Source organism: Saccharopolyspora sp. MMCC62 (assembly GCF_057736575.1).
In genome coordinates, this window is the sequence record NZ_JBYKCM010000011.1 from 1 (window position 1) to 57671 (window position 57671).

Here is a 57671-nt window from a genome sequence, read left to right on the forward strand (position 1 = left end):
AAGAGGGGGCTGGGGGAAAGGGGAATCCGGGGTGGACCGCACGAGGGGTAGGGCCACCCCGGATTCCCGCGTCCGCCCGCGCGCCCGCCGCAAGATCCGCTTCGCGTAACCTGGGGACGTCGTGGACATTTCGGACGAGTCCGCCGTGGACGGCGGCCCAGCCCCCGCCCTGCGCGCCCCTCGCCGCGCGCTCGTCGTCCTGGCCGGACTGCCCGGCGCGGGCAAGAGCACCGTGCTGCACAAGCTGGTCGCGCCACCGGGCACGGTGGTGCTGGACTCCGAGCAGGTCCGGGCCCGGCTCCGCGCGCTGCTGCCCGCCGCCGTCCCGTACCGCTGGTACCGGCCGCTGGTGCACGCGCTGCACCGCGCGCGCATCGCCTGGTGCTGCCTGCGCTCCCGCGGCCGCGTCGTCGCCCACGAGCCCTCCACCCGGTCCACCACGCGGCTGATGCTGGTGATGTTCGCGCTGCTCACCGGGCGGCGCCGGATCCTGGTGTGGCTGCACGCCGGACCGGAGGAGGCGCTGGCCGGGCAGCACGCCCGCGGCAGGCTCATCCGGGGCCACTCGTTCCAGCTGCACGTGCACCGCGCGCGCCGGATGCACCGGGCGCTGCTGTCCGGGCGGGCACCGTTCGGCTGGCAGGAAGTGCACCTCTTCACACGAGCGGACGTGACCGGCGGCCTGCGGCTGCTCGGCCCCCGCTGACCTGGCGACGAGGTGAGATTCGTCCCGATAGCACGGGTGGGTTCGCCCGGCCGAACGGTTGATCGCTACCCTGGACGACGACGCGGGGGCAGATTCCGCCGCGTCTGGCTGAGACAGCGAGCTGCGAGTGACTGGCAACAGTGCGTGTGCGTGCCAGGTGTGCGCGGCTTGACATGCGCGAACAGCATCGCCCGCCCTTGGAGACGGCGACGGCGGAGCTGTGTTCGGACCTGACTGTTGCGATCGCCGCGTGCAGTGGACGTCGGTGCAGGGCCGTGACGCATTCCGGTTCAGCCCTGGCGACCACTACCGAGGAGATCCGCTACACCCATGCCCCAAATCGATCAAGCAGTTTCCGGTGGGCTTCTGACCGGCGACGCGAGCTCCGAGCTGCCCGCCGCCGACCTGAACGGCGAGCAGGCGGTCACCGCCGCGGTCGAGTCCGTCGAATCTGCGCTCGCCGAGCAGGCCCCGGCCGCCGCCGAGCAGCCCGCCGCCGAGCAGGCTCCGGTCGAGCAGGCCCCCGCCGAGGAGAGCACCGAGCCGTCCGGGCCGTCCGGTTTCGACGCGCTCGCGCTGGACCCGCTGGTCCGCAAGGTCCTCGTCGAGCTCGGCTACGAGACGCCGTCGCCGATCCAGGAGCAGACCATCCCGCCGCTGCTGGAAGGCCGCGACGTGATGGGCCTGGCCCAGACCGGCACCGGCAAGACGGCCGCGTTCGCGCTGCCGATCCTCACCAACCTCGACCTGGACGCGCCCGGCCCGCAGGCCCTGGTGCTCGCCCCGACCCGCGAGCTGGCCATCCAGGTCGCCGAGGCGTTCCAGCGCTACGCCAAGCACCTGCCGGGCTTCAACGTGCTGCCGATCTACGGCGGCCAGAGCTACGGCCCGCAGCTGGCCGGGCTCAAGCGCGGCGCGCACGTCGTCGTCGGCACCCCGGGCCGGCTCATCGACCACCTGGACAAGGGGTCGCTGAACCTGCGCAACCTCAAGCACCTGGTGCTCGACGAGGCCGACGAGATGCTGCGGATGGGCTTCATCGAGGACGTCGAGCGCATCCTGCAGTCGGTGCCCGCGCAGCGGCAGGTCGCGCTGTTCTCCGCGACGATGCCCGGCGCGATCCGCAAGATCAGCCAGTCGTACCTGCGCGAGCCGGTGGAGATCTCGGTCAAGACCAAGACCTCCACGGCCACCAACATCACCCAGAAGTACGTGCCGGTGCGCGGCCCGTACAAGCTGGACGCGCTGACCCGCATCCTCGAAGTGCAGACCTTCGACGCGATGATCGTGTTCGCCCGCACCAAGCAGATCACCGAAGAGCTCGCCGAGAAGCTCAAGGCGCGCGGCTTCAACGCCGCCGCGATCAACGGTGACGTGCCGCAGGCGCAGCGCGAGCGCACCATCGGGCACCTGCGCGAAGGCCGCATCGACATCCTGGTGGCCACCGACGTCGCGGCCCGCGGGCTCGACGTGGAGCGCATCTCGCACGTGCTGAACTACGACATCCCGCACGACAGCGAGTCGTACGTGCACCGCATCGGCCGCACCGGCCGCGCCGGGCGCAGCGGCGAGGCGATCCTGTTCGTCTCCCCGCGCGAGCGGCACATGCTGCGCTCCATCGAGAAGGCCACCCGGCAGTCCATCGAGCAGATGGACCTGCCGAGCGTGAACGACGTGAACGACCAGCGCCTCGCCCGCTTCGCCCAGGGGATCACCGACACCCTGGAGAAGGGCGGCCTGGAGCTGTTCCACAACCTCGTGCAGGAGTACGAGCGCACCCACGACGTGCCCGCCGCGGAGATCGCCGCCGCGCTGGCCGGCATGGTGCAGGGCGACCGCCCGCTGCTGCTGGAGCCGGAGCCGCAGGACAACCGCAGGCACCGCGAAGGCGGCTACGAGCCGGCCGGGACCGACACCGACACCTACCGGGTCGAGGTCGGCCGTCGCAACCGCGTCACGCCGAGCGCCCTGGTCGGCGCGCTGGCCAACGAGGGCGGCCTGCACAGCAAGCACATCGGGCACATCGACATCCGGGCCGAGCACACGCTCATCGAGCTGCCCGCGAACCTGCCCGAGGACATGCTGCGCAAGCTCAGCAAGACCCAGGTCGCCGGGCGCGGCCTGCGGATCACCCGCGCCGACGGCGAGGTCCTGGCGCGGCGCGGTCCGCGTCCGAGCCGGGACAAGCCGCGCCCGCACCGCAAGGGCGGCCCGCGCGCCCCGCAGCAGGGCGGTCGTCCCGGCGGCGGCTACGGCAAGCGCCCCAGCCGCGACCGCACCTGATGACGAGGGCGGCGCGGTCTCCCGGTGGAGGCCGCGCCGCCCGCTCGTCCGCCCCGCGCCCGCCGCTCGGACGCGGGCACCTGCCCGGCGGTCGCCTCCGGCGATTCCGGGTGCGGTTACCCTCGACCAGGTACTCAGGTACATCATTCGACTCAGGAGCGGCGAGAACCCGTGTTCGACACCCTTAGCGACCGGCTCACCTCGGTTCTGCAGAACCTGCGCGGCAAGGGCCGGCTCTCGGACGCCGACATCGACGCCACGGCGCGCGAGATCCGCATCGCCCTGCTGGAAGCGGACGTGGCGCTGCCGGTGGTGCGCGCGTTCATCTCGGGTGTCAAGGATCGCGCGAAGGGTGCCGAGGTCTCCGGCGCGCTCAACCCCGCCCAGCAGGTCGTCAAGATCGTCAACGAGGAGCTCGTCGGCATCCTCGGCGGCGAGACCCGCAGGCTGGAGCACGCGAAGAACCCGCCCACGGTGATCCTGCTCGCCGGCCTGCAGGGCTCCGGCAAGACCACCCTGTCCGGGAAGCTCGCCAAGTGGCTCTCCGGCCAGGGGCACACCCCGATGCTGGTGGCCTGCGACCTGCAGCGCCCCAACGCGGTCACCCAGCTCCAGGTCGTCGGCGAGCGCGCGGGCATTCCGGTGTTCGCGCCGGAACCGGGCAACGGCACCGGTGACCCGGTGGACGTGGCCCGGCGCAGCCTCGACGAGGCGAAGCGCGCGCAGCACGACGTGGTCATCGTCGACACCGCGGGCCGCCTCGGCGTGGACGAGGAGATGATGCGCCAGGCCGCGGACATCCGGGACGCCGTCCAGCCGGACGAGGTCCTGTTCGTGGTCGACGCGATGATCGGCCAGGACGCGGTGTCGACCGCGGAGGCCTTCCGGGACGGTGTCGGCTTCTCGGGCGTGGTGCTCACCAAGCTCGACGGCGACGCCCGCGGTGGTGCCGCGCTGTCGGTGCGGCACGTGACCGGCCAGCCGATCATGTTCGCCTCCAACGGGGAGAAGCTGGAGGACTTCGACGTCTTCCACCCCGACCGGATGGCGAGCCGCATCCTCGGCATGGGCGACATGCTCACCCTCATCGAGCAGGCCGAGCAGGCGTTCGACGCCGACCAGGCCGAGCAGGCCGCGCAGAAGCTCGGCTCCGGGCAGCTCACCCTCGAGGACTTCCTCGAGCAGATGCAGGCGGTCCGCCGGATGGGTCCGCTGCAGAACCTGCTGGGCATGCTGCCGGGTGCGAACCAGATGAAGGACCAGCTCGCCAACTTCGACGAGAAGCACCTGGACCGGGTGCAGGCGATCATCCACGGCATGACGCCCGCCGAGCGCACCGACCCGAAGATCATCAACGCCTCGCGGCGGCAGCGCATCGCCAAGGGCTCCGGCGTCAGCGTCAGCGACATCAACGACCTGGTGAACCGCTTCTTCGAAGCCCGCAAGATGATGCAGCAGATGGCCGGCCAGTTCGGCGGCTTCGGCGGCGGCGGGGGCGGCAAGAAGGGCAAGAAGGGCAAGGGCAAGAACCGCAAGGGCAAGGCCAAGGGGCCGACCCCGCCGAAGGGCATGCGCGGCATGCCCGGCGGATTCCCCGGCCTGCCGCCGGGCGGGTTCCCCGGCGGGATGCCCGGTGGTGGAGCGCCCGGTGCCGCCCCGGACACCTCCCAGTTGCAGGGCGGGCTCAACGAGCTCCCGCCCGGGTTCGACCCCTCCAAGCTGAACTTCGGCGGCAAGAAGAAGAAATGAGCGCGCCGCTGCACCTGCGCGGCGTGCTGCTGCCCGAGGGCGAAGCCGGTGAGCTCTGGATCGGCGACGGCCTGATCAGCCGCGCGCCGCTGCCCGGCGCGACCACCGTGTTCGACGGCGGCTACCTGCTGCCCGGGCTCGTCGACGCGCACTGCCACGTCGGCATCGGCCCGAACGGCCCGGTCGACCTGGAGGTCGCCGCGCAGCAGGCCGAGACCGACCGGGACGCGGGCACCCTGCTCATCCGCGACTGCGGCGCGCCGATCGACACCCGGCCGTTGCAGGAGCGCGCCGACCTGCCGCGCATCATCCGCGCGGGCAGGCACCTGGCGAAGCCGAAGCGCTACATCCCGTACCTCGCCGACCAGCTGGAGCACGAGTCCCAGCTGCCCGCTGCCGTGGCCGAGCAGGCCGCCTACGGTGACGGCTGGGTGAAGCTCGTCGGCGACTGGATCGACCGCGCCGCGGGCGATCTCACCCCGCTGTGGAGCGCGGACGTGCTGGCCGAGGCGATCGCCGTCGCCCACGAGCACGGCGCCCGCGTCACCGCGCACGTGTTCGGCGAGGACGCGCTGCCCGGGCTGCTCGCCGCGGGCATCGACTGCATCGAGCACGGCACCGGCCTCACCGACGACACCGTCGAGCTGATGGCCCGGCACGGCACCGCGCTGGTGCCGACGCTGGTGAACATCGAGAACTTCCCGTCGTTCGCCGCGGCGGCCACCAAGTACCCGGACTACGCGAGCCACATGACCGCCCTCTACGAGCGCGGCGACGCCACCGTCGCCAAGGCGGTCGAGGCGGGCGTCCCGGTGTATGCGGGCACCGACGCGGGCGGCGGCATCGAGCACGGCGTGCTCGTCGACGAGATCCGCGCACTGCACCGCGTCGGCATGTCCGCGGAGCAGGCGCTGGGCGCGGCGTCCTGGGCCGCCCGCGCGTGGCTCGGCCACGGTGGACTGGAGCACGGCGCGGTCGCCGACCTGGTCTGCTACGACACCGATCCGCGCGCGGACCTCGGCGCGCTGCGCCATCCCCGCCGCATCGTGCTGCGGGGCGCCGTCGTCACCTGATCGACGGTCCACCACGTCCGAAAGCGGATGTGGGGTGGTGAAAGACGAAGGTAATCTGGCGTTTCCGCCGGACATTCGGCGTGCTGGGAACACCCGTGGTCGAGCGGCGGGGATACCGGGCACGCCCCGGAACGCCGCTCGTTCGAGACGGAGGCGCCCGTGCAGGTACCGCAGCCCGAGCCAGCTGAAGGCGTTTCCGCCCAGGACGGGGGAACCGGGACCGCGACCGAAGTCCCCACCCCGCCCGCCGCGCGCGACCACAGATGGGGCTTCGGCGCGTTCTTCCTGGCCGAGGCGGTGTTCCTCATCGCGTCGGCGATGCTGATGGCGCTGTTCGGGGACCCGCGGCAGAGCGAGTGGTTCTCGGCGGCGCTGGTGTGCATGCTGATGCTCCCGACGCTGGTGTCGGCCGCCGTAGCGGTGGCGATCACCCTGCTGCGCGGCAACGGTCCGCGGCTGGACTTCGGGTTGTACTGGCGGTGGGAGGACGTCAAGGCGGGCTTCGGCATCGGACTGGTCGGGCTGCTCAGCACCACCATCGCCTCGACGATCTGGATCAGGTGGGTGGGGCCGGAGAACGCCACCTCCGCGGTCAGCACCCTGCTCGACGGGGTGGAGCTGTCGCCGTCGCTGGCAGTGCTGATCTTCCTGCACGTGTGGCTGATCGCCCCGGTGTGCGAGGAGGTGCTGTACCGCGGGCTGCTGTGGGGCGCCATGGAGCGGTTGCGGTGGAGCCGGATCAGCGCGTTCGTGCTCAGCACCGCCGTGTTCGCCATCGGGCACCTGGAGCCGGAGCGCACCTGGCTGCTGCTGATCATCGCGATCCCGATCGGGATCGCCCGGATGCGCACCGGCAGGCTCACCGCGAGCGTGGTCGCCCACCAGGTGAACAACTTCCTGCCTGCGCTGGGACTCCTGCTCATCTCCCTCGGCGTGATCACACCGACGTGACTTCGCTCCGCTGCTGGTGCGAAGCGGTGGGTGGCGGAACCTCAGCGGTTTCCTCGCTGGCAGGAGACGGACGCTGCCCGCTGCTCAGTTGCTTCGCCGCTGACGGGAGGCGGGCACCGGCCGCTGCGCAGGCGTGATGCGGGTGCTGGGAGGGACCTGCTGCGGGGCGGGGCGGGGCATCTGGCAGAATAAGCGCCTGTTCGCTGCGAGTCGGTCCCTCTCACCGTCCGCGGCCATCGACGTATGAGCCATCCACTCCGTATTTCCCCACACGGCTTGGTTCGCTCGCCCGAGCACGAACGAGAGTCTGAGGAGCACCAGCACCCGTGGCTGTGAAGATCAAGCTGGCCCGTATCGGTAAGATCCGGGAGCCGCACTACCGCATCGTCGTCGCCGACTCGCGCACCCGCCGCAACGGCCGGGCGATCGAGACCATCGGTCAGTACCACCCGATGGACAACCCGAGCCGCATCATCGTCGACTCCGAGCGCGCGCAGCACTGGCTGAGCGTCGGCGCGCAGCCGACCGAGCCGGTGCAGGCCATCCTCGAGGTGACCGGTGACTGGCAGAAGCACAAGGGCCTGCCGGGCGCCGAGGGCACCCTGAAGGTCGCCGAGCCGAAGCCGAGCAAGGAAGAGCTGTTCGCCGCCGCTCTCGCCGCCGCCGGTGAGGACACCGTCGCCGAGGCCACCACGCCCAAGAAGAAGGGCGGCAAGAAGGCCGAGGCCGAGGCCGCTGAGGAGCAGAAGTCCGAGGACGGCCAGGCGTGACGGTCCTCGCGGACGCGCTCGAACACCTGGTGCGCGGCATCGTCGACAACCCCGACGATGTCCGCGTCCAACTCCTCACCACCCGGCGGGGCCGCACCCTGGAAGTCCACGTGAACCCGGACGACCTGGGCAAGGTCATCGGCCGCGGTGGCCGCACGGCGACCTCGCTGCGCACCGTGATCTCCGGGATCGGCGGGCGCGGCATCCGGGTCGACGTGGTCGACACCGATCGATGAGGACGGCATGACCGGTCCGGCACTGGCTGTGGGCAGAGTCGCGAAGACGCACGGCGTGCGCGGCGAAGTCGTCGTCGACGTGCGCACCGACAGCCCCGAACTGCGGTTCGCGCCGGGCGCGGTGCTCGGCGTCCAGCGGCGCGGCAAGCCCGGATCGGACACGCTCACCGTGACAGCCGCCCGGCCCCACGCCGGGCGGCTGCTGGTGCGCTTCGAGTCGGTGGACGACATGGACGCGGCCGAGCAGCTGCGCGGCGTCACGCTGACCGTGCGCACCGACGAACTCGCGCCGACCGACGACCCGGACGAGTTCCACGACCACCAGCTGGAAGGTCTGCGGGTGGTGCTGACGACCGGTGACGAGGTCGGCGTGGTGCGCGAAGTGCTGCACACGCCCGGCGGCGAACTGCTGTCGGTGCGCACCGCTGACGACGTGGAACGGCTCGTCCCGTTCGTCACCGAGATCGTGCCCGAGATCGACCTCGAGGCCGGGCGCGTCGTCATCGACCCGCCCGAGGGCCTGCTCGGCGACGACTGATCCGTCGCCCCTCCGGCACGTTGCTCTCCCGGCCCCGCGCCGGAACTTCCCGCTCGAAGGACCACCCGTTGCGCATCGACGTCGTCACGATCTTCCCCGAATACCTGGCTCCGCTGCGCGCCGCGCTGCTGGGCAAGGCCATCGAGCGGGAGAAGATCTCCGTCGGCGTGCACGACCTGCGCGACTGGACGCACGACGTCCACCGCGCGGTGGACGACAGCCCGTACGGGGGCGGCCCGGGCATGGTGATGAAGCCCGACGTGTGGGGCGAAGCCCTCGACGAGGTGTGCGGTCCCGGTCCGCAGCTGCCCCGGCTGATCGTGCCCACCCCGGCCGGCCGGCCGTTCACCCAGCGCACCGCCGTCCGCTGGTCCGCGGAACCGTGGCTGGTGTTCGCCTGCGGCCGCTACGAGGGCATCGACGAGCGGGTGGTCGACGAGGCGGCATCGCGGATGCCGGTCGAAGAGGTCTCCATCGGCGACTACGTGCTGGTCGGCGGCGAGGTCGCCACCCTGACGATGGTCGAGGCGGTGGCCCGGCTGCTCCCCGGCGTGCTGGGCAATCCGGCCTCGGCCGAGCAGGACTCGTTCTCCGACGGCCTGCTGGAAGGCCCCAGCTACACCCGGCCCGAGGTGTGGCGGGACCGGCCGGTGCCGGACGTGCTGCGCTCCGGGAACCACGCCGCCATCGCCCGCTGGCGCCGCGACCAGGCGCTGGACCGGACCTACCACCGGCGACCCGACCTGCTGGAACGGTTGCCCGCCGAGGCGCTGGACAAGAAGGACCGCGCGCGGCTGGACGCCTTGCGCGCCGACGACTCCGGGGACGCCTCGGACTGACCGGGCCCAGGCGTGCGGGTGCCGTTCCGCGGGGTCGGTTGCGGCGCCTGCCTGCGCGTCTGGCACACTTGACGGGTTGCCGCAGCCGGGTTCCGTCTCGGCGCGCACATCGCAAGCCAACCCCGTGTCAGGCGGCGGCCGCGGTTAAGTCCGGGCCACGATCCGCGAATGCACGGGTGCCTACGACACGGATGAGGACGGACCACCGATGAACACCCTGGACGCTCTGGACGCCCAGTCGCTGCGTTCCGACATTCCGGCCTTCCGGCCTGGCGACACGCTGAAGGTCTACGTCCGCGTCATCGAGGGTTCGCGCGAGCGGAACCAGGTCTTCCAGGGCGTCGTGATCCGCCGCCAGGGCGCGGGCGTCCGCGAGACCTTCACCGTCCGCAAGATCTCCTTCGGTGTCGGCGTGGAGCGCACCTTCCCGGTGCACACCCCCAACATCTCCAAGATCGAGGTCGCCACCCGCGGCCAGGTCCGCCGCGCGAAGCTGTACTACCTGCGCGAGCTGCGCGGCAAGGCCGCCAAGATCAAGGAGAAGCGGGAGCCGATCGCCGCTTCCTGATGCGGACCGCCCGCGACGACGGGCGATTCTTCGGACGACCCGGGTGCTCCGCGCACCCGGGTCGTCCTTTTTGTTGCCCTGCAGGCGAATCGCATGATCCACGATCAGGTGAACGCCGCGGCGGCGCGTGGCACTCCACACTCCCGATCTCGCCGCGGTGATCCCGACCCGGCAGCCCGGAGCGGACGAACGCGCACGTCATGGGCGGGAAGCGCGCCGCGAGCGCTCGCGTCGGCGGGCAGGGGGACTCCGCCGGGGTGCTCCGCGGTTCCAGTAGCCTGACCGCGTGGCCGACGTCATGCGCTCTAACGGACCAGAAGAAGAGCCTCGCGAAGGCGCGGCTGCCGAACATGCCGATGAGGGCGGTCGCCGCTCGCGGGGCGGCCGCTCGCGCGAGCGGAAGGGATCGTTCTGGCGGGAGCTGCCGATCCTGATCGTCACCGCGCTGGTGCTCACGATCCTCATCCAGGCGTTCCTGGCCCGGGTCTACGTGATCCCCTCCCAGTCGATGGAGCAGACGCTGCACGGCTGCGACGGCTGCCAGAACGACCGGGTGCTGGTCGACAAGATCTCCTACCGGTTCACCGACCCCGGCCCCGGCGACGTGGTCGTGTTCCGCGGCCCCGACACCTGGTCGAAGAACGACTTCACCGTCGAGGAGCCCTCGAACCCGGTGGCCGGCTTCATGCAGGGAGCCATGTCGCTGATCGGGTTCGGTTCGCCCGACGAGAAGGACTTCGTCAAGCGGGTCATGGCCACCGGCGGGCAGACCGTCGAGTGCTGCGACGACCAGAACCGCATGATCGTCGACGGGAAGCCGCTGCACGAGCCCTACATCTACTGGGAGCCCGCTCGCGGCGACACGCAGCCCGACTTCGGGCCGGTCACCGTTCCGCCGGGCTACCTGTGGGTGCAGGGCGACAACCGCAACGACTCGAACGACTCCCGCTTCCAGGGCGGGGGCGGCGTCAACGGCGCGGTGCCGGTGGACCACGTGATCGGCAAGGCGCAGTTCATCGTGCTGCCGCCGCAGCGCTGGCAGAGCGTCCGGGAGGACGACCCGCAGGCCGACGCGCTCGGCGCGCCCGCGTGGCAGACCGGGCTCCCCGTGGGCATCGGCTTCGCCGCGGCCTTCCCCGTGCTGTGGACCGGTCGCAAGTTCACCGCCGCCATCCGGCAGCGCCGCCAGGAGCGGCACTGACGGTGGGTGCACGGCTCGCGTCGGCCGGGGCGGGTTGGCGCCCGCCGCGTCCGGTGATCCGCCGCAGCAGCGGGAACTGGGCGTTGCAGAGCGCCCTGGATCGCAGCGGGTTGGGTCCGGTCGCCGGTGTCGACGAGGCGGGGCGCGGTGCCTGCGCGGGTCCGCTGGTGGTCGCGTCCTGCGTCCTTCGACCGGGGGACGCCCGGAAGTTCGAGGGGCTCACCGATTCGAAGGTGTTGACCGAGGCCGAGCGGGAGCGCCTCCACGAGGTGATCGTGCGTCGGGCCGACGCGTTCTCGACGGTGGTCATCGAAGCGGAGGACGTGGACGCGCTCGGCATCCACGTCGCCAACCTGGAAGGCATGCGGCGCGCGGTGGCGCGCCTGCCGGTGCACCCCGGGTACGTGCTCACCGACGGCTTCAAGGTGCAGGGGCTGGGGGCCCCGAGCGTCGCGGTGCTCAAGGGCGACCTGGTCGCCGCCTGCGTGGCGGCGGCCTCGGTGCTGGCGAAGGTCACCAGGGACCACATCATGCGCGACCTGCACGAGCGGTGGCCGCGGTACGGCTTCGCCGGGCACAAGGGCTACTGCACGGCCGACCACACCGCGAGCATGCGCGCGCACGGTCCGAGCCCGGAGCACCGCTGGTCCTACTCGAACGTGGTGGCGGCCGCGCGGTTGCACGGGATGCGTTCGCCGCGCGCGATCACCAGCAAACCCGGTCTGTTCGATGCTTCTGAGGGGGAAGTGGTGGACAATGGGAGAACCTAGGACGAACGACGGGGAAGGGCTCGCACTGCGATGAGCGCCGAGGATCTCGAAAAGTACGAGACCGAGATGGAGCTTCAGCTCTACAAGGAGTACCGCGACATCGTCGGGCAGTTCACCTATGTCGTGGAGACCGAACGGCGCTTCTACCTGGCCAACGCGGTGGACGTGCAGGTCCGGAACTCCGATTCCGAGGTCTACTTCGAGGTGTCCATGTCGGATGCGTGGGTGTGGGACATGTACCGGCCCGCCCGGTTCGTGAAGAACGTCCGGGTGATCACGTTCAAGGACGTGAACGTGGAGGAGCTGGACAAGCCCGACCTCCGGTTGCCGGAGAACGGTCCGTTCGGCGGGAGCTGAGCGCCGGCGGGCGGCGGGGCGCGCGGGACGGGCGCCTCCGGATCCGATGTCTCCGGATCCGATGCCGTCGGGGCTATGTCGCCGGATTCGATGTCGGCTGAACGGGTGATCACCTGCGGGTGGTCACCCGTTCGGCATTTCACGAATGGTGCGCGATAGATCGTTTTCGATGGAGTTGTCCACAGGACTTCGATCCATCCACAGATTTCCCAATCGGGTCTGGTGGGCCCGGTTCGGCCTGGGCACTGTGGAATGGAGCCCGGCGATCAGCTCCGGGCCCCATTCCGAGCCCGGGAGGACATCATGGCGGTGCGCACGCTCGACCACCGGCCGTTGCGCGGCGAACTCTCCGACTTCTCCGAAGGAGGAACGCACGCGCTGGGCCGCGCCGGTGAACGGCTCGCGGCTCGGCACCTGGAAGAACTCGGCGTTGCGGTGCTCGCGCGGAATTGGCGGACCGCGCACGGCGAGCTCGACATCATCGGAACCGACGGGGACCTCGTGGTGTTCTGCGAGGTCAAGACCCGCTCCGGCATCGACTACGGGGCGCCGCTGAACGCGATCGGGCCGAACAAGATCAGGCGGCTGCGGGAACTGGCCAGGGCGTGGCTCGCGGAGCGGCGGCTGGTCGGCTGCCGGGTGCGGTTCGACGTCATCTCCATCCTGTGGCCGCCGAAGGGGCCGATCACCCTCGACCACCTGCCGGGGGTGTTCTGAATGGCGCTGCGGCGGACCTGGGCCGTCGCGCTGTTCGGCGTGGACGGTCGGCTGGTCGAGATCGAAGCGGACGTGCGCCGGGGCGGGCTGCCGAACGTGCAGCTGCTCGGACTGCCGGACACGGCCCTGCAGGAAGCGAAGAACCGGGTGCGCGCCGCCGTGCAGAACTCCCGGGAGGACTGGCCGCAGAGCTGCGTGACGCTGGCGCTCTCGCCGGCCGCGCTGCCGAAGGCCGGGACCTCGTACGACCTGGCGCTGGCCTGCGCGGTGCTGGCGGGCGCTGAGCAGGTCCCGCCGCAGCTGCTCGAGGGCACGGTGCTGTTCGGCGAACTGGCGCTGGACGGCAGGCTCCGATCGGTGCGCGGGCTGCTGCCCGCGCTGCTGGCGGCCCGGCGGGAAGGGGTGCGGCGGGCCGTCGTGCCGGTGGCGGGCCTGGCCGAAGGTCAGCTGGTGGACGGGCTGGAGGTGCTGGGCGCGCACGACCTCGCCGAGGTCGTCCGCTGGCTGCGCGGGCAGGCGGAGCTCGTGGACCACCCGGCGGAGTCGGCCACCGGGCCCGCCGTCGCCGCGGAGGACCTGGTGGACGTGCTGGGGCAGCCGGAGGCGCGGTGGGCGCTGGAGGTGGCCGCCGCGGGCGGGCACCACCTGCTGCTGGTCGGGCCGCCGGGCACCGGCAAGACGATGCTGGCGCGGCGGTTGGGCGGGTTGCTGCCGGACCTGACCCGGCAGGAGGCGCTGGAGGTCACCGCGATCCACTCGGTCGCCGGTGAGCTCGTCGGCGACGCCCCGCTGGTGGCCGCCCCGCCGTTCGTGGCGCCGCACCACTCCACGTCGGTGCCCGGCTTGATCGGCGGCGGATCGGGGCTCGCGCGACCGGGTGCGGTCAGCCGGGCGCACCGCGGCACGCTGTTCCTGGACGAGGCCTGCGAGTTCGGGCCGCAGCGGCTCGAAGCGCTGCGCACCGCGCTGGAGGAGGGCGAGGTCCGGTTGTCCCGGCGGGACGGCACGTTGCGCTACCCGGCGCGGTTCCAGCTGGTGCTGGCCACGAATCCGTGCCCGTGCGCCCCGGCGAGGGACGCCGACTGCCACTGCGCGCCGCAGGCGCGGCGCCGCTACTTCGGCAAGTTGTCCGGCCCGTTGCTGGACCGGGTCGACCTGCGGGTGGACATGCGCCCGGTCACCGCGATGACGATGCGCGGTGGTGCGCCACCGGAGTCGTCGGAGGAGGTGCGGGCCCGGGTGTCGCGCGCGGTCGGTCGCCGCCGAGCGGTGGTCGGCGCGCGGGTGGCGGACCAACGGAGAGGTGCCGGGGCCGGTGCTGCGCCGCGAATTCGGCTTGCCGGGCAAGGTGACCGCGTTGCTGGACCGCGGCCTGGACACCGGTGCGGTCACCGCGCGCGGTGCCGATCGGTGCCTGCGGGTGGCGTGGACGCTGGCCGATCTGGACGGGCGGGAGCGGCCCGAGGCCGAGCACGTGGCCGCGGCGCTGGCGTTCCGGGAACGGAGGCCGGCATGAACGGCTCGGTGCAAGTGGTGCGGACGTTGCACATCGATCGAGCACGGTGCGTTGATTCCGCGCCTGCGGCGGAATTCCGCGGCGAGCGAGGTGTCCGATGACCAGCACGACGCGGGACGAGCGGCTCCGGGCGGCCCGCGCGTACCTCGCGGCGGTCGCCGAACCACCGGCACCCGCGCTGGCCGGATGCGTCGCCGAGCACGGCCCGATCAAGGTCGCCGAACTGGTGCGGCGCGGCGCCGCACCCGGAGCGGTGGCCGACGAGGTGGAGGCCCGCCGCGAGCACGTCTCCGGCGCCGAACTCCTCGCGGCCACCCGGAGCGCCGGGGCCCGGCTGCTGATCCCGGAGGACCCGGACTGGCCCGCGGAGCGGTTCGCACTGCTGACCGGAGCGGCTGAGATCGGGATTCCGGGCTTGGCCGCGCCGCTGGCCCTGTGGGTGCGGGGCCGGGCGGAACTCGGCCCGGCGCTGGCGTCCTCGGTGGCCGTGGTCGGGGCGCGGGCGGCCACCGGCTACGGCGAGCACCTGGCGGCGGAGCTCGGGCACGGCCTCGCCTCGTCCGGGGTCGCCGTGGTCTCCGGCGCGGCCTACGGGATCGACGGCGCGGCGCACCGCGGCGCGCTGGCGGCGGGCGGCACCACCGTCGCCTTCCTGGCGTGCGGCATCGACGTCGACTACCCGGCCGGGCACGGACGGCTGTTGCGGACGATCGCCGAGCAGGGACTGGTGGCCACCGAGTACGCGCCGGGCACGACACCCCGACGGCACCGGTTCCTGGTGCGCAACCGGCTGATCGCCGCGAGCGGGCACGGCACCGTCGTCGTGGAGGCGGGGGCGCGCAGCGGGGCGGGCAACACCGCCAACACCACCGATGCGCTGGGGCTTCCGCTGATGGCGGTGCCGGGGCCGGTGACCTCCGCGAGCTCGGTGGGGTGCCACGACATGGTCCGCGCGGGCAAGGCGGTGCTGGTGACCTCCGCGGCCCAGGTGCTCGAAATGATCAACCCGCTCGGCTCGGCGCCACCGGTCGACCCGGTGGCCGTGGCGCGTCCCACCGATGCGCTGGAGCCGCGCGCACGGCGACTGCACGATGCGGTTCTTGCTTGCATCGACGCCGATGCCGGCAGGCTGGCGCGCGAGTGCGGATTGCCGCTGCGCACGGTGCGCGCACTGCTGCCGGAACTGGAACTGGCCGGGCTGGTCGAGCGGAAGGAGGGCGGCTGGATCGCGACCGGCGGATGAACGGTCCGCGACCTGCGCGCGGCGCCGATGGGAGCGTGTTCACGGCGTGGCCCCCTTGACCGGACCCCGTCCAGAAGCGAGCGTTTGCGTTATGGAACGCACACGGTCCGGCACGACCGCGAGAACCGACCTGCGGGCGGCTCGGGCGGCGTTGCCCGCCGAGCTGGGCGATGCCGTGGACCGGTTCCAGCGGCATCTCGCCGCCGAGCGCGGTCTTTCGGAGCACACCGTGCGGGCCTACCTCGGAGACGTGACCTCGCTGCTGGCCGGCGTCACCGCGCACGCCGGCCCCGGCACGGGCCTGGACGCGGTGACCCTGCCCGCGCTGCGGTCCTGGCTCGCCGGGCAGCACGCCCAGGGCAGCAGCCGGGCGACGCTGGCCCGCCGGGCGGCGTCCGTGCGGACCTTCACCGCTTGGGCGCACCGCACCGGCCTGCTGGCCGTGGACCCGGGGCCGCGGCTGGCCGCCCCGGGCAAGCACCGCTCGTTGCCCGCGGTGCTGCGCGCCGACCAGGCCGATTCGGCGATGGCGGCCTCGGCGGCCGGTGCCGAGCAGGGCGACCCGGTCGCGCTGCGCGACCACGCACTGCTGGAACTCCTGTACGCGAGTGGCGTCAGGGTCGCGGAGCTGTGCGGTCTCGATCTCGATGACCTCGATCGCGAGCGCAGGCTGCTGCGGGTGCTGGGCAAGGGCAGGCGGGAACGAGCCGTGCCGTTCGGCGTACCGGCCGATGCGGCACTGGAACGGTGGCTGTCGGCGGGACGGCCCGCGCTGTGCACCGACCGGTCCGGGCCCGCGGTCTTCCTGGGCGCCCGCGGCGGGAGGTTGGACCAGCGCATGGCCCGCCGGGTCGTGCACGACGCCGTGCAGTCCGTGCCCGGCGCGGCCGACCTCGGTCCGCACGGGCTGCGTCATTCGGCTGCGACCCATCTGCTCGAAGGAGGAGCAGACCTACGTAGCGTTCAGGAGTTGCTTGGTCACGCTACGCTCGCAACGACCCAGCTTTACACCCACGTGACCGTCGACCGGCTGAAGGCGATTCATGACCGAACCCACCCCCGTTCCTGACGACGCCGGGGGCGGTGCCCGCACCGTGGCCACGGAAGCGACATCGAGATCGACGTCGTCGAGGGCGAATCTCCCCGGCGAGCCGACCGCGCAGCGCAGCCGAAACGGCCGTGGCACGAGCTCCGCGACCAACGGCGCGAAGGTCAACGGCAGCCGGCAGTCCGAGGGCGCGGCCGCTTCCGAGCGGGCCGCGTCGCAGCCGGAGCGCGCCACCCGATCCAGGGGCGACCAGGAGGCTGACGCGGCGAAGCCGCCGGTGTCCGCCCGCCTGCCGTACCTGGTGCCGGACGACCAGCGCAGCGCCGACGAGGTCGAAGCGGGCATCGTCGCGCTGTGGCAGGCCTTCGGCGAACACCGCGACCAGGGCCTGCGGGACCGCCTGGTGCTGCACTACGCGCCGCTGGTCAAGTACGTCGCGGGCCGGGTCGGCACCGGGCTGCCCTCGCACGTCGAGGTCTCCGACCTGGTGCAGTCCGGGATATTCGGCCTGGTCGACGCGATCGAGAAGTTCGAGCCGGAACGCGGCCTGAAGTTCGAGACCTACGCGATGCAGCGGATCCGGGGCGCCATCCTGGACGACCTGCGCGCGCAGGACTGGGTGCCGCGCTCGGTCCGCAGCCGCGCCCGCGACCTGGAGCGTGCGCTGGAGCGGCTCGAAGCGAAGCTGCAGCGGCACGCCACCGACGTGGAGCTGGCCGACGAGCTCGACGTCTCCGCCGACGAGCTGCACGAGCTGTTCGCGCAGCTGCAGATGACCAGCGTCGTCGCGCTCGACGACCTGATCAGCGTCGGCTGGGGCGGCACCGCCTCACTGGCCGAGACGCTGCCCGACGACCGCGCCGAAGACCCGGTGGCCGCCCTGGTCGACCGGGACAGCCGCAGGCAGCTCGCGGAGGCGGTGGAGCGGCTCAGCGACCGCGACCGGGTCGTGGTCACGCTCTACTACTTCGAGAACCTGACCCTCGCCGAGATCGGCAAGGTCCTCGGCGTCACCGAGTCCCGGGTCTGCCAGCTGCACACCCGCGCGGTCCTGCGGCTGCGCAGCAAGCTCACCGAACCGCAGGGGTGAGCTCCGCGGCCGGGCGGGGCTCGCCGGACCACGGCAGCAACCGGACCTCGCCGCCGCCGAGCAGCAGCAGCGGGTCCAGGTAGCGCCCGCCGCGGAGAGCCCCCCAGTGCAGGCAGGCCGGTGCCGCACAGCCGGGATGCCCCGGCTCCAGCAGGCCGAGCGGCGTGCCCGCCTCGACCCGCCCGCCGGGCTCGACCAGGGCCCGGACCGGTTCGTAGGTGGTGCGCAACCCACTGGCGTGCTCGACCGACACCAGCGGCCGGCCCGCGACGACACCGGCGAAGCGCACCACGCCGGGCCCGGCGGCGAGCACCACGTCCCCGGGCGCCCCGGCCAGGTCCACGCCCCGGTGGCCGGGACCGTAGGCGGTGGTCGGCGGCTGGAACGGCCGCGACACCGCGGAACCGGGCAACGGCCGGAGGAACCCGGAAGCGCCTCCGGAAGTGCCCGCGGCTTCGACGGGCGGCGGCCGGGGATCGGACGCGGCGGGACCGGCCGCCTCCGCGGAGACCGGCGCGACCGCCGGCGGCAGCGATACCGGCAGCGGAGACCCCGGGGGCAACGACACCGGCAGCAGCGCCGCCGACAGCAGCGCCACGGGGAGCAGCGCACGCAGCAGCGCGAGCGCGGAGATCCTCCCCGCGTGGCGCGCACGGGCCTGCGCGGAACGTCCGGCACGTCGGTCACCAGCGCAGGAGCGGAGTTTCCGGGGGAGCGGCAGCATGGTTCAACCCTGACCGGTGCCGTCCGCCGCCGACAGGGTCGATCCGGGAATCTGTGGACGGATCGGCGACCTGTGGACAACTCGTGACCGCGCCCGGAGGGGCTTTGCCGGTCGAGTACACTGTGACCGCGGTTTCGTGTGCGCACGGATCCGACTTCGCGTGTCCGCGCGTCGCCACCGGGATCCCGATCGGGTCGGAGCACGACCGGCTCGGGAACCGACAACTCCAGCTCCCGCGACGCCCGACGGCCGTGCCCGACGGCGTCGACCTCCCGGCACGACCGGGAACGGGGAGCGGGTTCGCCGGTCCGGTGCGGCAGCGGTGCCCTCGAGGTCCCGGCCGTCGAGGCCAGGGTGAGGGCATCGAACACGGGCACCAGGGCGGCAGGCCACCCGGCTCGCCGCGAGAACCGAAATCCGCGCACCGCTCGGCGGTGCGCCCGACACAAGAGGTGCGAACAAGGCCATGGCCGTCGTCACCATGAAGCAGCTGCTCGACAGCGGCGTGCACTTCGGGCACCAGACCCGGCGCTGGAACCCGAAGATGAAGCGCTACATCTTCACCGAGCGCAACGGCATCTACATCATCGACCTGCAGCAGACGCTGTCGTACATCGACGCGGCGTACGACTTCGTCAAGCAGACGGTCGCGCACGGCGGGACGATCCTGTTCGTCGGCACCAAGAAGCAGGCGCAGGAAGCGATCGCGGAGCAGTCGCTGCGCGTCGGCATGCCCTACGTGAACCAGCGCTGGCTGGGCGGCATGCTCACGAACTTCCAGACGGTGCACCGCCGTCTCCAGCGGCTCAAGGAGCTGGAGGCGATGGAGCAGACCGGCGGCTTCGAGGGGCGCACCAAGAAGGAAATCTTGATGCTGACCCGCGAGAAGGACAAGCTGGAGAAGACCCTCGGCGGCATCCGCGACATGTCCAAGATCCCCAGCGCCGTCTGGATCGTGGACACGAAGAAGGAGCACATCGCCGTCGGTGAGGCTCGCAAGCTGAACATCCCGGTCGTCGCGATCCTGGACACCAACTGCGACCCGGACGAGGTCGACTACCCGATCCCGGGCAACGACGACGCGATCCGCTCCGCCGCGCTGCTGACCCGCGTGGTCGCCGACGGTGTCGCCGCCGGCCTGATGGCCCGCAGCGGCCGCGGCAACGGCGCTGCCGAGGGCGAGGAGAAGCCCCAGCCGACCGGCGAGGAGCCGCTGCCCGAGTGGGAGCAGCAGCTGCTCACCACCGGCTCCGACGAGGGTGCGGCGAAGGCCGACGAGCCCGCCCAGTCCTGATCTCGACCGTGCCGGTCACCCTCGCGGTGACCGGCACGATCATCGGGCCACCCGGCCGCACCGCGAGCCGGGGCCCTGCGGCGGCGGGCGTCGAGCACGACCCGCCGCCCATTCGCGTCGCGAGCGGCCGCGGACGCACGTGCTGCCTCCGCTGCCGCCGCTGATCTTCCGCTGTGCACACATTCCGAAAAAGGACGGACCCGCACGATGGCGAACTACACTGCGGCCGACGTCAAGCGTCTCCGTGACCTGACCGGCGCCGGCATGATGGACTGCAAGAAGGCCCTCACCGAGACCGACGGGGACTTCGACAAGGCCGTGGAGGTCCTGCGCATCAAGGGTGCCAAGGACATCGGCAAGCGCGCCGAGCGCTCCGCCGCCGAGGGCCTCGTCGCCGCCGCGGGCGGTGCGATGATCGAGCTGAACAGCGAGACGGACTTCGTCGCCAAGAACGACGAGTTCATCGCGCTGGCCGACAAGGTCGTCGAGGCCGCGAAGGCCGCGAACTCCTCCGACCTGGAGACGGTCAAGGCCGCCCCGCTGGGCGACAAGACCATCGGTGAGGCCGTGCAGGAGCTCGCCGTCAAGATCGGCGAGAAGCTGGAGCTGCGCCGCGTCGTCGTCTTCGACGGCCAGGTGACCACCTACCTGCACCGCCGCGCCGCGGACCTCCCGCCGGCCGTGGGCGTGCTGGTCGAGTACACCGGCTCCGACGAGGACGCCGCGCGCAACGCCGCGATGCAGGTGGCGGCCCTGAAGGCCACCTACCTCAGCCGCGACGACGTCCCGGCGGACGTGGTGGCCAACGAGCGCCGCATCGCCGAGGAGACCGCGCGCGCGGAGAACAAGCCGGAGCAGGCCCTCCCGAAGATCATCGAGGGTCGCCTGAACGGCTTCTTCAAGGAGAACGTGCTGCTCGACCAGCCGTCGGTGCAGGACAACAAGAAGACCGTCAAGGCCCTGCTGGACGAGGCAGGCGTGACCCTGACCCGCTTCGCGCGGTTCGAGGTCGGCCAGGCCTGATCCCTCCCGGCGCGGCGGTCCTCCGATCGCCGCGCCGGTTCCGCGTCGCCGCCACCGGACGATCCCGGTGGCGGGGTTCGCGACCCGCACGCCCCGCCTCCGCCCAGTGGGAGGGCGGGGCGTTCGCGCAGCGCAGCACAGGTGGTGCTGCACGATCACCGTGGAACAACGGCCCTCCGGGAGGAACCCAGTGACCGACGACGTCGCGTCGGAAGACGGCTACGGGCGTGTGCTGCTCAAGCTGGGCGGTGAGATGTTCGGCGGTGGCGCCGTCGGCGTCGATCCGGACGTGGTGGGAACGGTGGCCCGGCAGATCGCCGAGGTCGTCGCGAGCGGGGTCGAGGTCGCCGTGGTCATCGGCGGCGGGAACTTCTTCCGCGGCGCCGAGCTGCAGCAGCGCGGCATGGAGCGCGCCCGCGGCGACTACATGAGCATGCTGGGCACGGTGATGAACTGCTTGGCGCTGCAGGACTTCCTGGAGCGCGAGCACGACATCGACACCCGGGTGATGACGGCGATCGAGATGGGCCAGGTCGCCGAGCCGTACATCCCGCGCCGCGCGAGCAGGCACATGGAGAAGGGCCGCGTGGTCATCTTCGGTGCTGGCACCGGGATGCCGTACTTCTCCACCGACACCGCCGCCGCCCAGCGCGCGCTGGAGATCGGCTGCGAGGTCGTGCTGATGGCGAAGGCCGTGGACGGCGTCTACACCGCGGACCCGAAGACGGACCCGACCGCGGTGCGCTTCGACTCGGTCAGCCACCGCGAGGTGCTGGAACGCGGCCTGAAGGTCGCCGACGCGACCGCGTTCAGCCTCTGCATGGACAACGCCATGCCGATCTTGGTGTTCAACCTCCTGCAGGAGGGGAACATCGCCCGCGCGGTGCGCGGTGAGAAGATCGGAACCCTGGTCAGCACCCCTGCCGCAGCGTCGCAGTGACGCTGCTGAGATCCTGATCCGGTCCGCTGGCGGCGCTTCACCGCGTCGTGCGGCGCGCACTGCACGTACATTCGGCCGCCACACCTAAGGAGCAACCGTGATCGACGAGGCCCTCCTCGACGGCGAGGAGAAGATGGAGAAGGCGGTGCAGGTGGCCAAGGACGACCTGGCCACGGTTCGCACCGGCCGAGCCAATCCGGCGATGTTCTCCGGCATCGTCGTCGACTACTACGGTTCGCCGACCCCGCTGAACCAGCTGGCCAGCGTCAGCGTGCCGGAGGCCCGGCTGGTCGTCATCAAGCCGTACGACGCCAGCCAGCTCGCGGCGATGGAGAAGGCCATCCGGGACTCCGACCTGGGCGTGAACCCGTCGAACGACGGTCAGCTGATCCGGATCGCGATCCCGCAGATGACCGAGGAGCGCCGCAAGGAGATGGCCAAGCTCGCCAAGCACAAGGGCGAGGAAGGCAAGATCACGATCCGCGGCATCCGGCGCAAGGTCAAGGAAGGCATCGACCGCGCGGTCAAGGACGGCGACGCGGGCGAGGACGAGGGCACTCGCGGTGAGAAGGAGCTGGACAACCTCACCCACCGCTTCACGGCCCAGATCGACGAGCTCGTCAAGCACAAGGAAGCAGAGCTCCTCGAAGTTTGAGAGGCTGTCTTGCAACTGTGGTTCGCGGCTGCCGGGCCGCTTTCGCCGGCGGCGCCCGTGTGGGCGTCTGGTCGTTTCCGCTCGTGTCCGCCCGGGGTCAGGCCGTCGGCCGCCCGGGTGCCGGGTGTGCTGGACCCGGGCGACCTTCGGTGACGACCAGCCAGCGCGAAGGTGAGTCCGGGATGTCCGCTTCCGCACCGGACCAGCCGTCGCGCCCGTCCCGGGCGGGTCGTGATCTGCGCGCGGCGATCGGGGTCGGCGTGGTGCTCGGCGCCGCCGTGATCCTGTCGCTGCTGATGCTGCGGCACCTGTTCATCGGCATCGTCGCGGTGGCGGCCGCGGTGTCCACGGTGGAACTGGCCGGGGCGCTGCGGCGCGGCGCGGACATCCGGGTGAGCATGCTGCCGGTGCTGATCGGCGGGCAGCTGATGATCTGGCTGTCCTGGCCGTTCGGCCTGCGCGGGGTGCTGGTGGCGTTCACGATCACGACGCTGGGCTGCCTGGCGTGGCGGTTCCGGCTCGGCGTGGACGGATATCTGCGCGATGTGACGGCGTCGGTGTTCACCGCCGCGTACGTCCCGCTGTTCGCTTCGTTCGCGGCGATGCTGGTGGGGCCGGAGGACGGCGCGTTCCGCGCGCTGTGCTTCATGATCGGCGTGGTGGCGTCGGACACCGGTGGTTACGCGTTCGGGGTGCTGCTGGGCAAGCATCCGATGGCGCCGTCGATCAGCCCGAAGAAGTCCTGGGAGGGCTTCGGCGGGTCGATGGTGACGGGCACCGTGGCTGGCGTGCTGTCGGTGGTGCTGCTGCTGGGCGGCGAGTGGTGGCAGGGCGCGCTGTTCGGTGCCGCGCTGGTGTGCAGCGCGACGCTGGGCGACCTGATGGAGTCGGTCATCAAGCGGGACCTCGGGATCAAGGACATGGGCAACCTGCTGCCCGGGCACGGTGGCCTGATGGACCGGATGGATTCGCTGCTGCCGTCCGCGGTGGTGGCGTGGATGATGTTGTTCTGGTTGCTCCCGCAATGATCGGGGTCGTGCGGTGACGGGATCCGCCCGGTGATCGGATCGGGCGGTCCGCCCCGGATCACGCCGAGCCCGAACATCTGGCACTGGCCGGACGTCTACGAGCGGGAGAACCGGGCGCAGGACGTATCCGGTGCGCTGTGGGCGGCGTTGCGCGCGAGCTGCGACTGGTCCGATGGTGACGTGGTGGACGTCGGCTGCGGCGACGGGTTCCACCTGGGGATCTTCGCGGAGTCGGCGCGGTCGGTGGTGGGCGTGGAGCCGCATCCGCCGCTGGTGGAGCGGGCGCGGCAGCGGGTGGCCGGGCTGCCGGGGGTGCGGGTGCACGAGGCGCCCGCGCAGCGGTTGCCGCTGCCGGACGCCTGCGCGGACCTGGTGCACGCGCGGACGGCGTACTTCTTCGGTCCGGGCTGCGAGCCGGGGCTGGTGGAGGCGGAGCGGGTGCTGCGGCCGGGCGGCACGCTCGCGATCGTCGACCTGGACGGGGCGTGCCCGCCGTACGGCGACTGGATGCGCGCTGATTCGCCGCGGTTCGACCCGGTGGCGGTGGAGCGGTTCTTCCAGCTGCACGGCTTCCGCAGCGAATCGGTGCGCGCGGTGTGGCGGTTCGCGGATCGGGCCGAGCTGGCGGCGGTGCTGGGGATCGAGTTCTCGCCGAAGGTGGCGCGCCGCGCGTTGCGGCAGATCTCGGGATGCGAGTTCGAAGTGGGTTATCGGATGCGCATTCGCACTCGTCCGGTAGGGCTGGTCCGGGGTTTCCGAACTTCGGGCGAGTAGTGCGCGATTCGTGTTGCTCGAGCATTTCATCCGAATACCGATCGTTTCTCGCAAGTTCGGAAAACTCCTGGTAGGAGCGTGTTTTTGGTGATCGGCACGCGGTTACCGACACGTAAAGTAGCGATGTCTCCCGAATGGCTGGGAAGACCAACCGACCGGACGATCAAGACGACTGGCGTACTCGATCGCGGTCACCGCCGAGTGTCCGGATCGTGGTTCGGCGGCCCCCGAATGACGCCTTGTTCGGAGACCTCCGCCGTGATCGACTTGTGGTGGTGACGGAGTGTGGTGCCCGCCGGGGCGATGCGGCGACGACGCCACCGCGGCACGCGGCGTGGCGATCGGAAGCCGATCGCGGTGCGGAACACCGGCCCGCTGCGAACCCCGAGGCGGCAGGCGACCGACCCGATCCCGCCGTGAACACGTGCAACAGGAGCGACCAGATGGCCATTCACGGGGGTGGTCCGGTCACCGCGGGGTTGAGCCAGGTCGCGCGGATGGACCGGCGGGAACGAGCCAGGCTGGTCCGCGAGCTGTCCCGGCAGCACCCCACCTTCCGGACGCTGTGGCGGCGGCTGATGCTGGCCAGGGCGGTCGCGTTCACCTCGGTGCTGGCCTTGGCGGTCGCGGTGGTGCTGCTGGTGCAGGACGAGGTGCCCGCCCGGTTCGTGTCCGCGCTGGTGCTGGGCGGGTTGGGGGGCTTCGCCTACGTCGCGATCGTGCTCACCGACCACCGCTTCGACCTGCTGCTCGCGGTGCTCGGCGCGCACCGCACCGACGAGTTGCACGACCGGCTGCTCGCCGACGAGCTCTACGGGGCGAGCGGCGCCGAGGACGGGGCGCCGGAAGCCGGGGAGCAGGAAGCCGAGGAGCAGGAAGCCGAGGAGCCGCAGCACCCCGGGCAGGACCGCCGCGCCTCCTGAGCCTCAGCTGCGGATGGACAGGGTGCCGGCGATCTCGGTGCCGAGGAAGTGGGTCTCGGCCTCCGCGGCCTCCCCGACGCGCACCACGAGCGGTCCGCCGAACGGTTTGCGCTCCACCACCTCGATGCGCGCGCCGAGGGTCATCCCGTGGTCGGTGAGGTAGCGCAGCAGCTCCGAGTCCGTGTCCCAGACCCGCGCGATGGTGCCGATGGTGCCCGGTTCGACCTGGTCGAGCAGCCGGGTGGTGGGCTTCTCGACGACGCCGTCCGCGGTGGGGATGGGGTCGCCGTGCGGGTCGTGGGTGGGGTGGCCGAGCTTCGCGGCGATGTGCTCGATGAGCTCGTCGGAGACGGCGTGCTCGAGCGCGTCGGCCTCCGGGTGCACCTCGTCCCAGGTGTAGTCGAGGACCTCCACCAGGAACAGCTCCAGCAGCCGGTGCCTGCGCAGCACGTCGTAGGCGAGCCGGCGGCCGTCGGCGGTGAGCTCGACGCTGCGGTAGCGGATGTGCGTGACCAGCCCCAGCTGGGCCAGCTTCGTGATCATCCCGGACACCGAGGAGGGGCTGAGCCCCAGCCGCTGCGTCAGCGTCGCGTTGGTCACGGCCACCCCGCGCTCGGTGAGCCCGTAGATCGCCCGGACGTAGTCCTCCACGGACGCCGAGGGGCGTTCGGCCATGCTCGTCATGGCACCCACGATAGGAGACCGGGCGGTGCCACGAGTGGGTGGACTATCCGGCGGTGGCCGCTTCCGCGCGCCGCGCGTGCCGCCGCCGCAGCTCCCGCAGCAGGCCCTGTCCGGGGGCGAACAGGTAGGTGAGCAGGAACAGTGCGGCCTGGCAGCACACGATCATCCCGCCGGTCGAGGTGTCCAGGTGGAAGCTCAGGTAGGTGCCCGCGACGCCGCTGCCGACCGACAGCGCGGCGGCCACGGCGAGCATCCGGGGGAAGCGCCGGGTGAGCAGGAACGCGGTCGCCCCCGGCGTGATCAGCATCGCGGTCACCAGGATGACGCCGACGGCCTGCAGCGCGACGACCACGGTCAGCGCCAGCATCGTCAGCAGCAGCGCACCGATCCGCTGCGGCCGCAGCCCGATGGCGTGCGCGTGGGTGGGGTCGAACGCGTACAGCGTGAGGTCGCGCCGCTTCAGCATCGCCACCGCCAGCGTGATCGCGCTGATCACCAGCACCTGCGCGATGTCGCCGTCGGTGACGCCGAGGACGTTGCCGAACAGGATGTGGTTGAGGTCGACCTGGCTGGGGATGCGCGAGATCAGCACCACGCCCAGCGCGAACAGCCCGGTGAACACCACGCCGATCGCGGTGTCGCCCTTGAGCTTCGTGGTGCCGCGCACCGCGCCGATCATGGCGACCGACAGACCGCCGAACAGGAACGCGCCGACGGAGAACGGCAGCCCGAACACGTAGGCCAGCACCACGCCGGGCAGCACGGCGTGCGAGACGGCGTCGCCGAGCAGCGACCAGCCGATCAGCGTCACCCAGCAGGACAGCACCGCGCACACCAGCGCCGCCACCACGCTGACCAGCAGCGCGCGCCGCATGAAGCCGAACTGGAGGGGTTCGAGCAGCCAGATCGCGAGGTCGTTCATCGGATTCCTCCCGGCACGCCGAAGGTGCGGGCGAGCACTTCGGGGGCGAGCACGTCGTCGACGGGGCCTTGTGCGAGGACCCGCTGGTGCAGCAGCACGGCCTCGTCGCACAGGGCCGGGGCGCCCGCGAGGTCGTGCGTGGAGATCATGATGGTGCGGCCCTCGTCGCGCAGTCCCCGCAGCAGCGCGGCGATCATCGCCTCGGATCCCTTGTCGACCCCGGCGAACGGTTCGTCGAGCAGCAGCAGCTCGGCGCCCTGGGCGATGCCGCGGGCGACGAACGCGCGCTTGCGCTGACCGCCGGAGAGCGCGCCGATGGGGTTGCGCGCGAGGTCGGTGAGCCCGACCCGGTCCAGCGCGTCGGCGACCGCGGCCCGGTCGGCGGGCCGGGCGCGGCGGGTGATCCCCATCCGCCCGTAGCGGCCCATCAGCACCACGTCGGCGACGGTGACGGGGAACGTGGCGTCGATCGCCTCGGACTGCGGCACGTAGGCGACGAGCCCGTCGCGGCGGGCGCGCTTCGGGTCGCGGCCGAGCAGCCGGATCTCGCCGCGGTCCGGTCGCACCAGGCCCATCAGCGCCTTGAACAGGGTGGATTTGCCCGAGCCGTTGACCCCGAGCAGCCCGCAGACCTGGCCGGAGGCGATGTCCACGGTCACGTCGTCGAGGGCGAGCGTGTCGCGGTAGGAGACGGTGACGTGACTGGCCCGCACGCTCATCGGGCACCTCCGGAGAGTCCGGCGACGATGGTCTCGGCGTCGTGCCGCAGCAGGTCCAGGTAGGTGGGCACGGGTCCGCCGGGCTCGGACAGCGAGTCGACGTAGAGGGTGCCGCCGAGCCGCGCCCCGGTCTCCTCGGCGACCTGGCGCTGCGCCTTGTCGTTCACGGTGGATTCGCAGAACACGGCGGGCACGCGCCGCTGCTGCACGAAGCGGGTGGTGTTCTTGATCTGCTGCGGGGTGCCTTCGGATTCGCTGTTGACCGGCCACAGGTACGCCTCCTGGAGCCCGGCGTCCCTGGTCAGGTAGGAGAAGGCGCCTTCGCAGGTGACCAGCGCCCGCTGCTGCGGGGGGATGCGGTCGAGCTCGGTGCGCAGGTAGTGGTCGATCTCGTCGAGCCGCCGGGTGTAGGCGTCGGCGTTGGCGCGGAACTCGGCGGCGTGCGCGGGGTCGATCCGGGTGAGCGCGTCGCGGATGTTCGCCACGTAGATCTCGGCGTTGCGCGGGGACATCCAGGCGTGCGGATTGGCGGCGCCGCGGGTGCCGCCCGCTTCGACGGGGATCGGGTCGACGCCGGTGCTGAGCGTCACGTGCGGGGCTTCGCTGCGTTCCACGAACTGGGCGAACCAGCTCTCCAGGCCGAGCCCGTTGTCGAGCACCAGGTCGGACTTCGCCGCGGTGAGCAGGTCGCTGGGGGTGGGTTCGTAGCCGTGCACCTCGGCGCCCGGTTTGGTGATCGAGTCGACGGTGATCCGGTCGCCCGCGACGGCCCTGGTCATGTCGGCGAGCACGGTGAAGGTGGTGACCACCGAGGGCTTGCCGTCGTCGGCCCGTCCGAGCCCGGCGCCGCACCCGGCGACGAGCGGCAGCGCCGCGGCCACCGCGGCGAGACCCGCCGCGGCCCGCCTGCCGCGGAAAGTTCGCCGCGCTGGAGAGTGAAATTTCGGCACGCCGAAACATTAACCGATGGGGTGGGGTCGAACCAGGGCCGCGGGTCCTCGGCGTGCCGACCCGGACGTGCCGACGAGGTCGGCTCCGGGCCGTGGGACACTGGTGGGCGCTATGTCGACTTCACTTCCGCTGGTCTTCGACGCGCCCAAGCGCGGTCTGCCCCCTCGTCACCTCGCCGACCTGTCGGTGGAGGAGCGCCGCGCCGCGGTGGGCGAGCTCGGGGAGAAGCCGTTCCGCGCGAAGCAGCTCGCGCACCACTACTTCGGCAGGCTCAACGCCGACGTGGAGTCGATGACCGACATCCCCGCCGCGAGCCGGGCCAAGCTCGGCGCGGACCTGCTGCCCACCCTGCTCACGCAGGTGCGGACGCTGGACACCGACGAGGGCACCACCCGCAAGACGCTGTGGCGGGCGCACGACGGCACGCTCATCGAGAGCGTCCTGATGCGCTACACCGACCGCGCCACCGTCTGCATCTCCAGCCAGGCGGGCTGCGGCATGGCCTGCCCGTTCTGCGCGACCGGGCAGGGCGGGTTGCAGCGGAACCTGTCCACGGCGGAGATCGTGGACCAGGTGCGCACCGCGGCCGCGATGCTGCGCGACGGCGAGGTGCCCGGCGGGCCGGGTCGGCTGTCCAACGTGGTGTTCATGGGCATGGGCGAACCGCTGGCGAACTACAAGCGCGTGATCTCCGCGGTGCGCCGCATCTGCGACCCCGCGCCGGAGGGCCTCGGCCTGTCGCAGCGCTCGGTGACGGTCTCCACCGTGGGCCTGGTGCCCGCGATCAAGCGGATGACCGAGGAGCAGCTGCACGTCACGCTGGCGGTGTCGCTGCACACCCCGGACGACGAGCTGCGGGACACGCTGGTGCCGGTGAACAACCGGTGGAACGTCGCCGAGGTGCTGGAGGCCGCGCGCGGCTACGCCGACCACACCGGCCGCCGGGTGTCGATCGAGTACGCCCTCATCCGGGACATCAACGACCAGCCGTGGCGCGCGGACCTGCTGGGCAAGCTGCTGCACAAGCACCTCGGGCAGTTCGCGCACGTGAACCTGATCCCGCTGAACCCGACGCCGGGCAGCAAGTGGGACGCCTCGCCGAAGCCGGTGCAGCGCGAGTTCGTGCAGCGCGTCCGCGACGCGGGCGTGCCGTGCACCGTCCGCGACACCCGCGGCCAGGAGATCGCGGCGGCCTGCGGGCAGCTCGCCGCCGAGGCCTGACCGCCGAGCCGGGCTCACCCCGGCCGCCTGAGCCCGGATCAGCTCGCCCGGAGATCGTCGCCACGCCGCTTCATCAAGTCGGATGATCCGGATCGGCAGGTTCCCGGAGCGCCGCACCGCCGATCCGGTTGCATCCGCACGCATCGCTCGGTGCCGGGCGCTCCTCGTTGACCTGCGCGAACGGTGCGGTGCGGGCCGGTGCTGCGGTTCCGGCGCCGCTGCGGCGCGGCCCGCGCAAGGGATGTCCATCGACCGTGTGGGGCCTCTGGAAATACGCGCTGCGCGGAGATCATGCTGGCCGTGGTCCCGGCGACGCCGGACCACCAGGTCCGATGTCGAGACCCCCCGACCGGCATCGGGTCGTCGCCGGCCGGACAGCGCTCCTTCCCCTCGCACCGCGCTGTCCGGTCGGCCCCGGGCGGGTCAGCTCACCTCGTCGAGCTTCCCGGTGGCGACGTCGAAGACGAACCCGCGCACCGAGCTCTTCCGCGGGATGAACGGGTCGTCGAGGATCCGCCGCAGCGATCGCCGGACGTCCGCGGCGACGTCGTCGAACGCCTCGGCCGTCCAGCCCGGTTCGACCCCCGTCTCCTGCCGCAGGGTGGCGGCGAACTCCTCGTCGGTGAACGTGAGCATCCCGCAGTCGGTGTGGTGGACGAGGACGATCTCCTCGGTGCCGAGCAGGCGCTGGCTGATCGCGAGCGACCGGATCTCGTCCGCAGTGATCACCCCGCCCGCGTTGCGGATCACGTGCGCCTCGCCTTCGCGCAGCCCGAGCGCGCGGTAGACGTCCAGCCGGGCGTCCATGCACGCCACCACGGCGACGTGCTTCGACGGCGGCAGCGGGAGCGGGCCGGCGAAGCCCGCCGCGTAGACCTCGTTGTTGCGGAGCAGTTCATCGGTGACCGACATGATCGGTGACCTCCTCGTCGTGCTGGCCGGTGGGCGTGCCGAGCGGGAGCGGCCGCGCAGGGGTTGCGCGGCCCGTCGACACGCTTGGTCGAACAGCGATCCACGCCGAGCCGGCCAGAACGGGGTGAGCACCGCACCGGTCATCCGCCCACTCCATGCGCGACCTGCGGTGCGCGCAAGGGCGCGCCACGTGGTGGGACGCCGCGTCACCCGAGTGGCGGACCGGTGGTGCTCAGCGCCGCCGCGTCCGGGGGCCAGGAGAGGCACTCGCCGATCGCACGGCCGATGCCCGCGCGCGGCTCGGCGGAACCGGGAACGGTCACCGCGCCCTCGCGCACGGCCTCCCGCAAGGTCAGCAGCACGCACAGCTCGTAGCCGGTCCGGTCCACCCGGCCGTGCCGGTCCACCACGCCGACCAGCCAGCCCGCGGGCACCACGCCGCGCACCGGTACGTCGACCCCGGACGGCAGGTAGCGGCCCTCGCCCCACACCCGGGTGGGGCCTTCGAGCAGTTCCCCCAAGGCCGCCAGCAGCGGCCAGCGGCGCCGGTCGCTGCTGCGGAAGTCCAGCACGTGCAGCAGCGCGGCCAGCAGTTCCCGGTGGTCGGAGGTGTAGGTGACGTGCAGGGCGGCCCGGGCGGCCCTGCACCGGACCGGCTCCGCGGGGCGGTGCAGCAGCGCGTTCACGTGGTCCGCGGGAGGGGACCAGGATCCCCAGCGCCCGTCGAACTCCGCTTCCGCCGCCCGCAGCCGCGCCCCGGCGCGCGCCCGCAGCTCGTCGATCAGCGCGAGCAGCACGGTCAGCAGTTCCCTGGTCAGCTCGCTCTGCCGGTGCCAGCACAACGCGGCCAGCAGCGGCAACCGGGCGCTCGCCGCTTCGATGGGCAGGCCGTTCAGCGCCCGGTGCCGCCAGCAGTCGACGGTCTCCGGCGGGACGTCGGCGAACACGTCCGGCGGCAGCCGCAGCTCCCGCAGCCGGTCGAGGCGTTCCACCTCGTGCAGCACCTCGGGCAGCCGTTCCGGCGCACGGGCCCCGGCCACCTCGTCGAGGAAGGCCTCGGGCAATCGGAGGGAGCGGACGGCGCTGCGCTCGTCCAGCTCCAGGCAGAGCGCGTGCGCGTCGATCCGCGCAGGATCGGCCAGGAACTCGTGCGGTATCCGGTCGCGGCCCCGAGCACCCAGCAATCCGGCGAGCTCATCGCCCGCCGCCCCCAGACGTGCCAGGACCCACCGGTGCAATTGCGGCTCCGGGTAGTGGCCCACGCAGCGAAACGTAGACCTCCCGTGGCAAACCCGATCGGGCGACCTCGACTCAGGTGCTGATCATCGTCGCAGGTCGGCTCGGGGACCGCTCCGCCGAGCGGGTGCACGCTGCCACTCGAACGTCCCAACCGGGGCAAGGCCCCGGGTGACGCACCGCCTCAGCGGCGGAAGCCCTTGCGGCGGCGGCGCAGGTCGGCCAGCAGGCCGATCGCGACGATCACGGCGATGCCGATCAGCCAGATGTCCTCGGTCTTGAAGGCGTGCCCGCCGCTGAGGATGCCCTGGTGGTTGCCCACCAGCATGATCAGCATGGCGAAGACGGTGAACCAGCCGGCGGCCTGCGTGGCCTTGGGGAATCCGCCGTGCCAGCCCCACTCGACCGACGGCTCGTCTGCCGGGTCGATGGCCTGACTGGGCTTGGTCTCCAGTTCCGTGCTCGCCACGTACCCTCCTGCGCCACAACCGGCCACCGGGGCGGTTGAACCTGCTACTCGGCGCGGCACGCGCCACGCGTAGGCCATCTTCGCATAGGGCGGGTGCGCGCCGGTGCCCTGGTGACGCACCCCCGCCACAGCGCAAAGCCGCGGAACGGGCGAACCCGTTCCGCGGCTTCCTGGGAGTGGACGGAGAGCGCTAGCCCCCCTTGGCGGCCTTCCCGGTCCGGCCGACGATCAGCCGGTAGATGCCCAGCACGATGATCGAACCGACGATGGCCAGCAGCCACGTCCGCCACGACCAGAAGCTGTCCAGCCCGACGTTGAACACCCACTTCCCGATCAGGCCGCCGACGAAAGCCCCGACCACACCGAGCAGCAAGGTGACGAGGATCCCGCCCGGATCCTTGCCCGGCATGATCAACTTGGCGATGGCGCCCACGATCAACCCGAGAACGATCCATCCGATGATGCCCATGGCGCTACCCCTTCCTGCCTGGTGAGTGGACGCTGTGCCAGCGGCGCGGACCGCTGGTCCAGGCGTCCGATGCCCGGGGCCTACCCCCCGATCGTGACGCTGATCGCGGGTTCGCGCACCGCGAGCGACCGGCGGGCGCCTCCTTCGGGAAGAATGGCGGGTGATGGACACCGCGACCCCCGCCTCGAGCGCGCGCCCCGAATCCCCCGTCCCCAGCGGCCAGGCAGGTGCCGCCGAGCCGAACGCCGCGCGCGGGACCCCGCGCAGCGTGCTGATCCTCGGGTCGACGGGGTCGATCGGAACCCAGGCGCTGGACGTGATCCGGAACAACCCCGGCCGGTTCCGCGTCGCGGGCCTCGCCGCCGGGGGCAGCGACCCGGCCGCGCTGGCCGCGCAGGCGCTGGAGTTCGACGTCGACGCGGTCGCCGTCGCCAAGGGCACCGCGGCCGAGGACGTGCAGCTGGCGCTGTACGCGGAGGCGCAGCGGCTCGGCTACTCCACCGGCGGGTTCCGGCTGCCGCGGCTGCTCGCCGGGCCGGAGTCGACGACCGAGCTGGTGCAGAGCACCCCGGCCGACGTGGTGCTCAACGCGGTGGACGGTTCGCGCGGGCTGAAGCCGACGCTGGCCGCGCTGGAGACCGGTGCGACCCTGGCGCTGGCGAACAAGGAATCGCTGGTCGCGGGCGGTTCGCTGGTGCTGCGGGCGGCGAAGCCCGGCCAGATCGTGCCGGTCGACTCCGAGCACTCCGCGCTGGCGCAGTGCCTGGCGGGCGGCCGGGCCGACGAGGTGGACCGGCTGGTGCTGACTGCCTCCGGCGGGCCGTTCCGCGGCCGCACCCGGCAGGAGCTGGCGGGCGTCACGCTGGAGCAGGCGCTCAAGCACCCGACCTGGGCGATGGGCACCGTCGTCACGATCAACTCGGCGACGCTGGTGAACAAGGGCCTGGAGCTGATCGAGGCGCGGCTGCTGTTCGACGTCGACTACGACCGGATCGACGTGGTGGTGCACCCGCAGTCGATCGTGCACTCCATGGTCACCTTCGTGGACGGGTCGACGCTGGCGCAGGCCAGCCCGCCGAACATGCGGCTGCCGATCGCGCTGGGCCTGGACTGGCCGAACCGGATCGCGAAGGCCGCGCCGCCGCTGTCGTTCACCGAGGCCTCCTCGTGGACGTTCGAGCCGCTCGACGACGAGGCGTTCCCCGCGGTCTCGCTGGCCCGGCACGCCGGTTCCACCGGCGGCTGCCTGCCCGCGATCTTCAACGCGGCGAACGAGGAGGCGCTGGCCGCGTTCGTCGGAGGAAACAGTGGTTTCACCGGCATCGTGCAGACTGTGGAGCGGACCCTCGCGGCGGCCGACCAGTGGCGCGGTGAACCGCAGGGCGTGGACGAGGTCTTCGCAGCAGAGGAGTGGGCCCGAGTGAAATCCCGCGAGCTCGTAGCGGCAGGGAAGGTGCAGTGATGCTGGTCATCGTCGGCATCGTCCTGTTCTTCGTCGGACTGCTGCTGTCCATCGCCTGGCATGAGCTCGGTCACCTGCTCACCGCGAAGCTGTTCGGCGTCAAGGTCACCCAGTACATGGTCGGCTTCGGCCGCACCGTCTGGTCCCGCAAGCCGGGGGAGACCGAGTACGGGGTGAAGCTGATCCCGTTCGGCGGCTTCATCCGCATGATCGGCATGTTCCCGCCGAAGCGGGACGAGGAGTACGGGCGCACCGCCTCCTCCGCGCCGTGGCGCGTGATGATCGAGGACGCCCGGGAGGCCGCCGCCGAGGAGGTCACCCCGGAGGACGCGCACCGGCAGTTCTACCAGCGCGCACCGTGGAAGCGGATCATCGTGATGGCCGCCGGGCCGATCATGAACCTGATCCTCGCGGTGCTCATCTTCGCCGGCATCCTGATGGGCTACGGCAAGCCCGAGCTCACCACCACCGTCTCGTCCATCAGCGAGTGCGTGGTGTCCGCCGACGCGCAGGACAAGGGCACCTGCCCGCCCGGTGCGCCGCCGTCGCCCGCCGCGGCCGCCGACTTCCGGCCCGGCGACCGGATCGTCGAGTTCAACGGCACGCCCTACACGTCGTGGACCGAGCTGCAGAAGGCCATCCGCGCCTCGTCCGGCTCGGTGCCGATCGTGGTGGAGCGCGACGGGAAGCCGGTGACCCTGCACGCCGACCTGATCCAGGACAAGCGGCCCGCGCTGGACGACCCGAAGCGGACCGAGGTCGTCGGGTTCCTCGGCCTCACGCCGGACCAGGTGCTGGTGCGCCAGGACGTCGGTGGCGTGGCCCGCACGATCGGCGGGTTCGTCAGCCTCACCGCGCAGAAGATCGTGGAGCTGCCGCAGCGGGTGCCGGACCTCATCTCGGCCATCGGCGGTCAGGAGCGCTCCGCGGACTCGCCGGTGGGCATCGTGGGCGCCAGCCGCATCGGCGGCGAGGTGCTGTCGATGGACGACGTGTCGGTGGCGTCGCGGCTGATCACGATGCTGAACCTGCTGGCCGCGGTGAACCTCTCGCTGTTCGTGATGAACATGCTGCCGATCCTGCCGCTGGACGGCGGGCACATCGCCGGTGCGCTGTGGGAATCGGTGCGCCGCGGCTTCGCGAAGCTGGCGCGCAGGCCGGACCCGGGCCCGTTCGACACGGCGCGGCTGATGCCGCTGGCCTACGGCGTGACGTTGCTCTTCATCGCCTACTCGCTGCTGGTGCTGGTCGCCGACGTGGTGAACCCGGTGACGTTGATGTAGTGCCGCCGCGTGAACCGCCGGTGAACGGTGAGCGGCGCTGCGCCGGATGCCCACCGGTGATCACGTTGGGTGATCGTGCCAGGGGTGAACCTTGCCCGTCCGGGGGAGTGGCTATCGGTATCGTGGGTCGGGGAACGGCGCGCGCCGGGTACCCGGAAGTCCGCCGGGGACTCGCCGGAGCGGTGGCGAGGAACTCGCCGCCGAGCCGTTCCGGCCGCCGGGGCGCGGTACCAACCGCCTCGTCCCGCTGACATTCACGAGCGCATCCGCGCAGCGCAAAGGTGGAGAGGAATCGATGACCGTCGATCTGGGCATGCCCGCAGCACCCGCCCCGACACTGGGCGAACGGCGCAAGACCCGGCAACTGCAGGTCGGTGCGGTCGGAGTGGGTAGCGACCACCCCATCTCCGTGCAGAGCATGACCACCACCAACACCGCCGACATCAACGGCACGCTGCAGCAGATCGCGGAGCTCACCGCGTCCGGCTGCGACATCGTGCGGGTGGCCTGCCCCAGCGCCGACGACGCCGAAGCCCTGCCCGCGATCGCGCAGAAGTCCAAGATCCCGGTGATCGCGGACATCCACTTCCAGCCGAAGTACGTGTTCGCGGCCATCGAAGCGGGCTGCGCGGCCGTCCGGGTCAACCCGGGCAACATCCGCAAGTTCGACGACCAGGTCAAGGAGATCGCGCAGGCAGCCAAGGACCACGGCACGCCGATCCGGATCGGCGTCAACGCCGGCTCCCTCGACCCGCGGCTGATGAAGAAGTACGGCAAGGCCGTGCCGGAGGCGCTCGCCGAATCGGCCATGTGGGAAGCGAGCCTGTTCGCCGAGCACGACTTCCACGACATCAAGATCTCGGTGAAGCACAACGACCCGGTCGTGATGGTGCGCGCCTACGAGATCCTCGCCGAGCAGTGCGACTACCCGCTGCACCTCGGCGTCACCGAGGCCGGTCCCGCGTTCCAGGGCACGATCAAGTCGGCGGTCGCGTTCGGTTCCCTGCTGCGCCAGGGCATCGGGGACACGATCCGCGTCTCGCTGTCGGCGCCACCGGTCGAGGAGATCAAGGTCGGCACCCAGATCCTGCAGTCGCTGAACCTGCGCCCGCGCAAGCTGGAGATCGTCTCCTGCCCGTCCTGCGGGCGCGCCCAGGTCGACGTCTACACCCTCGCGGAGGAGGTCACGGCCGGGCTGGAGGGCATGGAGGTGCCGCTGCGCGTCGCGGTCATGGGCTGCGTCGTGAACGGTCCCGGCGAGGCCCGCGAAGCCGACCTCGGCGTCGCCTCCGGCAACGGCAAGGGCCAGATCTTCGTCAAGGGCGAGGTCATCAAGACCGTGCCCGAGGCCAAGATCGTGGAGACGCTGATCGAAGAGGCCATGCGCATCGCCGAGTCGATGGAAGGCGCCGAGGAGCAAGGCGAAGGCGCCCCGGTCGTCACGGTGGGCTGATCTTCTCTTTCTGCTTCGTGGGGTGGGTGGCGGAACCTCGACGTCCTCCTCGTTGCGGGATCGATTTCACCGGTGGCTCCGCCACAGGCGAAAACGCCGTCCTCGCGAGGAGACCGCTGAGAACCCGCTGCGGTGCCGGTCGCTCCGGTGGTCGTCGGCTCAGCGGCTTCGCCGCTGACGGGAAACGGCCCCGGCCGCACCGCGGGTTCTGGGACGGGTTGTCGGGGGATCGCCCGCCGGCGCGTGGTCGAGGCGCCCGCGCGCGGGTTCGAAGATCGTTGGCGCGGTCCGCGGGAGATCCCCGGCCCGTCGGGAGCACCCGGCGGGCCTGGTTCGTTCGTGGGCGGTTCGTCCGGAGTCAGCGGCGTGCTGGTCGACACGGAGCGTCAGTTGCGCTCGCGGCGGGCCCGCCGACACTGCGCCGTTCGAGTGATACCCGGACGGATTGTGCTGGGTACGCCGGGTAGGGGAGCCTGCGGCCTGCGCCGTCTGGCAGTCTTTACCCGTGCTGAAGCTCGTCGGAGCCCGCCTGCTGGAGGATCGGGACGCGGCCCAGGTTCGTACCGCACTGGGCAGGGACCCCGTCGCGGCCTGCATGGTGGCCTCCCGCGTCGAGGCGGCCGGGTTACGCCCGAGCAGGCTCGGCGGCGAGGTGTGGGGCTACGGCGCCAGGCTCGAAGGGTTGTGCTTCTCCGGCGTCAACCTGATGCCGCTGTCCGGTGGTCCGGACGCGATGCGCGCCTTCGCCGACCGGGTGCTGCGCCGCCGCCGGGTGTGCTCCTCGCTCGTCGGCCCGGCCGAGCAGGTGCTGGGGCTGTGGGACGAGCTGTCCGGCCAGTGGGGGCCCGCGCGCGAGATCCGCGAGGAGCAGCCGCTGCTCGTGCTCACCGGCGCCCCCGCCGTCCGGCCCGACCAGCAGGTGCGCCAGGTCCGGCCGGAGGAGCTGGACCGATACCTGCCCGCCGCGATCGCCATGTTCACCGAAGAGGTCGGCATCGACCCGTCCCGCGACGGCGGCGCCGCCGGGTACCGGGCCCGGGTCGCCGAGCTGATCGCCGCCGGCCGGGCCTTCGCCCGGTTCGAGAACGGCGAGGTCGTGTTCAAGGCGGAGATCGGCGCGATGTCGCAGGCCGCCGGCCAGATCCAGGGCGTGTGGGTGCATCCGGACAAGCGCAGCTCCGGGCTCGGCACCGCGGGCACCGCAGCCGTCGCCGACCGCCTCGTCCGCGGGCTGGGGCGCGCCGCGAGCCTCTACGTGAACGGCTTCAACATCGCCGCCCGGATCGCCTACAACAAGGTCGGCTTCCAGCAGCTGGGCACCTTCAGCACGATCCTGTTCTGAGCGCCCGGCCGCCGTCGCGCGCACGCTCACCGCCGGGCGACTCGGCCGTTCGCAGCAGGGCGCGTGGTGATCGGGGGATTCCCCGCAGAGGAACGGGTGGAGGCGTCGGGGCCGTCGCGGTCTTCGGCATACTCCCGGGGGTGCGTTCCTCACGGATCTTCCCCCAGCGGCGCTCGCGGGCGAGGCTGCTCGCCGCGTGCACCGGACTGGCGCTGACCCTGCCCGTCTCGGGCTGCGGCCTGTTCGAATCCGGGCCGTCCGCCCAGGAGGTCGCGACGGCGTTCCTGAACACCTTCGCGGCCGGGGACACCGCGGGCGCGGCCGGCCGGACCGACGCCCCGGAGCAGGCGCGGCAGGCCCTCGACGACGCGCGCAGCGGGCTGTCCCCGCAGGCGGTCCGGTTCGACGTCACCCGGGTCGCGGAGGACGAAGGCGGCGCTCCGGCGCGCGCCACGTTCGACGCGAACTGGGACCTCGGCGACGGCCGGGCCTGGCAGTACCAGGGCGCGCTGGAACTCACCGAATCCGACCAGGGCTGGCAGGTGCACTGGGCACCGTCGGTGCTGCACCCGAAGCTCGCCGAGGGCCAGCGGCTCGTGTTCGACGAGCAGCGGCCGGAACCGCAGCCGGTGCTCGACCGCGAAGGCACCGAGCTGATGCGGCCGGAGCAGATCGTCACCGTCAGCCTCGACCCGCAGGCCGCGGGCGACGTGCCCGGCGTGGCGGAGCGGCTCGCCGCCGGGCTGCAGCCGGTGGACCCGGAGATCACCCGGCAGACCATCGTGGACGGCGTGAACCGCACCGAACCCGGTCAGCCGTACGTGGTGGTGTCGCTGCGGCAGGCCGACTACGACCGGGTGCGCCCGGCGATCTACGACCTGCCCGGGGTGCGGTTCCCGGCGCAGACGAAGCTGGTGACCGCCGAGCGCGGGTACGCGGCGCAAGCCTTGGCGGGGGTGTCGCAGCAGGTCGACGAGCAGGTCACGGCGAACGCGGGCTGGAACGTGCACACCGCCGACGCGAACGGCGCCCCGCTCGAAGTGCTGCAGGAGCAGCCGTCCCGGCCGGTGGACCAGGTGCGCACCACGCTCAGCGACCGCACCCAGCGGGCCGCCGAGCAGGCCGTGGACCCGGTGCCGCAGGCCGCGATGATCGTCGCGATGCAGCCCTCCACCGGCGACGTGCTGGCGGTGGCGCAGAACGATCCGGCCGACGCGCAGGGCGCCCCGGCGCTGAGCGGTCAGTTCCCGCCCGGCTCCACCTTCAAGATCGTGACCGCGGCGGCCGGTCTGGAGGCGGGCAAGGTGACCGTCGACCAGCCGGTGGAGTGCCCGGCCAGCAAGGTGTTCGACGGCCGGACCATCCCGAACGACAAGGACTTCGACCTGGGCGTGGTGCCGTTGCGCACCGCGTTCGCGAAGTCGTGCAACACCACGTTCGCGCAGCTCGCGGTGGACCTGCCCGCGCAGGCGCTGACCGACATGGCCCAGCAGCTCGGCGTCGGCGTGGACTTCGACGTGCCCGGCATCACCACGATCACCGGGCAGGCCCCGCCCGCCGAGAACACCACCGGCCGCGCCGCGAACGGTTTCGGGCAGGGCACCGTGCTGGCCAGCCCGTTCGGGATGGCGCTGGCCTCGGCGACGGTCGCGAACGGGTCGATGCCCACTCCGAAGCTGATCGAGGGCGCCGAGACGAAGGCCGATGCGCAGGTGGCACCGCTGTCGCCGAAGGTGCTCGACCAGCTGCGGCCGATGATGCGCGAGGTCGTGCTGTCCGGGACGGCCACCGGCGTCGCCGGGGAGGGCGAGGTCGCGGGCAAGACCGGGACCGCGCAGTTCGGTGACGGCACGCACGCGCACGGCTGGTTCGTCGGCTACCGCGGCGATCTGGCGTTCGCGGTGCTGCTGGAGGACTCGGGCGAGTCGAAGCCCGCGGTGCAGGTGGCGCAGAGCTTCCTGTCGAACGTGCCCTGATCTGCCGTGCTGCTCGCGGGACGGGTCGAGATCATCCGATCGTGCGACGAGGCGGGACGATCTCCCGGTGCTACTTTGTAGCGCATGGAGCGGATCGGGGTGCGCGAGCTGCGGCAGCACGCGAGCCGGTACCTGCGCCGGGTGGCGACCGGGGAATCGATCGTGATCACCGATCGCGGGCGCACGGTCGCCGTCCTCACCCCGCCGTCCCGCGAGCGCTCGCTGTACGACGAGCTGATCGCCGCCGGGGAGCTCATCCCCGGCGACGGCGGTGAGCTGCCGGAGCCGCTCGACGAGGACGGTCCGCTCGGCGACGACCGAGGTGAACAGGAGCGGCCTTGATCTACTTCGATTCCTCCGCGCTGGTGAAGCTGATCGCCCCCGAACCGGAGAGCAAGGCGCTCAGCGACTGGGTGCGGGACCGCCTGGAACAGCCCCGCATCACCAGCGCCCTCTCCCAGGTGGACGTGCTGCGCGGGTTCCGCGAGCAGGGGCCCGCGATCGAGGACCTGGCCACGATCGTGCTGTCGAAGCTGGACCGGCTGCCGGTGAAGCAGGACGTGCTGGACGCCGCGGTCGCGCTGCGGTCGAAGGTGAGCCCGGTGGCGGCGATCCACCTCGCCTCCGCCTGCAAGCTCCGCGAAGGCCTGCACGCCTACGTCTCCTACGACGAGGAGCTGCTGGCCGCGGCCGCGGAGGAAGGTCTCGCCACCGCGTCGCCAGGCGCTTGACCAGCGGAGATCGTGCGCGGGGCGGGGCGGTGGAGGCCGAACGGCACGTTCTAGAGTGAGGGCATGCCCGTACGCGCACCGTTGCAGCCAGGAGTCCAGACGCCCCGCCGGCCGGTGCCGGTGACGATCGAGCGGCCCGAGTACGTCGACAAGCCCGCGCCGCGGCGCAACACCGACCCGGACGTGCAGCCGCCCGAGGTGATCGAGGCGATGCGGGTGGCGGGCAGGCTCGCCGCGCAGGCGCTGGAGCTGGCGGGCAAGACGGCCCAGCCGGGCGTGACCACGGACCGCGTGGACGAGGTCGTGCACGAGTTCTTCGTGGACCACGGCGTGTACCCGTCGACGCTCGGCTACCGCGGTTTCCCGAAGTCCTGCTGCACCTCGCTGAACGAGGTGATCTGCCACGGCATCCCGGACTCGACGGTGATCGAGGACGGCGACATCGTCAACGTCGACGTCACCGGGTTCGTCGGCGGCGTGCACGGCGACACCAACGCGACCTTCATCGCGGGCGAGGCCACCGAAGAGGTGCGGCTGCTGGTGGAGCGCACCCACGAGGCGACGATGCGCGGCATCAAGGCGGCGAAGCCGGGCCGCCAGCTCAACGTGGTCGGGCGGGTCATCGAGTCCTACGCGAAGCGGTTCGGCTACGGCGTGGTGCGCGACTTCACCGGGCACGGCATCGGGCGCTCGTTCCACTCCGGTCTGGTGGTGCTGCACTACGACGAGCCGTCGGTGCAGACCGTGCTGGAGCCGGGCATGACGTTCACCATCGAGCCGATGATCACGCTCGGCACCCACGAGTACGACATGTGGGAGGACGGCTGGACGGTGACCACGCAGGACAAGTCGTGGACCGCCCAGTTCGAGCACACCATCCTGATCACCGAGGACGGCAACGAGATCCTCACCCTGCCGTGAGCGGCCTGCTCGTCGCGGGCACGACCTCGGACGCGGGCAAGAGCGTGCTGGTCGCCGGGATCTGCCGGTGGCTGGCGCGCGAGGGCGTCCGGGTGGCGCCGTTCAAGGCGCAGAACATGTCGAACAACTCCGTCGTGTGCCCGGACGGCGGCGAGATCGGCCGGGCGCAGGCGGTGCAGGCGGCGGCGTGCGGGCTGGCGCCCTCGGTGCGGTTCAACCCGGTGCTGCTCAAGCCGGGCGGGGACCGCACCTCGCAGGTCGTGGTGCTGGGCCGGGTCGCCGGTGAGGTGACGGCGCTGTCCTACCGGGAGCGCAAGGCGGCGCTGCTGGAGGTCGTGTCCACGACGCTGCGGGAGCTGCGCGGCGACTACGACCAGGTGATCTGCGAGGGCGCCGGTTCGCCCGCGGAGATCAACCTGCGGGCCACCGACATCGCGAACATGGGCTTGGCGCAGGCGGCGCGGCTGCCGGTGCTGGTGGTCGGCGACATCGACCGGGGCGGGGTGTTCGCCGCGCTCTACGGCACCTTGGCGCTGCTGGACGCGGCGGACCAGGCGCTGGTCACCGGCTTCGTGATCAACAAGTTCCGGGGCGATCCGGCGCTGCTCGAATCCGGGCTGGAGCAGGTGAAGGCGCTGACCGGGCGACCGGTGCAGGGCGTGCTGCCGTGGTCGGAGGAGCTGTGGCTGGACGCGGAGGACTCGTTGTCCTACGTCGCGGACGGCGTGGTGGGCAGCCCGGCGCCGCCGCGCGGTGACCAGTGGCTGCGGGTGGCGGTGCCGAAGCTGCCGCGGATCTCCAACGCCACCGACATCGAGGCGCTGGCCGCGGAACCCGGGGTGGCGGTGCGGTTCGTGACCGAGCCCTCGCGGCTGACCGACGCGGACCTGGTGGTGCTGCCCGGGTCGAAGGCGACCGTCTCGGACCTGGCGTGGCTGCACCGCACCGGGCTGGCGGACGCGGTGCTCGCGCACGCGCGGGCGGGGCTGCCGGTGTTCGGGATCTGCGGTGGGTTCCAGATGCTGTCGCGGCGGATCACCGACGAGGTGGAGTCCGGTGGCGGGGTCGTGGACGGGCTGGGCCTGCTCGACGTGGAGATCGAGTTCGCGGCGGAGAAGACGCTGCGCACCCCGAGCGGCACCGCGTTCGGCGAGCCGATCACCGGCTACGAGATCCACCACGGCGTGCCGGTGCGGCCGGGCGATGAGCTGACGCCGCTGCTGGCGACCGAGTCCGGCCCGGAGGGCGCGGTGTCCGGCGCGGTGGCGGGCACGCACTGGCACGGGCTGTTCGAGAACGACGGGTTCCGCCGCCGGTTCCTCGCGCACGTCGCCGCGCAGGCCGGGCGGGACGGGTTCGCCGCGGCACCGGACGTCTCGTTCGCGGCGCTGCGGGAGGGCCAGCTGGACCTGCTGGGCGATCTGGTGGAGCGGCACCTGGACACCGCCGCGCTGCGACGACTGCTGGAGCGCGGTGCGCCGCCCGGGCTCCCGGTCATCGGACCTGCGGCGGTGCGCGCGGGGGAGTGACGCGGGTAACGTCGCGGGCATGACGACTGAGTTCTCCGCGGAAGAAGCGCAGGCGCGGCTGCCGGAGCTGCTGGACCGCGTGGAATCGGGGGAGGAGATCGTCATCACCCGCTTCGGAGCGCCGTCCGTGGCGCTGCACCGCGCCGGTTCCCGCCGGTCACCGGAGATGGTGAGCGCGGGCGTGCTGACCGCGGCCTGGCTGGCGCCGATCGCCGGTGGCGCGGCCGCGGACGCCGGGTTCGACGTCGGGACCGACTACGCGCCGGGGGACGTCGGCTTCTCCGGCTGAGCGCCGAGCGAGTCGAGCAGTTCGTCGAGGAAGCCGCCCGCTTCGGCCGCGGCTTCGCGCGCGTCACCGGAGCGGACCGCGTCGAGCAGCGCGGTGTGCGAGACCTGGGTGACCGAGGCCGGGTCGAAGGTGGTGGCGACGCTGGACTGCACCGCTTCGCTGATCCCCTCGTAGAGCCCGATCAGCAGCACGTTGTGCGAGGCGGCGACGAGCCGCAGGTGGAACCGGGTGTCCCTGTCGACGACCTGCTCCGGGTCCCGCTGCTCCAGCGCGGCGTCGCGGGCGGTGAGCAGCGCGTCCAGTTCGGCGAGGTCGTCGTCGGTGCGGGCGGCGGCGGCCAGGCGCGCGGCTTCGACTTCGAGGGCGCGGCGCACTTCGAGGATGCGGCGCAGCTCGGAGCCGCAGAGCCGGCGCACCGCACCGGAGAGCTCGTTGGTGGCGCGGACGAAGGTCCCGTCGCCTTGGCGCACTTCGAGCAGCCCGGCGTGGGCGAGGGCGCGCACCGCTTCGCGGACCGTGTTGCGGCCGACGCCGAGCGCGGTCACGAGCTCGGACTCGGTGGGGATGCGTTCCCCCAGCGGCCATTCGCCGGAACTCACCAGGGTGCGCATCTGCGCGATGACCTGCTCGACCAGACCCGTGCGCTGGGTGGTGACCAAAGGCACTGAAGGGTCCTTTCATCCAAACATCCTATGTTTGCCATACTAGGCGGCGATGTCTCCTGAGTCGCACACCCAGCCCCCGATCGACCGAGTTCCCGACGACCGTGTGACCGACCAGGATGCCAGGACGGCGGCGCCAGCCGTGTCCGGTACCCCGGCCGACGACGCCTCCAAGCTGGCCGCGGCCGAGGCGTTGGTGAACGAAGGCGCCGCCGAGGCGATGGCGCCCCGCGGCCGCGCCGTCGCGGGCGGCGGCCTGCTGCTGGCGGGCGTGGCGCTCGCCGCGGCGAACATGCGGCCCGCCGTCACCAGCCTCGCCTCCGTCCTCGGCGAGGTCCGCGATTCGCTGGGTGCGAGCAGCACTTGGGCGAGCATCGTGACCTCGGTGCCGACGCTGTGCTTCGGCCTCGCCGGGATCGGTGCGCCGCTGCTCGCCCGCCGGTGGGGGATGAGCCGGGTGGTGGGCGCCTCGCTGGCGCTGCTGACCGCCGCGATGATCGCCCGCGTGCTCGGCGGCCCGTGGACGCTGCTCGCGGGCACCGTGCTGGTGTGCGCGTCGATCGCGATGTGCAACGTGCTGATCCCCGTCGTGGTGAAGGAGTCATTCCCCGGGCGGGTCGGCCTGGCCACCGGCCTCTACACGACGGCGATGGCCGCCGGTGGCGCGTCCGGTTCGGCGCTGACCCCGTACCTGAACTCGGCGACCGACAGCTGGCGGCTGTCGCTGGCGACGTGGATGGTCGTCGCGCTGGCCGCGCTGTGCCTCTGGGTGCCCGGCACCCGCGGGCACGGCTCGAAGGCCGTCGCCACGCCGAAGGGCGAGCGCCGGTCGCTGATGCGCCACCCGCTCGCCTGGCTGATCACCGTCTACTTCGCGATGCAGTCGACCGTCGCCTACGTGGTGATGGGCTGGCTGCCGGAGGTGTTCAAGGGCGCCGGGATGGACGCCACCTCGGCCGGGGCGCTGCTGGGCGTGCTGCTGCTGATCGGCGTGCCGATCAACATGGTGCTGCCGCCGCTGGTGACGCGGACCCGCGGCCAGTCCGGGTGGGCGCTGCTGATGGGCGTGCTCATGTTCGCCGGTCTGCTGGGGCTGCTGGTGGCGCCGCTGGCCGCGCCGGTGCTGTGGGCGGTGCTGATCGGGATCGGGATGAGCGCGTTCCCGCTGGCGCTGGTGATGATCTCGCTGCGCACCCGGAACGCCGCCGATACCGGGCAGCTCTCGGCGATGGCGCAGAGCATCGGCTACCTGATCGCCGCCTCGGGCCCGTTCCTGTTCGGGATGCTGCACGACATGACGGCGGCCTGGGCGGTGTCGATGGTGGCGCTGCTGGTCATCGTGGTGGTGCAGACGGTCGTCGGCATCCTCGCCGGCCGCCCCCGCACCATCTGAGCCGAGTGAACGGACCGTTCGTCCGATCTAGTTGGGCGAACGGTCCGTTCACTCGCGCCCGGTGGAAGTGAACGGCCCGTTTCGCTGGTTCCGGACGGGCCGTTCGCATGTGTGGGGGCAACGGACCGTTCGTCCGCTCTCGCTGGTCGAACGGGTCGTTCGCTGCGTGGAGTGGGAGTGAACGGACCGTTCGTCCGATCTAGTCGGACCAACGGTCCGTTCACCCGTTGCCGAGGGCGCGGTGGATCGCGCGGTGGGCGCGGTCGACGGCTTGCGGGTCGTGGTGCAGCTGGAGCTCCTGGTTCAGCGCCAGGCCGGTGCCGATGATCTCGAAGATGGCCTGCTCGACGTCGAAGTCCGGTGGGAGGTCGCCGCCGTCCACGGCCGCGGTGAACTCGTCGCGCAGCCGTCCGCGCCACTGGGTCCAGCTGGCGGCGACCAGGTCGCGCACCTGGCCGGGCCTGCCGTCGAACTCGCTGGAGGCGGCGGTCAGCAGGCAGCCGCCGGGCAGCTCCAAGTCGGCCAAAAAGTTCACCGAGTTCTCGCAGAGCACGCGCAACCGCGGCATGCCTGCCGGATACCCGGTCGCGGAATCGACCACGCGGTGCCAGAAGTTCACGAAGGCGTCGTCCAGCGTCGCGGCCTGCAGGCCTTCCTTGGTGCCGAAGTGCCCGAGCACGCCGGACTTGCTCATCTCCAGCTCGTCGGCGAGGCGCCCGATGGTGACGCCTTCGAGGCCTTCTTCGGAGGCGATCTCGGTGGAGCGCTGGATGATCCTCGCCCGGGTGGCGAGCGCTTCGGCCGCGGAGCGTCGGGGTGACATGCGCTCAGTTTAGCGCCCGCCCGTTCGCTATTGACTTGGCGAACGATCGGACGCTAAATTTCGCCGCGTCGGCAGGCGACCCCGTCCGCCGAACGGACGACGAGGAGCACGCGATGCACATCCGGCGCTTGGCCTGGGCGGGCCTGGAGATCGAATCCGGCGGGACGACCCTGGTGATCGACCACGTCCAGCACCCCAACGAACTGTTCGGGCTCCGCGAACCGGGGGCGGAGCTGCCCGCCCCGGCGCCGGGATCGGTGGACGCGGCGCTGGTCACGCACCTGCACCCCGACCACGCCGGGGTGCCCGCCTTGCAGCGGGTGCTGCGCCCCGGGGCGACGGTGCTGCGGCCCGCGCCCTTCGTGGACGTGCTCACCGAGCAGGTGGAGCGCGACCTGAGCACCAGCGGCCTGACCGCCGAGGTGGTGGCCGAGTGGGACTCCCGCGAGGTCGGCCCGTTCCGGATCACCGCGGTGCCCGCTGTCGACGGCCTCGGATCACCGCAGGTCAGCTGGGTCGTGGAAGCGGACGGCAGGCGCGTGCTGCACGGCGGCGACACCCTGTTCCACGGCGCCTGGTGGACCATCGCGCGGCGCTGCGGCCCGTTCGACGCGGTGTTCCTGCCGATCAACGGCCCCGTCGTCGACGACCCCGCCCTGCAGCCGCCGAGTCCGTTCTCGGCAGCGCTGACCCCCGAGCAGGCCGCGGTGGCGGCCCGCATCCTCGGCGCCCGCGCCGCGGTGCCGATCCACCACGACGACGAGCACCTGATCAAGCCGCCCGGCTACGTCGAAGTGGACGGCCCGGTCGTCGAATTCCGCCGTCACGCCGGAGGAATCGCCCACGTCCTCGGCATCGGCGACCGGCTCGACCTCGCGGATCTCACCGCCCTCGTGGGGTGAACGGCCCGTTCGCCCGACGAGCGGGGGCCGCTCATCGGGCGAGGTCCCGGTATCAGGAGGAAGGGTGGAGCAGCTCCGCGTTGCTGCGGCCCACGGCTCGGGTGAGTTCGCCGAACGCCGCCTCGCTGAAGCTGAGCGTCAGCCCGTCGTCGCCGCGGCCCCGGAAGTCCAGCTGCACCGAGCGGTCCGTGTCGATCTCGTAGGAGATCCGGACGTGCTCGGACAGGCACACGTAGGTGTCGCTCTCGACGGCTCGCTGCTCACGCATCCGGGTTCCTCCTGGTCTGCGGTGTCTCGGTACAGTTCACGGAAGATCTTCATGTAAGCCGCATAGTTAGGCTTGTGGGATAAATAGAACACAGGTTGTGGTCTATTGTCGTCCCCTGATCAGGTAGCCAATGGATCAGCCGGAGGAGATTTCGTGCCCACAGGCCGCCAAACCGTCGAACGCCGCCAGCTGGGACTGACGCTCCGCCGACTCCGACGTGAAGCAGGGCTGTCGCAGCAAGAGGCGGCTCGCGCGATCAACCGGCACTACACCCGGATCAGTCATCTTGAATCGGCGAAGGCCTCGCTGAGCATCGATGAGCTCGGGTTGCTGCTCGACCGCTACGGAGTGTCCGACGCTGACCGGGAAACCGTGCTCGCGTTGGGTGCGGTGGCCCGGAAGCGGCAGCGCGGGAAGGGTTACACCGATCAGCTGCCCAAGTCGTTCGAGCGGCTGGCCGACCTGCAAGCCGATGCCGCCGCGATCGGCTTCTACGACACCGGGATCATTCCGGGACTCGCGCAGTCGCAGGACTACGTCGTCGCGTTGATGCGCGCGGCCGATGGGATCTGGTGGGAGGCGTCGGAGGACGAGATCGAACGCAGAGTCGATTTCCGACTTCAGCAGCAGCGACGCGTACTGGAGGCCGAGGAACCGAAGCAGATCGACTTCGTACTGACCGAATCGGCGCTGGAGGAAGTGGTCGGGAGCCTGGCGATCATGCGTGGCCAGCTCCTCCACCTTCTCCAGCTCGGTGAACGTCCGTCGGTGAGCGTTCAAGTGCTGAGTCGGACCGCTACCTCCAAGCCTCTCCTTGGAGGCGGTCTCATCACGTTGGACTTCGCAGGGAACGCACCTCGCATGACCTGCACCACTTCCCACGGCCCCTGTACATACCACGATCAAGAATTGGAAACTGCTCCCATGTTTCGAGCTTGGGAGAGCGTTCGCGAGCTCGCCCTGGACTCGGAGTCGGCTCGTGCCTTGCTCATCGAGAAGCTGAAGGAGCTGAAGTGAGGGCCTACGACACCGGATGGTTCACGAGCAGTCGCAGTGCGGCCTCTTCAAACGCCTGCGTCGAGGTTCGATTGACCGAGCGGGCGGTATCCGTGCGGGATTCCAAGGACCCGAGCGGCGGTGCCTTCACGGTGGACCACCGGGCCTGGTCGGCGTTCCTCCGGCGCCTCACCGCTTTCGACGTCGCCGAGTGAACGGACCGTTCGTCCGATCCAGTTGGGCGAACGGTCCGTTCACTCGTGCCGGATGGGAGTGAACGGACCTTTCGCTCGTGTCCGGGCGAACGGTCCGTTCACCTCGGCGGCAGTTGGTGCAGGGTGAGGTCGGTGAGGACGCCGCCGGTGAGCTCCGCCGTCTGGTAGGTGCAGTGCGGTTGCCTGCGGCGGTCGGTGGGGGAGCCGGGGTTGAGTAGCCGCAGCCCGTTCGGCGTCGTCGAGTCCCACGGGATGTGGCTGTGGCCGAACACGAGCACGTCGGCGTCCGGGAAATCCCGGTCGCAGCGGCGTTCCCGGCCCTGCGCCGCACCCGTCTCGTGGATCATCGCGAAGCGCACGCCTGCCAGTTCCACCCGCGCGACCTCGGGCAGCCGCCGCCGCAGCTCCGCGCCGTCGTTGTTGCCGAAGACGCCGACGAGCCGCGCGCTGCGGGACTCCAGTTCGTCCAGCAGCGGCGGCTCCACCCAATCTCCGGCGTGGAAGACGACGTCGGCGCGCGCCACCTCCTGCCACACCTGCTCGGGCAGCGCCTTCGCGCGCTTCGGCAGGTGGGTGTCGGCGATCAGCAGCAGGCGCACGGTCACTCCGGCTGGAGTTCCAGGCCCAGCAGGGCGTTCTCGATGAGCTCCGGCATCGCCGGGTGGATCCAGTACTGGCCGCGGGCCATCGTGCGCGCGTCCAGACCGAACTGCATCGCCTGGATCAGCGGCTGCAGCAGCGTCGGCGCCTGCGGGCCGATGATGTGCGCACCGAGGATCGCGCCGTCCGACGGATCGGCCAGCAGCTTCAGGAAACCGGTGGAGTCCTCCATCGCCCAGCCGTAGGCGATGTCGCCGTACGCCTGGACCTTCGTGACGTAGTCGACGCCGCGCTCCCGGGCCTCCTGCTCGGTCAGCCCGACCGCCGCGATCTGCGGGGAGGAGAACACCGCGTGCGGCACGTAGGTGTGGTCCGAGTCGATCAGCTCGTCCGGGTGCAGCAGGTTGTGCTGCACCACCCGCATCTCGTGGTTCGCGACGTGCTTGAGCTCGTGGTCCGAGCTGATGTCGCCCAGCGCCCACACGCCGTCCACCGAGGTGCGCTGCTCGGCGTCGACTTCGACCTTGCCGTCCTCGCGGACCTTCAACCCGCCGGCTTGCGCGTCGATCAGGTCCGAGTTCGGGGTGCGGCCGATCGCGACCAGCAGCTCCTCCGCCTCCACGACCTCCGGGCCGTCGGGGCCGTCCAGGTGCAGCCGCACCACGTCGCCGTCCCGCTCCACCGAGGTCTGCTTGCGGTTGAGCCGCACGTCCCAGCGGGCCTGGGCGAGCTCGGTGAACCGCTGCGACACGTCCTCGTCCTCGGCGCGCAGCAGCGCCCCGGAGCGGGCCACCACCGTCACCTCGACGCCCAGCGCCGAGAACACGTGCGCGAACTCGGCGCCGATGAACCCGCTCCCCAGGATGATCATGCGGCGGGGCAGTTCCTCCAGTCGCATCACGCTGTCGCTGGTGTGGAAACCGACCTGCTCGATGCCCGGCAGGTCCGGCACCGTCGGGCGCCCGCCCGCCGCCACCACGAACCGGTCCGCGGTGATCGTTTCCGGGCCGTCCGCGGTCGCCACGGTGAGTTCCTTCACCCCGGTGAACCGCGCCTCGCCCTGGAACAGCGACACGTTCGGGGAACCCTCGGCCCGGTAGCGGCGGCCGCCGTCGGAGATCGCGTCGATGCGGCCGAAGATCCGGTCCCGGATCTCCCGCCAGCGCACGTCCCGCAGCTCCAGGTCCACGCCCAGCTTCGCGCCCACCCCGGGGCTCGCCGCCGTGTCCGCGGTGTGCACGAACATCTTCGTCGGGATGCAGCCCACGTTCAGGCAGGTGCCGCCGTAGTTCCCGGTGCTGCCGACGCCCTTCTCCACGATCGCGACGTTCCAGTCGGCGAACCGCTCGTCGAGGATCGAATTGCCGGAGCCGCTACCGATGATGATCAGGTCGAAGTGAGGCATGTCCATCCCGTGCTCGTCGTGGGCGCGTGGTGCGCTCGGCGCACCTCGACGTACAACCGCGCGGGGCGCCCGCTGATTCCAGCAGCCTGCCACGGACCACCCGTCGCGCCCCGGCGAGGCCTATCGGGCGGATCGGGCGGAACAGTCAGTCCGGACCCCTATTTAACTACCACGTAGGTTTACCCCGGATCTCCTGCTCTGGTCGGTCGACCACACCCGAGCAAGATCACTAACTTGGTCCTCGCATCGCTGTGCGCAATGCCGGAACGGGTGCGGCCGCACAGCGATCACGGGGAGGCACGAGAAGCAGGGATGACCACCAGGGGGTGTCATCCCTGCTTTTTCCTTGTTTCTGCTGTGTGGGTCGTTCTGCTCGGTGGCTCGAGTAGCGGAACCTCAGCGGCTTCCTCGCTGCGGGATCGTTTTCACCGGTGGCTCCGCCACAGGCGAAAACGCTGTCCTCGCGAGGAAGCCGCTGAGAACCCGCGGCGGTGCCGGTGGCGTGCCGGGTCGCCGCTCAGCGGCTTCGCCGCTGACAAACGGACGGCACCGGTGCAGCGCGCTCGCCGTTCGAGCGCCTTCGGCAGGAACGCAGCAGGGCCCGCGACCTCCCGGTCACGGGCCCCGTTCGCTGCTGCCGTCAGCCGTTCAGGCCTCGCTCGATCGAGGCGATGATGCGCGGGCGCAACTGCGCCACGCTGACGATCTCGTCGACCGAACCGACCTCCACGGCGCGCTGGATGCTGTGCACCCGGTCGAACTCCGCGGCGACCTCGCCGAGCTTCTCCGCCCGCACCGAGGACTGCACCTCTGCCAGCTGCGCGTGCAGCGCCGCCCGCTCCGCGCCCGTCGCCTCACCGGCGCTCGCCTGCAGCGCGGTGACCCGCGGATCGGTCGCCGTGCGGTTGTTCACCTCGCCGGAGAACACCACCGCCGCCGCCGGAGCACCGCCCAGCACCGACGCGAACGAACCCTCCAGCGCCAGCACCGTCATGTTCGGGTTCAGCGCCTTCGAGAACACCACGAACGCGCCGCCGTGGTACCGCGAGATCACGCAGAACACGATCGGGCCCTCGAAGTTCACGATCGCCCGGCCGATCTCCGCGCCGTACTCCAGCTGCAGCTTCCGCATCGACTCCGGCGAACCGTCGAACCCGGACAGGTTCGCCAGCACCACCAGCGGCCGGTTCCCGGACGCCGCGTTGATCGCCCGCGCCGCCTTCTTCGACGATCGCGGGAACAACGTGCCCGCCGTGTAGGTGTCCGGGCCGTCGGTGGGGGGGAACCCGCGGCGCTGCACCGATCGGGACTCGATGCCGAGCAGGCACACCGGGTGTCCGCCCAGGTGCACGTCCTGCACCGCCGCGGTGTCCGCGTCCGCCATGCCCGCCCAGCGCTCCAGCACCGGGTGGTCCTGGTCGGACAGCGCGCGCATCACCGTGCGGATGTCGAACGGCTTCTTGCGGTCCGGGTTGTGCTCGGCGGAGAAGATCTCGCCGACCGTGCTGAAGTCGCCGCCGAACTCGTGCGGGAACGGCGAGACGTCCCGGTCCGACGGGTCGGTCGTCGCGGCCGCACGCGGCGCCGACTCGCCCGGCACCACGTAGGTGTGGTCGTAGTGCGACATCAGCACGTCCCGCGCGGCGGGCAGATTCGGCGCCCAGTACTGCGCCTGGCCGTTCGGCCCCATCACCCGGTCGTAGCCGCCGATGCCGAAGTTGTCCTCCGCCGACACGCCGCCGGAGAAGTCCAGCGACTGCTTGCCGGTGAGCACCATCGCCGAATCGGGCGTCATCACCAGGATTCCCTTGGTGTGCATCAGCATCGTCGCCTCGGCGTTCCAGTACGGCTGCGCGCCGACCGTGATGCCCGCGACCACGATGTTGATCTCGCCGCCGTCCTGGGTGAACTGCACGATCCGCTTCAGCGCGGCCGCCACCCAGTCCATGTTCTCGGTGCCCGAGGACATCGAGATGCGGGCGCCCGCCGACAGCGCGAACCACTCCAGCGGCAGCCGCAACCGCTCCGCCAGGTCCAGCGCCGCGATCACCCGCGCGCACTCCGGCTCGGACAGCGCGCCCAGCGCCTTCGTCGGATCGCCCAGCAGCACCACGCGCCGCACGCCCTCGGGGTGACGCTCGGTCGGGGTGGTCACCACGCCCGCGACGATCGCGGCCGAGTTCTTCCCGCGCGGCCGGTCCACCGGCACCAGCACGCCGTCCTCGTCCAGGTCGTGCTCGACGAAACCGCCCGCGTCCCCGGCCAGCATCCCGGTCAGCTCGTACGGGTACGTGGTGCCGCGGCGCGCCGCGCGCAGCACCTTCTGCCGGTAGTCGTCCAGCGGCAGCACCGGCTCCGCGGACGGTTCCTCGATGTGCAGCCGCGGTTCGCGGCCACCGGCCAGGTCGATCCGCACCGCCATGTCGGTGAGCTCGCCGTTCTCCCCGCGCTGGCGGGACAGGAACGTGACCTCCTCCAGCCCGGCGCCCGCCGTCGTCGGCAGGATGCGCTGCACCAGCGTGTTCAGCTCGTCCGAGGTGAACTCCGTCGGCGGCCACACGTACATCAGGATGCGGTTGGTGTCGAAGCGCTTCTTCGCCGGGCGCTGCGCCTGCACCGTGCGGATCGCGTCCATGCACCCGGCGAGGATGTCCTCCACCGCGGGCAGCGCCACCAGCCGGCCCTCCGCGTCGCGCAGCGGGGTCAGGTCCCGCACCTGCGCCATCGCGACCAGCCGCTCGTCGGACGGGTTCTCCCGCGCGACGCACGTGAACAGGTAGACCTCCTCGTCCGCCGACGGCAGCCGGGTCAGGTCGAACTCGCGCAGCCGCTCCAGCTGCATCCGCTGCGCGATCAGCGGGTGCAGGCCGCGGATCAGCCGGTCCTCGGCGAACCCGCCCCGCTCGTCGCGGCGGAACGTGAAGTGGTGGTGCATCACCGCACCGCCGGTGCCCGCGACCGTGGTGGTGATGCGGGCGACCTCGGCGGGCAGCGGCTGCGCCGCCAGCACCTCGCCGAGCCGGGCCGCGACCGCTTCCGCGTCCGGCTGCCCCTCCCACTTCACGTACAGGTCGGCGACCACGTCGGCACCGTCCGGGCGGTCCGCGGCCAGCTCGCCGACCGCGCGCGCCGCCTCCGGCAGCTCGCCGAAGTCGACGGCCGTGGTGACCAGGCGGGTCACGCCCTCCGCGCCGGTGTGCTCGGCGGTGACGAACCGGCAGCCCGCGGCTTCCCGGGACGTGACGCCGGACAGCGCCCGGTTGCCGTAGTAGCGGCGGGTCAGCACCTCCAGCAGCGGGGTGTGGTCGTGGCCGCCGCGGCCCATCCGCTGGCCGAGCAGCCGCACCAGCGGCTCGGCGCTGGCGACCATCTTCGCGATCCGCTCCGCGCGGTCCGCGGCGTCCGGGTGCTCGTCGAGGTGGCGCAGCTCGGCGCGCACCCCGGCGTACACCTCGGCGCGGTTGCGGCGCAGCAGCGGCTGCGCGAACCAGCGGAACACCACGCCGCGCGCCAGGTCCGAGACCGCGGGGAAGCGCACCTGGGTGGCCTTGATGACGTGCTCCAGCGTCAGCCCGGCGCGCTCCCGCAGCTCCGTCGCGGGCGGCGGCTCGGCGATCCAGCGCCGCAGCAACGCCGAGATGATCTTGACGTCGGAGGCGGCGCGCTGCTGCGCCAGGAAGATCCGGAACACCGCCGACTCCAGCTCCGGCGAGCGCTCCAGGTCCGTCACGTCGTAGTGCGCCAGCACCCGGCGCAGCCGCTCCTCGAAACCGGTGCTGACCCCGGCGCGCTCCACGTCCAGGCTCTGCAGGTAGCTGTGGAAGTACTCGCGCGGGCTGTGCACCGGGCCGGATTCGTCGTCCACGTCCCCGGCGGGCTTGTTCCGGCTCAGCTCCGACAGGTCGGCGAACACGCCGAGCAGCTCGACCTCGCCCTCGGTCACCCCGGGCGCCGCGTCCGGCTCGGTGCGGGCCGCCAGGTAGCCGCTGAGCACCCGCTCGCCGTCCTGCGGATCGACGTCGAAGCCGAGCAGCAGGCCGCGCAGGTCCCGCAGGCCGCGCGCGGCGCGCTGCGCGGCCGACACGCTCGTCGGCTCCGCGGGCAGCTCCACCTCGACCGCCGCGGTCTCCGCGGCCTCCTCGGCCGCGTCGTCGTCGGCCAGCGGTTCCAGCCGCATCAGCGGCGCGCCCGTCTCGACCTGGCTGCCGGTGGACACCGGCAGCTCCCGCACCCGCGCCCGGAACGAGGCGCGCAGCACGGTCTCCATCTTCATGCTCTCCAGCACCAGGATCGGCGCGCCCGCCTCGACCTCGTCGCCGACGGCCAGCGGCGTCGCCACCACCAGCGCGGGAGCGGGGGAGCGGACCACACCGCCCTCGTCCCGGGTGATCCGGTGCGCCACCCCGTCCACCTCCACCAGGTGGATCGGGCCGTGCGTGCCGGTGACCAGGCGGAACCGGTGGCCGTTCACGGTGATCTGGCCGCTGTGCGCGTCGAACCGGTCGACCTCCACGTCCGCCGGGTGCACCGGGCCGCCACCGGAGATCGCGACGCGGAACCGCTTGTGCCCGACCCGGGCGACGCCCACCTGGTAGCCGACGCCGCGCAGCTTCAGGTCCAGCGGGCGGCCCGTCTCGTGCTGCACCTGCGGCCTGCCGCCGAACGCGGTGGACAGCAGCCGCTGCCGCGCCGCCTCCTCCTCGTCCTGGTAGGCCTCGATGGCCGCCGCGGCCAGCGCGATCGCCGAATGCCGGTGCAGCACCAGCCGGCCGTCCTCGCGCACCCGGTCGATCCAGCCGGTGTCGGCGCTGCCGTCGACCACCTCCGGCTGGTCCAGCAGGTCCAGCACGAAGCTCTTGTTCGTCGCCCCGCCGTCGATGATCACCGTGGTCTCGGCCATCGCGCGGCGGAGCCGGGCCAGCGCCTCGTCGCGGTCCCGGCCGAACGCGATGATCTTCGCGATCATCGAGTCGAAGTCGGCGGGGATCGTGTCGCCCTCCGACACCCCGGTGTCCACCCGGATGCCGGGGCCCGCGGGCAGCACCAGCCGCGCGATGTGCCCGGGGGAGGGGGCGAAGTCGCGGTCCGGGTCCTCGGCGTTGAGCCGCGCCTCCACCGCGTGCCCGCTTTCCGAGGCGCACAGCCCCTCCAGCGTGCCGCCCGCGGCCACGTGCAGCTGCAGCTTCACCAGATCGGTGCCGGTGGTGATCTCGGTGATCGGGTGCTCCACCTGCAGGCGCGTGTTCACCTCCAGGAACGCGAACAGCTCCTCGCCCGGGTGGTACAGGAACTCCACGGTGCCCGCGCCGCGGTAGTCCACCGCCAGCGCCAGCCGCTCCGCCGAGGCCTTCAGCTCCGCGGTCTGCTCCGGGGAGAGCACCGGCGACGCCGATTCCTCGATGATCTTCTGGTTGCGGCGCTGCACCGAGCAGTCCCGCACGCCCAGCGCCACCGCGGTGCCCTGGCCGTCCGCGATGACCTGCACCTCCACGTGCCGGGCGCCGGTGACCAGGCGCTCCAGGAACACCACGCCGGAACCGAAGGAGCGCAGCGCCTCCTGGCTGGTGCGCTCGTAGGCGTCCGCCAGCTCCTCCGCCGAGTTCACCTTGCGGATGCCGCGCCCGCCGCCGCCCGCGGTCGCCTTCAGCATCAGCGGGTAGCCGATCCGCTCACCCGCGGCCAGCGCCTCCTCCGCGGACGCCACCTCGCCGCGGGACCACGGGGCCACCGGCACGCCGACCTCCTCGGCCAGCAGCTTCGCGCCGATCTTGTCGCCGAGCCTGCGCATCGCGTCCGCGCTCGGGCCGATGAACGTCACGCCGATGCGCTCGCAGACCTCCGCGAACGCCGGGTCCTCGGCGACGAAACCCCAGCCCACCCAGGCCGCGTCCGCGCCGGTCTCCAGCAGCGCCCGTTCCAGCGCCGCGTGGTCCAGGTAGGGGCGGGCCGACGCCGGGCCCAGCGAGTAGGCCACATCGGCCTCCCGCACGAACGTCGCGGTCCGGTCGGCGTCGGTGTAGAGCGCGACCGTCTCCACCCGCTTGCCGGTTTCCGCGGACAGATCCCGCACGGCGTGGATGAGCCGCATCGCAGCCTCTCCACGGTTGACGATGGCGACACGACTGAACACCGGATGAGCCTCCTGATTACCACGCACAACAGGCGACGTCCCGTCCCCGGAGCGTCGCCTGCACCTGTCCTACACACTGCTCCGTCACACCCGGGTGTACCAATGTCCGCACCGGCGCATGCCGGAGCCGAGACTTTGTAGGAACCCGCCAAAAAAGCTAGCCGAGCGCCCGTCCGGAACTCCCCGGAAGACCACTCCAGCACACGAATTCGGGGCAGAACCCGCGAGATCCGGGAGACCCGCTCATCGCCGCGCTCCGCCACTCGCACCACCCGGCGCCCCCGGACGGCCCCGACCACCCTGCCGCACGACCGCATTCAGAACGCGGCCGGATAGGTTCCCGTGGTGAACAGAGCACGGTGGGCGGCGTTGCCGCAGCGGTTCCCGCTCGTGGCCGACGCCGCGCTCGCGGGGTTCGTCACCTACCTGGCGCTGCTGGGGATGTCCCCGGGCGACGTGGTCGACAGCGGTGATCCCGGGCTGCTCGCCCACGTCGCGGCCGTGCTCGGCGGTGCCCCGCTGGTGCTGCGCAGGCGGTACCCGGTGGTCGTGCTGGCCGTGATCTCGGTGGCGCTGTGCACGTTCTACGGCACCGGCTGCAAGACCTCGCTCGGGCTGCTCGGGCCGCTCGTCGCCACCTACAGCGTCGCCGTCCGGTACCCGCTGAACCGCTCCGTCCCGCTCGCCGCGGG

At 71.8% G+C, this 57671-nt stretch carries 55 protein-coding genes and 1 pseudogene (1 of these 56 running past the window's edge); 41 read left to right on the plus strand and 15 right to left on the minus strand.

The features are described from left to right. Positions 1–121 precede the first annotated feature (121 nt). The 18 genes and pseudogenes from AC29IT_RS23505 (at position 122) to whiG (ending at position 17655) form a co-directional block, all read left to right on the plus strand. A complete protein-coding gene (locus AC29IT_RS23505) occupies positions 122–706 on the plus strand; it encodes a P-loop nucleotide/nucleoside kinase family protein (protein ID WP_358439527.1) in 585 nt (194 codons plus the stop codon). Between the two features lie 330 nt (positions 707–1036). Next, positions 1037–2989, plus strand: coding sequence for a DEAD/DEAH box helicase (locus AC29IT_RS23510; RefSeq protein WP_488220123.1), 1953 nt, complete (start codon positions 1037–1039; stop codon positions 2987–2989). A 171-nt stretch (positions 2990–3160) separates the two neighbouring features. Beyond that, positions 3161–4738, plus strand: a complete 1578-nt coding sequence (gene ffh, locus AC29IT_RS23515) for a signal recognition particle protein (protein WP_358439533.1) — start codon at positions 3161–3163, stop codon at positions 4736–4738. Continuing rightward, positions 4735–5811 (plus strand): amidohydrolase family protein, encoded by a 1077-nt coding sequence (locus tag AC29IT_RS23520; RefSeq protein ID WP_488220124.1) that lies wholly within the window; start codon positions 4735–4737, stop codon positions 5809–5811. The genes ffh and AC29IT_RS23520 overlap by 4 nt, the downstream gene beginning before the upstream one ends. A gap of 159 nt (positions 5812–5970) precedes the next feature. Next, a complete protein-coding gene (locus AC29IT_RS23525) occupies positions 5971–6762 on the plus strand; it encodes a CPBP family intramembrane glutamic endopeptidase (RefSeq protein WP_358439540.1) in 792 nt (263 codons plus the stop codon). A 326-nt stretch (positions 6763–7088) separates the two neighbouring features. Continuing rightward, complete coding sequence (gene rpsP / locus AC29IT_RS23530) at positions 7089–7532, plus strand: 30S ribosomal protein S16 (protein ID WP_358439543.1); 444 nt, start codon at positions 7089–7091, stop codon at positions 7530–7532. Next, positions 7529–7768: an RNA-binding protein gene (locus AC29IT_RS23535; RefSeq protein ID WP_184481725.1), complete on the plus strand. Its 240-nt coding sequence runs from the start codon at positions 7529–7531 to the stop codon at positions 7766–7768. Before rpsP ends, AC29IT_RS23535 begins: the two co-directional genes overlap by 4 nt. A gap of 7 nt (positions 7769–7775) precedes the next feature. After that, on the plus strand, positions 7776–8306 hold the full coding sequence (gene rimM, locus AC29IT_RS23540) for a ribosome maturation factor RimM (RefSeq protein ID WP_358439547.1): 531 nt from the start codon (positions 7776–7778) through the stop codon (positions 8304–8306). A gap of 68 nt (positions 8307–8374) precedes the next feature. Beyond that, a complete protein-coding gene (gene trmD / locus AC29IT_RS23545; RefSeq protein ID WP_358439550.1) occupies positions 8375–9145 on the plus strand; it encodes a tRNA (guanosine(37)-N1)-methyltransferase TrmD in 771 nt (256 codons plus the stop codon). 208 nt (positions 9146–9353) lie between these two features. Further along, on the plus strand, positions 9354–9713 hold the full coding sequence (rplS, locus tag AC29IT_RS23550; RefSeq protein WP_224959983.1) for a 50S ribosomal protein L19: 360 nt from the start codon (positions 9354–9356) through the stop codon (positions 9711–9713). A gap of 286 nt (positions 9714–9999) precedes the next feature. Continuing rightward, the gene (gene lepB / locus AC29IT_RS23555) at positions 10000–10914 is read left to right on the plus strand and encodes a signal peptidase I (RefSeq protein ID WP_358439553.1); all 915 of its coding nucleotides are present in this window, start codon (positions 10000–10002) and stop codon (positions 10912–10914) included. Positions 10915–10916: 2 nt separating this feature from the next. Then, a complete protein-coding gene (locus AC29IT_RS23560) occupies positions 10917–11684 on the plus strand; it encodes a ribonuclease HII (protein ID WP_358439556.1) in 768 nt (255 codons plus the stop codon). 30 nt (positions 11685–11714) lie between these two features. Continuing rightward, positions 11715–12041 carry a DUF2469 domain-containing protein gene (locus tag AC29IT_RS23565; protein ID WP_224959986.1) on the plus strand — a complete coding sequence of 109 codons (327 nt, stop codon included), beginning with the start codon at positions 11715–11717 and terminating at the stop codon, positions 12039–12041. A gap of 303 nt (positions 12042–12344) precedes the next feature. Next, entirely contained in the window at positions 12345–12758 is a 414-nt protein-coding gene (locus tag AC29IT_RS23570; RefSeq protein WP_358439559.1) for a YraN family protein, read from the plus strand. Then, positions 12759–14274: pseudogene (locus AC29IT_RS23575) on the plus strand (YifB family Mg chelatase-like AAA ATPase). It abuts the gene before it with no gap. 97 nt (positions 14275–14371) lie between these two features. Next, positions 14372–15517, plus strand: coding sequence for a DNA-processing protein DprA (dprA, locus tag AC29IT_RS23580; protein WP_488220125.1), 1146 nt, complete (start codon positions 14372–14374; stop codon positions 15515–15517). A 91-nt stretch (positions 15518–15608) separates the two neighbouring features. Continuing rightward, on the plus strand, positions 15609–16586 hold the full coding sequence (locus AC29IT_RS23585) for a tyrosine recombinase XerC (RefSeq protein WP_488220126.1): 978 nt from the start codon (positions 15609–15611) through the stop codon (positions 16584–16586). Further along, a complete protein-coding gene (gene whiG / locus AC29IT_RS23590; RefSeq protein WP_488220127.1) occupies positions 16561–17655 on the plus strand; it encodes an RNA polymerase sigma factor WhiG in 1095 nt (364 codons plus the stop codon). The genes AC29IT_RS23585 and whiG overlap by 26 nt, the downstream gene beginning before the upstream one ends. On the opposite strand, the gene AC29IT_RS23595 is transcribed toward whiG, so the two are convergent. Continuing rightward, entirely contained in the window at positions 17636–18253 is a 618-nt protein-coding gene (locus tag AC29IT_RS23595; protein WP_488220128.1) for a M23 family metallopeptidase, read from the minus strand. The two genes, whiG and AC29IT_RS23595, sit on opposite strands and share 20 nt — an antisense overlap. A 592-nt stretch (positions 18254–18845) precedes the next feature. Here AC29IT_RS23595 and rpsB point away from each other — a divergent pair. The 7 genes from rpsB (at position 18846) to AC29IT_RS23630 (ending at position 25016) form a co-directional block, all read left to right on the plus strand. Beyond that, positions 18846–19673, plus strand: a complete 828-nt coding sequence (gene rpsB / locus AC29IT_RS23600; protein WP_358439572.1) for a 30S ribosomal protein S2 — start codon at positions 18846–18848, stop codon at positions 19671–19673. Between the two features lie 207 nt (positions 19674–19880). Beyond that, positions 19881–20696: a translation elongation factor Ts gene (gene tsf / locus AC29IT_RS23605; RefSeq protein WP_358439575.1), complete on the plus strand. Its 816-nt coding sequence runs from the start codon at positions 19881–19883 to the stop codon at positions 20694–20696. Between the two features lie 190 nt (positions 20697–20886). Beyond that, positions 20887–21636: a UMP kinase gene (pyrH, locus tag AC29IT_RS23610; RefSeq protein ID WP_358439578.1), complete on the plus strand. Its 750-nt coding sequence runs from the start codon at positions 20887–20889 to the stop codon at positions 21634–21636. Between the two features lie 97 nt (positions 21637–21733). After that, entirely contained in the window at positions 21734–22291 is a 558-nt protein-coding gene (gene frr, locus AC29IT_RS23615) for a ribosome recycling factor (RefSeq protein WP_358439581.1), read from the plus strand. Between the two features lie 182 nt (positions 22292–22473). Continuing rightward, positions 22474–23319: a phosphatidate cytidylyltransferase gene (locus tag AC29IT_RS23620; protein ID WP_358439584.1), complete on the plus strand. Its 846-nt coding sequence runs from the start codon at positions 22474–22476 to the stop codon at positions 23317–23319. 30 nt (positions 23320–23349) lie between these two features. Beyond that, positions 23350–24093 (plus strand): class I SAM-dependent methyltransferase, encoded by a 744-nt coding sequence (locus AC29IT_RS23625; protein WP_488220129.1) that lies wholly within the window; start codon positions 23350–23352, stop codon positions 24091–24093. Between the two features lie 443 nt (positions 24094–24536). Next, positions 24537–25016, plus strand: a complete 480-nt coding sequence (locus AC29IT_RS23630) for a hypothetical protein (RefSeq protein WP_488220130.1) — start codon at positions 24537–24539, stop codon at positions 25014–25016. A 3-nt stretch (positions 25017–25019) separates the two neighbouring features. Here the strand turns inward: AC29IT_RS23630 and AC29IT_RS23635 are convergent, their stop codons facing one another. Genes AC29IT_RS23635 through AC29IT_RS23650 form a run of 4 tightly spaced genes read right to left on the minus strand, consistent with a single transcriptional unit; the run spans position 25020 to position 28291 of the window. After that, the gene (locus AC29IT_RS23635; RefSeq protein WP_488220242.1) at positions 25020–25691 is read right to left on the minus strand and encodes a metal-dependent transcriptional regulator; all 672 of its coding nucleotides are present in this window, start codon (positions 25689–25691) and stop codon (positions 25020–25022) included. 52 nt (positions 25692–25743) lie between these two features. Then, positions 25744–26622: a metal ABC transporter permease gene (locus AC29IT_RS23640; RefSeq protein WP_488220131.1), complete on the minus strand. Its 879-nt coding sequence runs from the start codon at positions 26620–26622 to the stop codon at positions 25744–25746. Then, the gene (locus AC29IT_RS23645) at positions 26619–27341 is read right to left on the minus strand and encodes a metal ABC transporter ATP-binding protein (protein ID WP_358439596.1); all 723 of its coding nucleotides are present in this window, start codon (positions 27339–27341) and stop codon (positions 26619–26621) included. The genes AC29IT_RS23640 and AC29IT_RS23645 overlap by 4 nt, the downstream gene beginning before the upstream one ends. After that, a complete protein-coding gene (locus AC29IT_RS23650) occupies positions 27338–28291 on the minus strand; it encodes a metal ABC transporter substrate-binding protein (RefSeq protein WP_358439599.1) in 954 nt (317 codons plus the stop codon). Before AC29IT_RS23650 ends, AC29IT_RS23645 begins: the two co-directional genes overlap by 4 nt. A 112-nt stretch (positions 28292–28403) precedes the next feature. Here AC29IT_RS23650 and rlmN point away from each other — a divergent pair, with 112 nt between their 5' ends. Next, positions 28404–29513 (plus strand): dual-specificity RNA methyltransferase RlmN, encoded by a 1110-nt coding sequence (gene rlmN / locus AC29IT_RS23655; RefSeq protein ID WP_358439602.1) that lies wholly within the window; start codon positions 28404–28406, stop codon positions 29511–29513. Positions 29514–29936: 423 nt separating this feature from the next. Here rlmN and AC29IT_RS23660 read toward each other — a convergent pair whose 3' ends face one another. The 4 genes from AC29IT_RS23660 to AC29IT_RS23675 form a co-directional block, all read right to left on the minus strand. Beyond that, positions 29937–30425 (minus strand): beta-class carbonic anhydrase, encoded by a 489-nt coding sequence (locus tag AC29IT_RS23660; RefSeq protein WP_358439605.1) that lies wholly within the window; start codon positions 30423–30425, stop codon positions 29937–29939. Between the two features lie 206 nt (positions 30426–30631). Then, the gene (locus tag AC29IT_RS23665) at positions 30632–31687 is read right to left on the minus strand and encodes a hypothetical protein (protein ID WP_488220132.1); all 1056 of its coding nucleotides are present in this window, start codon (positions 31685–31687) and stop codon (positions 30632–30634) included. A 158-nt stretch (positions 31688–31845) separates the two neighbouring features. Next, positions 31846–32130, minus strand: coding sequence for a DUF2631 domain-containing protein (locus AC29IT_RS23670; protein ID WP_358439610.1), 285 nt, complete (start codon positions 32128–32130; stop codon positions 31846–31848). Positions 32131–32320: 190 nt separating this feature from the next. After that, positions 32321–32599, minus strand: coding sequence for a GlsB/YeaQ/YmgE family stress response membrane protein (locus tag AC29IT_RS23675; RefSeq protein ID WP_358439612.1), 279 nt, complete (start codon positions 32597–32599; stop codon positions 32321–32323). 163 nt (positions 32600–32762) lie between these two features. On the opposite strand from AC29IT_RS23675, the gene dxr reads away from it, so the two are divergent. The 10 genes from dxr (at position 32763) to AC29IT_RS23725 (ending at position 43585) form a co-directional block, all read left to right on the plus strand. Then, the gene (gene dxr / locus AC29IT_RS23680; protein ID WP_358439615.1) at positions 32763–34061 is read left to right on the plus strand and encodes a 1-deoxy-D-xylulose-5-phosphate reductoisomerase; all 1299 of its coding nucleotides are present in this window, start codon (positions 32763–32765) and stop codon (positions 34059–34061) included. Continuing rightward, positions 34061–35344, plus strand: a complete 1284-nt coding sequence (locus AC29IT_RS23685; protein ID WP_358439618.1) for a M50 family metallopeptidase — start codon at positions 34061–34063, stop codon at positions 35342–35344. Before dxr ends, AC29IT_RS23685 begins: the two co-directional genes overlap by 1 nt. A 295-nt stretch (positions 35345–35639) precedes the next feature. Continuing rightward, positions 35640–36797: a flavodoxin-dependent (E)-4-hydroxy-3-methylbut-2-enyl-diphosphate synthase gene (ispG, locus tag AC29IT_RS23690; protein ID WP_488220133.1), complete on the plus strand. Its 1158-nt coding sequence runs from the start codon at positions 35640–35642 to the stop codon at positions 36795–36797. A gap of 505 nt (positions 36798–37302) precedes the next feature. Beyond that, positions 37303–38139, plus strand: coding sequence for a GNAT family N-acetyltransferase (locus AC29IT_RS23695; protein ID WP_358439623.1), 837 nt, complete (start codon positions 37303–37305; stop codon positions 38137–38139). 140 nt (positions 38140–38279) lie between these two features. After that, positions 38280–40115, plus strand: coding sequence for a penicillin-binding transpeptidase domain-containing protein (locus tag AC29IT_RS23700; RefSeq protein ID WP_488220134.1), 1836 nt, complete (start codon positions 38280–38282; stop codon positions 40113–40115). 84 nt (positions 40116–40199) lie between these two features. Next, positions 40200–40457 (plus strand): type II toxin-antitoxin system Phd/YefM family antitoxin, encoded by a 258-nt coding sequence (locus AC29IT_RS23705; protein ID WP_358439628.1) that lies wholly within the window; start codon positions 40200–40202, stop codon positions 40455–40457. Next, positions 40454–40846, plus strand: a complete 393-nt coding sequence (locus AC29IT_RS23710) for a PIN domain-containing protein (protein WP_488220135.1) — start codon at positions 40454–40456, stop codon at positions 40844–40846. Before AC29IT_RS23705 ends, AC29IT_RS23710 begins: the two co-directional genes overlap by 4 nt. A 63-nt stretch (positions 40847–40909) precedes the next feature. Continuing rightward, a complete protein-coding gene (map, locus tag AC29IT_RS23715; protein ID WP_358439634.1) occupies positions 40910–41767 on the plus strand; it encodes a type I methionyl aminopeptidase in 858 nt (285 codons plus the stop codon). Further along, positions 41764–43296 (plus strand): cobyric acid synthase, encoded by a 1533-nt coding sequence (locus AC29IT_RS23720; RefSeq protein WP_488220136.1) that lies wholly within the window; start codon positions 41764–41766, stop codon positions 43294–43296. Before map ends, AC29IT_RS23720 begins: the two co-directional genes overlap by 4 nt. Before the next feature lie 19 nt (positions 43297–43315). After that, positions 43316–43585 carry a type II toxin-antitoxin system Phd/YefM family antitoxin gene (locus AC29IT_RS23725; RefSeq protein WP_358439640.1) on the plus strand — a complete coding sequence of 90 codons (270 nt, stop codon included), beginning with the start codon at positions 43316–43318 and terminating at the stop codon, positions 43583–43585. Here the strand turns inward: AC29IT_RS23725 and AC29IT_RS23730 are convergent. Further along, positions 43552–44250 (minus strand): FadR/GntR family transcriptional regulator, encoded by a 699-nt coding sequence (locus AC29IT_RS23730; protein WP_358439643.1) that lies wholly within the window; start codon positions 44248–44250, stop codon positions 43552–43554. The two genes, AC29IT_RS23725 and AC29IT_RS23730, sit on opposite strands and share 34 nt — an antisense overlap. Positions 44251–44299: 49 nt before the next feature. Between AC29IT_RS23730 and AC29IT_RS23735 the strand changes: the two genes are divergently transcribed. Then, positions 44300–45640: a CynX/NimT family MFS transporter gene (locus AC29IT_RS23735; protein WP_488220137.1), complete on the plus strand. Its 1341-nt coding sequence runs from the start codon at positions 44300–44302 to the stop codon at positions 45638–45640. Between the two features lie 220 nt (positions 45641–45860). Here AC29IT_RS23735 and AC29IT_RS23740 read toward each other — a convergent pair whose 3' ends face one another. Then, positions 45861–46463, minus strand: a complete 603-nt coding sequence (locus tag AC29IT_RS23740) for a TetR/AcrR family transcriptional regulator (RefSeq protein ID WP_358439648.1) — start codon at positions 46461–46463, stop codon at positions 45861–45863. A gap of 113 nt (positions 46464–46576) precedes the next feature. Between AC29IT_RS23740 and AC29IT_RS23745 the strand changes: the two genes are divergently transcribed. Beyond that, positions 46577–47365, plus strand: coding sequence for an MBL fold metallo-hydrolase (locus AC29IT_RS23745; protein WP_488220138.1), 789 nt, complete (start codon positions 46577–46579; stop codon positions 47363–47365). Positions 47366–47417: 52 nt separating this feature from the next. On the opposite strand, the gene AC29IT_RS23750 is transcribed toward AC29IT_RS23745, so the two are convergent. Beyond that, positions 47418–47633, minus strand: coding sequence for a hypothetical protein (locus AC29IT_RS23750; RefSeq protein WP_488220139.1), 216 nt, complete (start codon positions 47631–47633; stop codon positions 47418–47420). 153 nt (positions 47634–47786) lie between these two features. Between AC29IT_RS23750 and AC29IT_RS23755 the strand changes: the two genes are divergently transcribed. Together AC29IT_RS23755 and AC29IT_RS23760 are read left to right on the plus strand one after the other, a co-directional pair. Further along, positions 47787–48650: a helix-turn-helix domain-containing protein gene (locus tag AC29IT_RS23755; protein WP_488220140.1), complete on the plus strand. Its 864-nt coding sequence runs from the start codon at positions 47787–47789 to the stop codon at positions 48648–48650. Further along, the gene (locus tag AC29IT_RS23760) at positions 48647–48844 is read left to right on the plus strand and encodes a DUF397 domain-containing protein (protein ID WP_488220141.1); all 198 of its coding nucleotides are present in this window, start codon (positions 48647–48649) and stop codon (positions 48842–48844) included. The genes AC29IT_RS23755 and AC29IT_RS23760 overlap by 4 nt, the downstream gene beginning before the upstream one ends. Before the next feature lie 98 nt (positions 48845–48942). Here the strand turns inward: AC29IT_RS23760 and AC29IT_RS23765 are convergent, their stop codons facing one another. The 3 genes from AC29IT_RS23765 to AC29IT_RS23775 form a co-directional block, all read right to left on the minus strand. Then, a complete protein-coding gene (locus tag AC29IT_RS23765; protein WP_358439661.1) occupies positions 48943–49443 on the minus strand; it encodes a metallophosphoesterase family protein in 501 nt (166 codons plus the stop codon). 2 nt (positions 49444–49445) lie between these two features. After that, positions 49446–50849, minus strand: coding sequence for a mycothione reductase (locus tag AC29IT_RS23770; RefSeq protein ID WP_358439677.1), 1404 nt, complete (start codon positions 50847–50849; stop codon positions 49446–49448). Positions 50850–51489: 640 nt separating this feature from the next. Then, complete coding sequence (locus AC29IT_RS23775) at positions 51490–56979, minus strand: ATP-binding protein (protein ID WP_488220142.1); 5490 nt, start codon at positions 56977–56979, stop codon at positions 51490–51492. 345 nt (positions 56980–57324) lie between these two features. On the opposite strand from AC29IT_RS23775, the gene AC29IT_RS23780 reads away from it, so the two are divergent. Then, a protein-coding gene (locus AC29IT_RS23780; RefSeq protein WP_358438687.1) for a sensor histidine kinase crosses the window boundary here: on the plus strand, positions 57325–57671 show its 5' end (the start). It continues 826 nt past the right edge of the window; 347 of the gene's 1173 nt are visible here — the first part of the coding sequence; it begins with the start codon at positions 57325–57327; its stop codon lies off the right edge, out of view.

Bases quoted from the DNA above. Each gene is read 5' to 3' on its own strand.
- AC29IT_RS23510 (WP_488220123.1), top strand. From the start codon at position 1,037: ATGCCCCAAATCGATCAAGCAGTTTCCGGTGGGCTTCTGACCGGCGAC.
- AC29IT_RS23520 (WP_488220124.1), top strand. From the start codon at position 4,735: ATGAGCGCGCCGCTGCACCTGCGCGGCGTGCTGCTGCCCGAGGGCGAA.
- rimM (WP_358439547.1), top strand. From the start codon at position 7,776: ATGACCGGTCCGGCACTGGCTGTGGGCAGAGTCGCGAAGACGCACGGC.
- rplS (WP_224959983.1), top strand. From the start codon at position 9,354: ATGAACACCCTGGACGCTCTGGACGCCCAGTCGCTGCGTTCCGACATT.
- AC29IT_RS23565 (WP_224959986.1), top strand. From the start codon at position 11,715: ATGAGCGCCGAGGATCTCGAAAAGTACGAGACCGAGATGGAGCTTCAG.
- AC29IT_RS23570 (WP_358439559.1), top strand. From the start codon at position 12,345: ATGGCGGTGCGCACGCTCGACCACCGGCCGTTGCGCGGCGAACTCTCC.
- dprA (WP_488220125.1), top strand. From the start codon at position 14,372: ATGACCAGCACGACGCGGGACGAGCGGCTCCGGGCGGCCCGCGCGTAC.
- AC29IT_RS23585 (WP_488220126.1), top strand. From the start codon at position 15,609: ATGGAACGCACACGGTCCGGCACGACCGCGAGAACCGACCTGCGGGCG.
- whiG (WP_488220127.1), top strand. From the start codon at position 16,561: ATGACCGAACCCACCCCCGTTCCTGACGACGCCGGGGGCGGTGCCCGC.
- rpsB (WP_358439572.1), top strand. From the start codon at position 18,846: ATGGCCGTCGTCACCATGAAGCAGCTGCTCGACAGCGGCGTGCACTTC.
- tsf (WP_358439575.1), top strand. From the start codon at position 19,881: ATGGCGAACTACACTGCGGCCGACGTCAAGCGTCTCCGTGACCTGACC.
- AC29IT_RS23620 (WP_358439584.1), top strand. From the start codon at position 22,474: ATGTCCGCTTCCGCACCGGACCAGCCGTCGCGCCCGTCCCGGGCGGGT.
- AC29IT_RS23630 (WP_488220130.1), top strand. From the start codon at position 24,537: ATGGCCATTCACGGGGGTGGTCCGGTCACCGCGGGGTTGAGCCAGGTC.
- AC29IT_RS23635 (WP_488220242.1), bottom strand. From the start codon at position 25,691: ATGGCCGAACGCCCCTCGGCGTCCGTGGAGGACTACGTCCGGGCGATC.
- AC29IT_RS23640 (WP_488220131.1), bottom strand. From the start codon at position 26,622: ATGAACGACCTCGCGATCTGGCTGCTCGAACCCCTCCAGTTCGGCTTC.
- AC29IT_RS23645 (WP_358439596.1), bottom strand. From the start codon at position 27,341: ATGAGCGTGCGGGCCAGTCACGTCACCGTCTCCTACCGCGACACGCTC.
- rlmN (WP_358439602.1), top strand. From the start codon at position 28,404: ATGTCGACTTCACTTCCGCTGGTCTTCGACGCGCCCAAGCGCGGTCTG.
- AC29IT_RS23660 (WP_358439605.1), bottom strand. From the start codon at position 30,425: ATGTCGGTCACCGATGAACTGCTCCGCAACAACGAGGTCTACGCGGCG.
- AC29IT_RS23675 (WP_358439612.1), bottom strand. From the start codon at position 32,599: ATGGGCATCATCGGATGGATCGTTCTCGGGTTGATCGTGGGCGCCATC.
- dxr (WP_358439615.1), top strand. From the start codon at position 32,763: ATGGACACCGCGACCCCCGCCTCGAGCGCGCGCCCCGAATCCCCCGTC.
- AC29IT_RS23685 (WP_358439618.1), top strand. From the start codon at position 34,061: ATGCTGGTCATCGTCGGCATCGTCCTGTTCTTCGTCGGACTGCTGCTG.
- ispG (WP_488220133.1), top strand. From the start codon at position 35,640: ATGACCGTCGATCTGGGCATGCCCGCAGCACCCGCCCCGACACTGGGC.
- AC29IT_RS23705 (WP_358439628.1), top strand. From the start codon at position 40,200: ATGGAGCGGATCGGGGTGCGCGAGCTGCGGCAGCACGCGAGCCGGTAC.
- map (WP_358439634.1), top strand. From the start codon at position 40,910: ATGCCCGTACGCGCACCGTTGCAGCCAGGAGTCCAGACGCCCCGCCGG.
- AC29IT_RS23725 (WP_358439640.1), top strand. From the start codon at position 43,316: ATGACGACTGAGTTCTCCGCGGAAGAAGCGCAGGCGCGGCTGCCGGAG.
- AC29IT_RS23735 (WP_488220137.1), top strand. From the start codon at position 44,300: ATGTCTCCTGAGTCGCACACCCAGCCCCCGATCGACCGAGTTCCCGAC.
- AC29IT_RS23740 (WP_358439648.1), bottom strand. From the start codon at position 46,463: ATGTCACCCCGACGCTCCGCGGCCGAAGCGCTCGCCACCCGGGCGAGG.
- AC29IT_RS23745 (WP_488220138.1), top strand. From the start codon at position 46,577: ATGCACATCCGGCGCTTGGCCTGGGCGGGCCTGGAGATCGAATCCGGC.
- AC29IT_RS23750 (WP_488220139.1), bottom strand. From the start codon at position 47,633: ATGCGTGAGCAGCGAGCCGTCGAGAGCGACACCTACGTGTGCCTGTCC.
- AC29IT_RS23770 (WP_358439677.1), bottom strand. From the start codon at position 50,849: ATGCCTCACTTCGACCTGATCATCATCGGTAGCGGCTCCGGCAATTCG.